Source organism: Pirellulales bacterium (assembly GCA_019636335.1).
In the GTDB taxonomy this organism is placed as follows: domain Bacteria; phylum Planctomycetota; class Planctomycetia; order Pirellulales; family JAEUIK01; genus JAHBXR01.
This window is the reverse complement of record JAHBXR010000006.1, coordinates 57672-115342: the sequence shown is the minus strand read 5'-3', so window position 1 is coordinate 115342 and position 57671 is coordinate 57672. Positions and strand designations below refer to the sequence as shown.

52 protein-coding genes and 1 tRNA gene (1 of these 53 only partly in view) are annotated in these 57671 nt (G+C 61.8%); 17 read left to right on the top strand and 36 right to left on the bottom strand.

From position 1 onward, the window contains the following. The 3 genes from KF708_08180 to KF708_08170 form a co-directional block, all read left to right on the top strand. Positions 1–75: the 3' end of an HAD family phosphatase gene (locus KF708_08180; protein ID MBX3412650.1), read on the top strand. 762 nt of this gene lie to the left of the window's left edge; only the last 75 of its 837 coding nucleotides appear in the window; the start codon falls outside the window, past its left edge; it ends in the stop codon at positions 73–75. A 102-nt stretch (positions 76–177) separates the two neighbouring features. After that, positions 178–1449 (top strand): hypothetical protein, encoded by a 1272-nt coding sequence (locus tag KF708_08175; protein MBX3412649.1) that lies wholly within the window; start codon positions 178–180, stop codon positions 1447–1449. Positions 1450–1483: 34 nt separating this feature from the next. Beyond that, a complete protein-coding gene (locus tag KF708_08170) occupies positions 1484–4192 on the top strand; it encodes a PQQ-dependent sugar dehydrogenase (GenBank protein MBX3412648.1) in 2709 nt (902 codons plus the stop codon). A 2-nt stretch (positions 4193–4194) separates the two neighbouring features. Here the strand turns inward: KF708_08170 and KF708_08165 are convergent, their stop codons facing one another. The 3 genes from KF708_08165 to KF708_08155 form a co-directional block, all read right to left on the bottom strand. After that, the gene (locus KF708_08165; protein MBX3412647.1) at positions 4195–5667 is read right to left on the bottom strand and encodes a DUF1501 domain-containing protein; all 1473 of its coding nucleotides are present in this window, start codon (positions 5665–5667) and stop codon (positions 4195–4197) included. Between the two features lie 31 nt (positions 5668–5698). After that, positions 5699–8416 (bottom strand): PSD1 domain-containing protein, encoded by a 2718-nt coding sequence (locus KF708_08160; GenBank protein MBX3412646.1) that lies wholly within the window; start codon positions 8414–8416, stop codon positions 5699–5701. Between the two features lie 101 nt (positions 8417–8517). Next, entirely contained in the window at positions 8518–9516 is a 999-nt protein-coding gene (locus tag KF708_08155; protein MBX3412645.1) for a class I SAM-dependent methyltransferase, read from the bottom strand. Between the two features lie 447 nt (positions 9517–9963). Here KF708_08155 and KF708_08150 point away from each other — a divergent pair, with 447 nt between their 5' ends. From KF708_08150 to KF708_08140, 3 genes are all read left to right on the top strand, one after another. Continuing rightward, on the top strand, positions 9964–10191 hold the full coding sequence (locus KF708_08150; protein MBX3412644.1) for a hypothetical protein: 228 nt from the start codon (positions 9964–9966) through the stop codon (positions 10189–10191). Between the two features lie 380 nt (positions 10192–10571). After that, positions 10572–12548, top strand: a complete 1977-nt coding sequence (locus KF708_08145) for a hypothetical protein (protein MBX3412643.1) — start codon at positions 10572–10574, stop codon at positions 12546–12548. A 162-nt stretch (positions 12549–12710) separates the two neighbouring features. Beyond that, complete coding sequence (locus tag KF708_08140; protein ID MBX3412642.1) at positions 12711–14570, top strand: glycosyltransferase family 39 protein; 1860 nt, start codon at positions 12711–12713, stop codon at positions 14568–14570. A gap of 73 nt (positions 14571–14643) precedes the next feature. On the opposite strand, the gene aspS is transcribed toward KF708_08140, so the two are convergent. The 11 genes from aspS to KF708_08085 form a co-directional block, all read right to left on the bottom strand. Next, positions 14644–16431 carry an aspartate--tRNA ligase gene (aspS, locus tag KF708_08135; GenBank protein MBX3412641.1) on the bottom strand — a complete coding sequence of 596 codons (1788 nt, stop codon included), beginning with the start codon at positions 16429–16431 and terminating at the stop codon, positions 14644–14646. A gap of 241 nt (positions 16432–16672) precedes the next feature. Beyond that, positions 16673–17011 (bottom strand): hypothetical protein, encoded by a 339-nt coding sequence (locus tag KF708_08130; GenBank protein MBX3412640.1) that lies wholly within the window; start codon positions 17009–17011, stop codon positions 16673–16675. Between the two features lie 183 nt (positions 17012–17194). Next, the gene (gene atpC / locus KF708_08125; GenBank protein ID MBX3412639.1) at positions 17195–17593 is read right to left on the bottom strand and encodes an ATP synthase F1 subunit epsilon; all 399 of its coding nucleotides are present in this window, start codon (positions 17591–17593) and stop codon (positions 17195–17197) included. Between the two features lie 6 nt (positions 17594–17599). Beyond that, positions 17600–19066: a F0F1 ATP synthase subunit beta gene (gene atpD / locus KF708_08120; GenBank protein ID MBX3412638.1), complete on the bottom strand. Its 1467-nt coding sequence runs from the start codon at positions 19064–19066 to the stop codon at positions 17600–17602. A gap of 110 nt (positions 19067–19176) precedes the next feature. Further along, entirely contained in the window at positions 19177–20058 is an 882-nt protein-coding gene (gene atpG / locus KF708_08115; protein ID MBX3412637.1) for an ATP synthase F1 subunit gamma, read from the bottom strand. Positions 20059–20107: 49 nt separating this feature from the next. Next, the gene (gene atpA, locus KF708_08110) at positions 20108–21655 is read right to left on the bottom strand and encodes a F0F1 ATP synthase subunit alpha (protein ID MBX3412636.1); all 1548 of its coding nucleotides are present in this window, start codon (positions 21653–21655) and stop codon (positions 20108–20110) included. After that, positions 21606–22253: an ATP synthase F1 subunit delta gene (gene atpH, locus KF708_08105; protein MBX3412635.1), complete on the bottom strand. Its 648-nt coding sequence runs from the start codon at positions 22251–22253 to the stop codon at positions 21606–21608. The genes atpA and atpH overlap by 50 nt, the downstream gene beginning before the upstream one ends. Positions 22254–22310: 57 nt before the next feature. Next, positions 22311–22994, bottom strand: coding sequence for a F0F1 ATP synthase subunit B (atpF, locus tag KF708_08100; protein ID MBX3412634.1), 684 nt, complete (start codon positions 22992–22994; stop codon positions 22311–22313). Between the two features lie 38 nt (positions 22995–23032). Continuing rightward, positions 23033–23320: an ATP synthase F0 subunit C gene (gene atpE, locus KF708_08095; GenBank protein MBX3412633.1), complete on the bottom strand. Its 288-nt coding sequence runs from the start codon at positions 23318–23320 to the stop codon at positions 23033–23035. A 92-nt stretch (positions 23321–23412) separates the two neighbouring features. Then, entirely contained in the window at positions 23413–24294 is an 882-nt protein-coding gene (atpB, locus tag KF708_08090) for a F0F1 ATP synthase subunit A (GenBank protein ID MBX3412632.1), read from the bottom strand. 3 nt (positions 24295–24297) lie between these two features. Next, positions 24298–24750 (bottom strand): hypothetical protein, encoded by a 453-nt coding sequence (locus KF708_08085; protein MBX3412631.1) that lies wholly within the window; start codon positions 24748–24750, stop codon positions 24298–24300. Positions 24751–26039: 1289 nt separating this feature from the next. Between KF708_08085 and KF708_08080 the strand changes: the two genes are divergently transcribed. The 5 genes from KF708_08080 to KF708_08060 all read left to right on the top strand — a co-directional run bounded on the left by KF708_08080 (position 26040) and on the right by KF708_08060 (position 30923). Beyond that, positions 26040–27212, top strand: a complete 1173-nt coding sequence (locus KF708_08080; protein ID MBX3412630.1) for a DUF4912 domain-containing protein — start codon at positions 26040–26042, stop codon at positions 27210–27212. A 48-nt stretch (positions 27213–27260) separates the two neighbouring features. After that, a complete protein-coding gene (locus KF708_08075) occupies positions 27261–27404 on the top strand; it encodes a hypothetical protein (protein ID MBX3412629.1) in 144 nt (47 codons plus the stop codon). A 117-nt stretch (positions 27405–27521) separates the two neighbouring features. Next, complete coding sequence (locus KF708_08070) at positions 27522–28301, top strand: UvrB/UvrC motif-containing protein (protein MBX3412628.1); 780 nt, start codon at positions 27522–27524, stop codon at positions 28299–28301. Positions 28302–28841: 540 nt separating this feature from the next. After that, positions 28842–29717 carry an ATP-dependent sacrificial sulfur transferase LarE gene (gene larE, locus KF708_08065; GenBank protein MBX3412627.1) on the top strand — a complete coding sequence of 292 codons (876 nt, stop codon included), beginning with the start codon at positions 28842–28844 and terminating at the stop codon, positions 29715–29717. A gap of 60 nt (positions 29718–29777) precedes the next feature. Continuing rightward, positions 29778–30923 carry an SGNH/GDSL hydrolase family protein gene (locus tag KF708_08060; protein MBX3412626.1) on the top strand — a complete coding sequence of 382 codons (1146 nt, stop codon included), beginning with the start codon at positions 29778–29780 and terminating at the stop codon, positions 30921–30923. Positions 30924–30979: 56 nt separating this feature from the next. On the opposite strand, the gene KF708_08055 is transcribed toward KF708_08060, so the two are convergent. The 3 genes from KF708_08055 to KF708_08045 all read right to left on the bottom strand — a co-directional run bounded on the left by KF708_08055 (position 30980) and on the right by KF708_08045 (position 35316). After that, complete coding sequence (locus tag KF708_08055) at positions 30980–31684, bottom strand: hypothetical protein (GenBank protein ID MBX3412625.1); 705 nt, start codon at positions 31682–31684, stop codon at positions 30980–30982. A gap of 163 nt (positions 31685–31847) precedes the next feature. After that, positions 31848–33140, bottom strand: coding sequence for a phosphoribosylamine--glycine ligase (gene purD / locus KF708_08050; protein MBX3412624.1), 1293 nt, complete (start codon positions 33138–33140; stop codon positions 31848–31850). A 109-nt stretch (positions 33141–33249) separates the two neighbouring features. Further along, complete coding sequence (locus KF708_08045) at positions 33250–35316, bottom strand: 4Fe-4S dicluster domain-containing protein (GenBank protein ID MBX3412623.1); 2067 nt, start codon at positions 35314–35316, stop codon at positions 33250–33252. Between the two features lie 169 nt (positions 35317–35485). Between KF708_08045 and KF708_08040 the strand changes: the two genes are divergently transcribed. Beyond that, positions 35486–35635 (top strand): SelB C-terminal domain-containing protein, encoded by a 150-nt coding sequence (locus KF708_08040; protein ID MBX3412622.1) that lies wholly within the window; start codon positions 35486–35488, stop codon positions 35633–35635. On the opposite strand, the gene KF708_08035 is transcribed toward KF708_08040, so the two are convergent. The 3 genes from KF708_08035 to infC form a co-directional block, all read right to left on the bottom strand. Further along, entirely contained in the window at positions 35632–36111 is a 480-nt protein-coding gene (locus KF708_08035) for a hypothetical protein (protein MBX3412621.1), read from the bottom strand. The genes KF708_08040 and KF708_08035 overlap by 4 nt on opposite strands. Before the next feature lie 40 nt (positions 36112–36151). Next, positions 36152–36436 (bottom strand): peptidylprolyl isomerase, encoded by a 285-nt coding sequence (locus KF708_08030; protein MBX3412620.1) that lies wholly within the window; start codon positions 36434–36436, stop codon positions 36152–36154. A 91-nt stretch (positions 36437–36527) separates the two neighbouring features. After that, positions 36528–37028, bottom strand: a complete 501-nt coding sequence (infC, locus tag KF708_08025) for a translation initiation factor IF-3 (GenBank protein MBX3412619.1) — start codon at positions 37026–37028, stop codon at positions 36528–36530. A gap of 771 nt (positions 37029–37799) precedes the next feature. Between infC and KF708_08020 the strand changes: the two genes are divergently transcribed. Continuing rightward, a tRNA-Pro gene (locus KF708_08020) sits at positions 37800–37874 on the top strand. Here KF708_08020 and KF708_08015 read toward each other — a convergent pair. The 13 genes from KF708_08015 to KF708_07955 form a co-directional block, all read right to left on the bottom strand. Beyond that, positions 37840–39180, bottom strand: coding sequence for a site-specific integrase (locus tag KF708_08015; GenBank protein ID MBX3412618.1), 1341 nt, complete (start codon positions 39178–39180; stop codon positions 37840–37842). The genes KF708_08020 and KF708_08015 overlap by 35 nt on opposite strands. A 14-nt stretch (positions 39181–39194) precedes the next feature. Beyond that, positions 39195–39437, bottom strand: coding sequence for a helix-turn-helix domain-containing protein (locus KF708_08010; protein MBX3412617.1), 243 nt, complete (start codon positions 39435–39437; stop codon positions 39195–39197). Further along, positions 39434–40981, bottom strand: coding sequence for a type IV secretion system DNA-binding domain-containing protein (locus KF708_08005; protein MBX3412616.1), 1548 nt, complete (start codon positions 40979–40981; stop codon positions 39434–39436). Before KF708_08005 ends, KF708_08010 begins: the two co-directional genes overlap by 4 nt. 22 nt (positions 40982–41003) lie before the next feature. After that, a complete protein-coding gene (locus tag KF708_08000; GenBank protein ID MBX3412615.1) occupies positions 41004–41402 on the bottom strand; it encodes a hypothetical protein in 399 nt (132 codons plus the stop codon). Next, positions 41399–44092, bottom strand: a complete 2694-nt coding sequence (locus tag KF708_07995; GenBank protein MBX3412614.1) for a relaxase domain-containing protein — start codon at positions 44090–44092, stop codon at positions 41399–41401. Before KF708_07995 ends, KF708_08000 begins: the two co-directional genes overlap by 4 nt. 5 nt (positions 44093–44097) lie before the next feature. Next, positions 44098–44538 (bottom strand): hypothetical protein, encoded by a 441-nt coding sequence (locus tag KF708_07990; GenBank protein ID MBX3412613.1) that lies wholly within the window; start codon positions 44536–44538, stop codon positions 44098–44100. A gap of 24 nt (positions 44539–44562) precedes the next feature. Beyond that, positions 44563–44883, bottom strand: coding sequence for a hypothetical protein (locus KF708_07985; protein MBX3412612.1), 321 nt, complete (start codon positions 44881–44883; stop codon positions 44563–44565). A gap of 211 nt (positions 44884–45094) precedes the next feature. Next, a complete protein-coding gene (locus KF708_07980; GenBank protein MBX3412611.1) occupies positions 45095–45550 on the bottom strand; it encodes a hypothetical protein in 456 nt (151 codons plus the stop codon). 94 nt (positions 45551–45644) lie between these two features. Beyond that, the gene (locus KF708_07975) at positions 45645–45920 is read right to left on the bottom strand and encodes a hypothetical protein (protein MBX3412610.1); all 276 of its coding nucleotides are present in this window, start codon (positions 45918–45920) and stop codon (positions 45645–45647) included. A 117-nt stretch (positions 45921–46037) separates the two neighbouring features. Further along, positions 46038–47051: a hypothetical protein gene (locus KF708_07970; protein MBX3412609.1), complete on the bottom strand. Its 1014-nt coding sequence runs from the start codon at positions 47049–47051 to the stop codon at positions 46038–46040. Positions 47052–47054: 3 nt separating this feature from the next. Next, on the bottom strand, positions 47055–47771 hold the full coding sequence (locus KF708_07965) for a protein phosphatase 2C domain-containing protein (GenBank protein ID MBX3412608.1): 717 nt from the start codon (positions 47769–47771) through the stop codon (positions 47055–47057). A gap of 90 nt (positions 47772–47861) precedes the next feature. Beyond that, a complete protein-coding gene (locus tag KF708_07960; protein MBX3412607.1) occupies positions 47862–48506 on the bottom strand; it encodes a hypothetical protein in 645 nt (214 codons plus the stop codon). A gap of 42 nt (positions 48507–48548) precedes the next feature. Continuing rightward, positions 48549–49328 (bottom strand): hypothetical protein, encoded by a 780-nt coding sequence (locus tag KF708_07955; GenBank protein MBX3412606.1) that lies wholly within the window; start codon positions 49326–49328, stop codon positions 48549–48551. 499 nt (positions 49329–49827) lie between these two features. On the opposite strand from KF708_07955, the gene KF708_07950 reads away from it, so the two are divergent. Next, positions 49828–50442: a hypothetical protein gene (locus KF708_07950; protein MBX3412605.1), complete on the top strand. Its 615-nt coding sequence runs from the start codon at positions 49828–49830 to the stop codon at positions 50440–50442. A gap of 29 nt (positions 50443–50471) precedes the next feature. Continuing rightward, a complete protein-coding gene (locus KF708_07945; protein ID MBX3412604.1) occupies positions 50472–52514 on the top strand; it encodes a serine/threonine protein kinase in 2043 nt (680 codons plus the stop codon). A gap of 46 nt (positions 52515–52560) precedes the next feature. Here KF708_07945 and KF708_07940 read toward each other — a convergent pair whose 3' ends face one another. Continuing rightward, positions 52561–52914: a hypothetical protein gene (locus KF708_07940; GenBank protein MBX3412603.1), complete on the bottom strand. Its 354-nt coding sequence runs from the start codon at positions 52912–52914 to the stop codon at positions 52561–52563. A 421-nt stretch (positions 52915–53335) separates the two neighbouring features. On the opposite strand from KF708_07940, the gene KF708_07935 reads away from it, so the two are divergent. Then, on the top strand, positions 53336–54709 hold the full coding sequence (locus KF708_07935) for an IS66 family transposase (protein MBX3412602.1): 1374 nt from the start codon (positions 53336–53338) through the stop codon (positions 54707–54709). Positions 54710–54721: 12 nt separating this feature from the next. On the opposite strand, the gene KF708_07930 is transcribed toward KF708_07935, so the two are convergent. Beyond that, a complete protein-coding gene (locus tag KF708_07930) occupies positions 54722–54910 on the bottom strand; it encodes a hypothetical protein (GenBank protein ID MBX3412601.1) in 189 nt (62 codons plus the stop codon). Beyond that, positions 54903–55577: a ParA family protein gene (locus KF708_07925; GenBank protein MBX3412600.1), complete on the bottom strand. Its 675-nt coding sequence runs from the start codon at positions 55575–55577 to the stop codon at positions 54903–54905. The genes KF708_07930 and KF708_07925 overlap by 8 nt, the downstream gene beginning before the upstream one ends. A 617-nt stretch (positions 55578–56194) precedes the next feature. On the opposite strand from KF708_07925, the gene KF708_07920 reads away from it, so the two are divergent. Next, entirely contained in the window at positions 56195–57658 is a 1464-nt protein-coding gene (locus KF708_07920) for a replication initiator protein A (GenBank protein ID MBX3412599.1), read from the top strand. Positions 57659–57671: the final 13 nt, after the last annotated feature.

Below are 57671 nucleotides of genomic sequence, written 5' to 3'. Positions count from 1 at the left end.
GCCGCCGCCGACCGCGTGGCTCCCCGCCACGACGACGATGGGCTACTCGCCGTGGTCGAATGGTTGGGCATTTAGACCGCCACCACGCTTTTTGCTTGCTATCGGCGCGGCGGCATGGCCTATTTGGAGCGGCCGCGCGCCGCTATTTTCCTAGTGAATCTTCGAGGGTGTGGAACGATGCTCACTCGGCGGAACTTTTTGGGTACGCTCGGCGCCGGATTGGCCGGCGCCACGCTCTTGCGTGCCGATGATGCCACGGGAGGTGCTCGTCGCAAATTGGCCGTCGTCACCACGGAGTGGCGCTATCATTCACACGCCTGGCACATGGCCGAGCGGTTTCTCGTGGGCTATCCGCGCGAAGGGGCGTGGCATCATCCGCCTTTCGAGGTGGTGGCGGCCTACGTCGACCAGTTTCCGGAGAACGACCTCAGCCGCAGCCGCGCCAAGGAATTCGGCTTCAAGATCTATCCCACGATCGCCGAGGCGGTGCGGGCCGGAGGCAACAAGCTGGCCGTCGACGGGGTGCTCATCATCGGCGAGCATGGCAACTATCCCGACAACGAGCTGGGACAGAAGAAGTATCCTCGTTACGAGTTCTTCAAGCAGGTGACCGACGTCTTTCGGCAAGAGGGCCGCGCCGTGCCCGTGTTCAACGACAAGCACCTGTCGTGGAATTGGGATTGGGCCAAGGAGATGGTCGAGACGTCCCGATCGCTTGGCTTTCCCTTGATCGCCGGCTCTTCGCTACCCGTGACGTGGCGCATGCCCTCGATCGATTTGCCCTTCGGCGCGCAATTGGACGAGATCATGTGCGTCGCGATGGGGGCGGTCGACAGCTACGACTTTCACGCGCTCGAAGTCTTGCAGTGTATGGCCGAACGCCGACGCGGCGGTGAGACCGGCGTGGCGAACATGCAGGCCCTGCGTGGGCCGGCGGTGTGGGACGCGCTCGTCGCAGGCAGTTGGGACCAAGGAGGGTGGGATCCGAAACTGTTTGAGGCCTGCCTCTCGCGCACGCAGACGCTGGCCCAACCCGAGACATTCAGCGATCGCTATCCCACGGTCGAGCAGATCAAGAGCTGGGTCGAGGAGCCGGTGACGTATCGCTTCGAGTACAATGACGGATTGCGCGCGACCATGCTGCTGATGAACGGCCTGGTCGGCGATTTCACCTTTGCGGCGCGCATTGCGGGTCAGGAAGATCCCCTTTCCACGTTGTTCTATCTGCCGCCGAATCCGAATGTCGTCTATTCGGCCGCGCTGATGTCGAAGGTGGAAGAGACGTTCCTGACGGGCAAGACGCCATTGCCTGTCGAACGCACGTTGCTGACTTCAGGCCTCGTGGCGGCGGGCATGAAATCGCTCGGCACGGGACAGCAGCGGCTCGACACGCCCCATCTCGCCGTGAAGTACCAGTCGCCGCGCGAATCGACCTTCTGGCAGAGTTAGCCCGGTGATGCGATTGCAGGTTCGAGCATGGTGGATGGCGTGGCAACTTGCCTGCGCGCTTGCGCTCGGGTCGACCTGGGGGACAGGCTCGTTCGCGCAAGAGGCTGACGTAGCGGCTACGCCGGCGGCCAACCGTGTGTTGTGGCACAACACACGACTGACCGGTTCGCCGGAACCACCGCCCCCCTACACGGTCGAGCGCACGTTCGCCAAGATCGAATGGAAGGCGCCGATCTATCTCGCGCCTGTGCCCGGAACGCAGGAGCTGGTCGCAATCCTGCAAGGGGGCGAGGCGGACCGGCCGGCGAAGATCGTACGCCTCGTCGACGATCCCGAGACGGCGCAAATGGATCCGGTGCTCGAGATGGATCGGCGGCTCATCTATGGGCTGACGTTTCATCCTCGCTTTCAAGAGAACGGTTACGTGTATGTCTTCTCGAACGGACCCTGGGACCAGCCAGACCGCGCGAATCGCATCTCGCGCTTCACCGCCACGTCGCGATCGCCACTGACGATCGATCCAGCGACGGAACTGCCGCTGCTCGAATGGGAATCGGCCGGCCACGATGGGGGCGATCTGGCGTTTGGTCTGGACGGGATGCTTTACATCACATCAGGAGATGGCACGAGCGATTCCGATACGTTCGACAGCGGACAGGATGTCGGCAACTTGCTGGGGGCCGTGCTGCGCATCGACGTCGATCACACGGCCGAGGATTGCGCCTACTCGATTCCCGTGGACAATCCCTTTCTCGGCATCGAGGGGGCACGCCGCGAACTGTGGGCCATCGGGCTGCGCAATCCCTGGCGCATGTGCGTCGACGAACGAACCGGCCACGTCTGGGTGGGGAACAACGGTCAGGATCAGTGGGAGACCGCGCACCTGATTTGCCGCGGCGATAATTGCGGCTGGAGCGTCTACGAAGGGAGCCATCCTTTCTATCTACACCGCCAGCGCGGCCCCGCCCCCATTGTGCCGCCGACGATCGAACATCCCCATTCGGAGTTCCGTTCGCTGACGGGGGGCGTCGTGTATTACGGGCACGCGCTGCCAGAACTCGATGGCGTCTACGTCTACGGTGACTACTCGACCGGCAAGATCTGGGGCGCCAGGCACGATGGCGACACGCTGCTCGAATGGCGCGAGCTGGCCGATACGACGCTGCAGATTGCGGCGTTCCGCGTCGATCAGCGCGGCGAGCTGCTCGTCGTCGATCATGGTGGCGGCATCTATCGGCTCGTGCCTCAGGTGACAACCATCGAAGGGACGCCATTTCCAACCAGGCTCAGTGAGACAGGGCTTTTCACTTCGGTAACCGAGCATCGGCCAGCGCCGGGCGCGATTCCCTATGAAGTCAACGCGCCGGCCTGGGCCGACGGCGCCAGCGCCGCGCGCTTTCTGGCGCTCGATGGCGAGACGAAGATCGCCTATACAGCAACCGGGGGCTGGAACTTCGAGAATGGAGCGGTCCTGGTGCAGACGCTGAGTCTGCCCTGCGCCGAGAATGACAAGTGCGAGCCGCGTCGCATCGAGACGCGTTTGCTCGTCCGGCGGCAGAACGAATGGACGGGCTACTCGTATCGCTGGAACGAAGCGCAGTCCGATGCCGAGTTGGTGGACAAGAACGGCGCCAAGCAGACGTTGATAATTTGCGAGGAAGAGATACCGGGTGAGTCGTCGCAGATCGTGTGGCGATTTCCCGGCCGCACGGAGTGTCTGGCCTGCCATTCGCGCGCCGCGAACTACGTCTTGGGGTTGAGCGAGGTGCAGATGAACCGCCCGGCGGGTGAGGATCGCACCGGCGAGAATCAACTGGAGCGGTTTGCTCGCGGGGGACTCTTTCAAGACGCGCTGCCGAAGCCGGCGGCGGAGCTCGCGCATTTGGTCGACCCATACGATCGTACTGCGCTGCTCAAGGCCCGCGCGCGTTCGTACCTGCATGCCAATTGCGCGGCCTGCCACGTGGCGGCCGGGGGTGGCAACGCGCGGATGGAGCTGGGATTCGCGACGGCGGCCGACGCGACCAACCTGATCGAGGCGCGGCCACAACACGATACGTTTGGCATGGCCAACGCCATGCTCGTCGCACCCGGGCACCCCGAGCAATCGGTGCTGTTGCATCGCCTCTCGCACCGCGGCCGTGGTCAGATGCCGCCGCTTGTGGTGGCGCGCGTCGACCAGCGAGCCGTCGAGCTGTTTCGCGATTGGATCGCCGAGTTGAAGCCGAAACGAACGTTCGTTCGCGACTGGACGTTGGACGAGCTGACGCCCGAGCTGGTAAAGCTCGCCGAGCCACGCTCGCGCGAGTCGGGCGAACGCCTGTTCGCCGAGATCGGCTGCGCGCAGTGCCACCGGCTGGGCACGGCACGCGGGACCGTCGGGCCAGACCTGACCGATTTGGCACGCCGTCAGACGCCGGCGCAGGTGCTCGAATCGATCGTGCATCCGTCGAAGGTTATTCCCGAGGCGTACGCCGCCACGGTGATCGAAACCGACGAGGGACTACGGCACACCGGGCGCATCGAGCAGGAAACCGAACTCCACGTCGTCCTGCGCACCGGCGCCGGAGACGCCGACGTGGTGAGCGTGAAAAAAGCGACGATCGTGGCGAGGGGACTTGCGGAGATCTCGAACATGCCGGCCGGCATGCTCAACGTGCTGACGTTGGAAGAAGTGCTCGATCTGCTGGCGTATCTCGGTCAGTCGCCCGCCGCGAGCGCCGAGCCAAAAGCAACCGACTAACGCTACGCCAGAATATCACGGATCACCTGGCCGTGATCGATATCGAGCCGTTTGCGCCCAGGCACTTCGAGGCGTCGCGAGTCGAGCCCGAGTTGGTGCAGGATCGTGGCGTGGATGTCGGTCACGTAGTGAGGATGCTCGACGGCGTGGAAGCCGATCTCGTCGGTCGCGCCGTGCGTGATGCCCCCCTTGATGCCGCCGCCGGCCATCCAGACCGAGAAGCCATAGATGTGGTGGTCGCGGCCGTCGCCGTTCTGCGAGCCCGGCGTGCGACCGAACTCGCTGGCGAAGATCACGAGCGTCGAGTCGAGCAGCCCACGGCGTTTGAGATCGGTCAGCAGACCGCCGATCGGCTTGTCGACGGCGCGGAAGTTCTTCTCGTGGTTGGCCTTGAGCCCACCGTGGGCGTCCCAGACGCCGGCCCCCCCGGCGCCGTGCTGAACCTGCACGAAGCGCACCCCTTGCTCGACGAAACGCCGGCAGGCGAGCATCTGCATACCGAACTCTTTCGTGGCCGGATCGTCGAGGCCGTAGAGCTGCTGCGTCTCGGCGCTTTCCTGGTCGAAGTCGAGCACGTTAGGGACCGAGGTCTGCATGCGGAAAGCCAGCTCGTACGATTGGATCCGCGCGGCGAGGGCCGGATCGTGCGGGTACTCGATCGCCTGCAGTTGGTTCAGACGATCGACGAGGTCGAACTGAATGCGTTGTTCCTCGCGCGAGATCCCCTCGGCCAACTGGCCGAATTCGAGCGGGTTGGCCGGGTCGACGCGGATCGGGACGGCATCGTGTGCCGGCCCCAGATAGTGGCCGTCTTTTTTGTTCCAATACTCGCGATTTCCCAGCGAGATGTACTGCGGCAGATTGTCGTTCACCGAACCAAGGCCATAGTGTACCCAGGCGCCGAGGTTCGGATACTCGCCGTCGAGCATGTGACGGCCCGAGTGAAACTGCGTCTGCGCGCCGTGATTGTCGTCGGTGGTGTAGATCGAGCGCAGAAAGCAGATATCGTCGGCATGCGCGCCGACGTGGGGCACCCAGTCGCTCAGCTCGACGCCGCATTGTCCGTACTTGCGGAAGCCCACTTGCAATGGGTAGAGCTTATTGCGCTGCTGGCCATTGGCGTCATTGATGACGGTGACCCGGGCCAGCTTCAGCCGCTCGGGGTTCTGCACGTCGGCAAAGGGGGTTTCATCGATCGTCTTGCCGGCATACTGATCCAGCGCCGGCTTGGGATCGAAGCTCTCCATGTGCGAGACGCCGCCATTCATGAAAAGCCAGATGACGCTCTGCGCCCGGGGGGCGAAGTGGGGGCGACCGTCGGGAGGTCGCCAGCCAGAGGCCTCGGCGGCACGAACGATGCCATCCTGCGAGAGCATTGCTCCGAGCGCCATACCCGTGAATCCCATGCCCAGATCGGCCAGAAACGTGCGCCGGTGGATACCGGTGCAACCGCGATGATGGTGAGAACGGGTCATGGTTGGTATCGTCGTGTCAGAGGGGTGCCGGTCAGCGCACCGTGACAAAGTCGTTGTGGTTCAACAGCGCGTGGACCAGATTGGTGCGCGCCTGCACGCTGGGGTTCGAATGATTCTGGGCGGTGGCCGCCGACACGAGGGCGGCGAGCGCCTCGCGACAGACAGACAACTCGTCGGCGGTTGGTTCTTCGGCCAGGATCAAGACAAAAGCTGCTCGAGCGAAGTCCTCGTCCGATTGCTCGGGAGACGCGGCATTCAGTCGCGCGGCAATCTTGCCGGCCATGCCGGCGGCCAGCGGACTGTTGGCCAACGCCAGGGCCTGCTGCGGCACGATGCTTTCCGAGCGACGATAACATTCGCGGACCATGGCGTCGTCGAACGTTTCGAGGAACGTCTGGTGGTCGTTGTGAGACTGGATGAAATAGATGCTGCGACGGCGCGACGTTTCGTCCTGGGTGGGGATGCTCGGCCCGCCGAGCGTCTGATCGAGCTCGCCCGCCAGGTGCAGCAGGCTATCGCGCACCGATTGCGCCTCCATCCGCACGGGATTCGCGCGCCAATAGAACTTGTTTTCCTCATCTCGCGCGAGATTCTCTTCAGTGGCGCCGGCCGCGGAAGAGTTCATGCGATAGGTATTCGACAGGACGATCATCCGGTGCATGTGCTTCATGCTCCAGCCGTGTTCGATGAATTCCACGGCGAGCCAGTCGAGCAGTTCGGGATGGCTGGGGGCGGCGCCGTTGCGGCCGAAGTCGAACACCGTGGCGACGAGCGGCCGGCCGAGATGTCTCGACCAGAGATGATTCATCGCCACGCGTGCGGGAAGCGGATTCGCCGGATCAGTAAGCCAGCGAGCAAGTGCCGTGCGGCGCCCCGTGCTCGTGCGCGGAAAGGGCTTTTGGCGAGACTGTTCATCTTCCAAGTTCGATTCAAGGGTCTTCAACGCACCTGGAAGCGGCGTATATTCCTCGCTCGACTCGGCGGCGAGTTTCTGGGCGTTCTCGAACGCCTGGCGGGCTGCGTTCAGTTTTTCCTCGGCGGCCTTCTTGTCTTCAGCGGCCTGGGCGTGGGCAAGCTCTGCTTTGGCGACCGCTTCCGCAGCCGTGGCAATGGCCAGCGCACGCTCGGCCGCCACCGCAGCCCTAGCGAGCGCGGCAGCATTTTCCGCAGGAGGTTCAGCGAACCGGGCGCGATCCGCGGCAGCTCGCGCTTGCAGAGACGGAATGACGGCCTCGGTCGCCGTCCGCGATTTCTCGGCGGCAGCCATCGCCCACTGGGCATGAGCGACGCCTTGCAACACTTCGGCCGAAGGCTCCATGCCGCTCGTCGTGGCTAGCCGAGCGGCTTCTTCCGACTTGTTTAATTCGGCCCGAACGAGCTCGATGCTGGCGCGTGCCTCGGCGATCTTCTTATCGGCCGCCTGGAGTTGCCCTTCGAGAATGTAGGGACGCAGGCCCGGCGCATACGATTCGGCGGGAAGCGAGACCGCTTCGATGTGCCAATCGGCCTGTGGCAGGAAGCTGGGAATGCCAGGCTCGATCGCGCGGCTGGTATCTGGCGTGCGATCGTCGCCGCGCACGTGAATGTGCGTCACTGCTTCGAGGTTGCAGTCGAACGCGCGGGGGATGCCGTCGCGCTCGAAGTCGAGTTCGCCGGCCACCTGCTCGGTGCGAATCTGGTGCGGTTCGAAGACGGCCCGCAGGCGATAGTAGTCTTCGTGGCTGATGGGGTCGTACTTGTGGTCGTGGCACTTCGCGCAGTTGAAGGTCAGCCCGAGCATCGCTTTCGAGGTGTGCTCGATCGTCTCGTCGAGCCAGCTCGTGCGATTGAACTTGAAGTATTGCCGGGCCAGGAAGCCGCCGGCGCGCAGCCGCTCGAGATCGTTCGGATAGAGCTCGTCAGCGGCGAGCATCTGCCGGAGCATTTCGTCGTAGCCGAGATCGGCATTGAGCGACTCGATGATCCAGTCGCGCCAGTGCCAGATGTGCTTTTGAGAATTGCGCACCTCGGCTCCCAGTCCCCACCAGTCGCTGTAGCGCCAGATGTCCATCCAGTGGCGACCCCAGCGTTCGCCATAGTGCGGGCTGGCGAGCAGACGTTCGACCACCTTCTCATAGGCGTCCGCCGAGTCGTCGGCGAGGAACGCCCCCTGCTCGTCGGCCGTCGGGGGCAGACCGATCAAATCGAGCGTCACGCGGCGTAGCCAGAGACGTTTGTCGGCGGGGGGCTGGGGCGTCAGTCCGCGCGACACGTGCTCGGCCGAGATGAAGGCATCGATCGGCGTACGCACCCAGTCGGCGTTGATGGCGGTGGGCAGAGCAGGGGGGACCGGCGGCTTGAAGGCCCAATGATCGCTCGGATCTCGTTCTGGTTTCTCATCGGACGGGGCCGGGGCGCCGGCGGCAATCCAGTCGCGAATCACGTCAATCTGCGCGGCCGACAAGGGCTCTCCCTCCGGGGGCATGCGCAGGCTGGCGTCGTCGGCCGAGATTCGCTCGACGAGCAGACTGGCGGCGGCGTCGCCTGGCTCGATGGCCGCGCCGCTGTCACCGCCGCGGCGGGCAAACTCGACGGTGTCGAGCCGGAGCCCCGATTCTTGCTTCAGGGCCCCATGGCAGGCGTAGCAGCGTGCCTGGAGCACGGGCTTCACGTGGCGAGCGTAGTCGATTTCAGCGGCCGAGGCCGTAGTCGTCCAGCCAAGGGATACGCCCAGCGCGCAGGCCACGAGTTGTCGCAGAATCCATATCATGCTCGGCCGTGCTCGCACGTTGCTACCCTGTCGACATGATAAAGCCCGCTCCGCAGCCACGCAAGAAACGGTTTTGCCACAGTGTATTATGGCGCAAGGTCTTACGTGGGCTGGTAGGCCCAGGTCTGCCACAGATGCTTCATCGGCGGGCGTTCTCCGCGGAATTGCCAGTTCCACGATTGCGAGACCAGCAGCAGGAACATCATCGTCGTCGAATGGAGCGGATGCCGCAGGGCGAATGGCAGCAGTCGTCCCCATTGGCTGGGACTGAACAGCGATCGCATGCCGTGGCGCAGCCACTCTTCACTCGTGAGGTGGTAGTCGTACGTGGCGTCGCGTTCGGCGGCGAGTTGAAAATAGGGCTGCGCGCAGCGCTCGAACTGACCGAGATGCGGATAGTGGCCGCCGAAGCCGCGGACCAGCAGGGAGTAGTGAAACTTGTCGGAGAACCAGCGGTACGACCAGGGGCTGCGCATGGCGTCGGTCGGATCGCTCGCGAAGCGGTCGAAGTGGATCGTGGTGTTGATCACGCGTCGGCTCGTTGATGAAGGATCGAGCACACGGTGACAGATGCCGAATAGTTCGTGATAGATCGCGTCGGCGCGCCCGGCGGCGGCCTCTTCGGCCTGAACGAAGTGCTCGATCGGGCCATTGAGCACCACGGCATCGAAGCAGCCGTTCCACGCGGCGGGGAGATCGTGATAGTTCAGCAGATGAACGTCGAGGCCGCGGTTTCGGCAATGTCGCACCTGATGGGGGGAGATGGTCACTCCCGTGGCAAAGGCGCCCCGTGCGCAAGCACGCGCGACGAGTTCACCGTTGCCGCAGCCGATATCGAGGATGCGCGAGCCCGCCTGGCAGCCGACGGCGTCGAGCAGGTAGTCGAGCTGCGCGAGTTGTGCTTGCTCGTACGGACGGGTTGGATCGCCGTCGTAGAATCCTTCGGTGTAGTCGAGCACGCCGGCGCAGCGAAAGACGCGATCCCAGAAGTCGTAACAGGCGACCGTCGTCCGTGGAGTAGATGAGGAGCGAACCGGCGCGGCGTGTGGTTCGCACGTCGGGGGTGCGGCGACTAGAGATTCGAGCCGAGAGGCAGCCATGATGAGTGGCCCTCCAGTAGGTGGGCTCATCTTACCACTTTCGGCCGAGGCTGCAAATTCTATGTCGATTTGAAGTAAGTCGCTGTTAGCATTCCCACGCGTTCCGCATCCGGGGCGACGAGGGAAGGAACACTAATCGGCACTGATTCGCACTAATCAACCATCAGTGCCGACCAGTGCGAATTAGTGTTCCGTCTGTTACCACCCTTCCCGGTTGGGAAGCGGAACCCGGCTTTCTACATGCGCCGTCGGGAATAAGCGCATGATTGCAGGCGAACGAATGTGACCAAAAAAGAAACCGGCCGCGGAGTTATCCACGGCCGGTCTCTACCCTATGCGGGAAGGTTGGCTGCCTTGACGGACCCGGTCGCGGCGAGCGAATCGTCGCGGGCCAGATAGCAGCCCGTCGGCTGCCGCTAGGCGAGCCACCTCTGGATACCACTACACATGCGGATCACCTCCTTTCTGCCGGAGCCACGCCGTGCCACCGATCAGTCCAGTCTGACGGCCCGCGCGGCAAGTAGTCCGGCCGGAGCCACGTTCGCACCGGCACTCACACACGTCGAATCGTATGGCGGTTCTAGTCTGGCGGTCAAGCGCGATTTCGCGACCACGAGCGTTCCGGACGCACAAGGCGTCGTCGCGTTCGTTGGCGAATGCCCGATCGCCCAGTAGGATGGCCTCCTTGGGGAAGCATCGGCGATCTTCCACCCGGGAGGGAGGGAATATCACCACCGACCGTACCCTTGCGACCAAGATGAGTGACGCGGCCGGGCCTGGCGAGGTTCGCGCTGGTCGGCAGGTATTCTGCTCGCGGGCGAAAGTGCCGGCTGCCGACGACAGGCCCACGGCCAGAAAGGGATTTCTTGGCGACCGTTCGTACTCGAACCTCGAAACGCCGGGGGACCGATCGCGCCCCGCACGTCATGCTCGGCGAGCTGCTGCCTGCCGCCGAGACTGCGCTGGCTGAGATCGCCAGATCGCAGGTCGGGGGAGCGAAGGGCAGGCGGCGCGCCGGCCCGTCCGTAGATGCGGGCTGGCTTTGGTCGACCTCGATGCGGACTTTACTACGGGTGGGCTTCGCTCAGTTCACCGGGGCCAATGGCCCTGCCTTTTTTGCCGACGAGCCGGGGGGTGTCACCTGTTCCCACGGCAGGCCGCGCCTGGTCGACGAAATGATACGTAGCGACGCGCTCGACCAATGGCGTGCGGCCATCGCGGGCGTGGGGCACACCCCCACTGAGACTCGCGTCCTCGCCGAGTTGTTTCAGCAGTTGCAGGAACGGCGCTTCGAGCTGCCGGGCCGGACATCGTCTCCGCGCCTGATCGTCGATCGAACGAACCGCCGCGCGGCGGGGTCCTATTTCACACCGGCGCCGCTGATCGACTACATGGTGCGCGAGACAGTGGGCAACGCCTGGCGCGAACATTGGGAAGCCTGTGCCGGCGCGATGAACATCGCCGATCTTACAGCGCCTCGTTCGCGAGACACGCTTGCGGTGCTGGCGACATTTCGCGTGGTCGATCCCGCGTGCGGGGGCGGGGATTTTCTGCTCGGCACGCTCGAGTTTCTGCAGGCGGAAATCGCCGCCATGCTGGGAGGGGCAGGGGAGCGGAGAATTCGGGCGGATCTCGTCGAGCATCTGGCTGCGTGTGGCATCGCTACCCAAGCAGCGTCGAAGCTAGAAACAAGGACGCTACTGCGTTGGTTCATCGCTCACCATTGTTTGTTTGGTGTCGATCTCGAACCGCTGGCGGCAGAGCTTGCGCGAGCTCGCATCTGGCTGGCGATCGCGGCGCCGACACTCAAAGCGAGTTGGCTCGCGGAGCATATTCGGCAGGGGAATGCCCTGGTGGAGGAAGCCTGCGCAGGCCTCGAGAAAACCGCGATGCTCGACTGGCGTGCCGCGTTCGGCGAGGTGTTCGCTTCGCCTCAGTCGACCGGCGCCCGTGGTTTTCAGGCCGTCATCGGAAATCCGCCCTATGGCGCCGTGCGAGACGCGCGACTCCGAAAAGCGCTGGTCCGGCGCTGGCCGCAGATGCGACATAACTCGGATAGCGTGGTGGGATTCGTCAGCCTGGCGGAGGAGCTCGCGGCGCCGCAGGGGTACTTGGGGCTGGTCGTGCCGAAGCCGCTGACGTACAGCTTTGCCTGGCGCCGCTTGCGCGAGCGTTTGTACGGACGGCTCGAGTATTGTCTCGATGTGAGCCGCGCGTGGCCCGAGGTCTTGCTCGAGCAAGTTCTGCTCGGCTGGCGGCCACTCGACCAGCCTGCCGGCACGTTCCGCGGCGGCGAGTATACGGGCGGAAAGTTCTGCCACGTACATCGAGCCTCGCGCCGCGATTCGCGGCGTGCGGGGGCGATCCTCTGCTCGCTACGTCCCGCCGAGCGCCGACTATTGGCGCATCTCGAGCGGTCCGAGCTTTCGCTGGGTGACCTTTGCCGCACGTTTCGCGGACTGCCGCTGCAGCGTCAGTTGCAGGAGAAGGGGAGAGTGCCCGTGCTGGGGGGACGCGATCTGGCGCGATGGCGCACGCGGAGCGTGAGCGGATATCTGCCTGAACAGGCGGCTTTCGATGACATCCCCTTTGGGCAAGAAAAGCTTCTTTTTCAGAACATCATTGCGCACGTGATGCGTCCCAGGCCTCACATTCGCTTGATCGGGGCCTTCGATGGCGCGGGGCAGGTGACGCTCGATACGGTGAATAATCTCGTCGCGCGAGAAGAGGGGCTCGACCTGCGCGCCGTGCTGGCGCTGCTCCATTCGCGACTGGTGAACTGGTACGTGTATGCGGTGGTCTACAACAAGGCGATTCGCACGATGCACTTCGACCAGTATTTCTTGAACAAGATTCCGCTCCCCGCTCGCTGGAATGAGGTCCAGCCGCAACTGGCCGAGTTCCCCTTCGACGCGGCAAGGGCGGTTCAGGCGGCCGACGAGCGGGCGCGCATGGCGGTCGAGCGCAGGATCGAGCGGCTGGTCGAACGGGCGTACGGCGTGCGAAAGGCCCTCGTCGATGAGGCGGCTTGATAGGCCGTTTGTCGTAGCCCCCGGGCCGGTTATTGTGGAGAGGACCTTTCTGATCCAGGTTTGCCATCGCTGGGGCCTTGCGGCGTGCCATCTTCGAATAAAACTGGTTCCGCGGCGCCGCTCGCCCTGCCGGCCGAGTCTGTTTCGCCAAACGACTGGTGGTTGCTTGGTAGCACGTGGCGGGGGGCATTGGCGGTGTTCTGCCTAGCGCTGGCCGTGCGGGGCATCTATCTGTGGGAGCTGCGCGACTCGGCATTCTTGGGCGTGCTGATTGGCGATGCGCGCAGCTACGACGCCTGGGCGCGCCGCATCATGGCGGGGGATTGGAGCGGCGGTAACGAGGTCTTCTGGCAGGCGCCGCTCTATCCCTATTTCATGGGCTCGTTCTTCACGATCGTCGGCCACGACGTGTGGCTGCTGCGCCTCTGGCAGGTGATGCTGGGGGCGACGTCGTGCAGCTTGCTGGTTTGGGCCGGAAGAAACTTCTTCGATCTGAGAACCGGTTTTGTGGCGGGCTTGTTGCTGGCCTGTTCGCCCGATGCGATTTTTTCCGACGCACTCGTGCAGAAGCCGGTATTGGACCTGTGGCTGACGACCCTGCTCGTGGGGCTGCTCGGCGCTCACCTGGCCCGCGCGGCGTGGTGGTGGCCTCTGGCGGCTGGCCTGACCCTGGGGCTCTTGATCTTGAATCGTGAGAACGCGCGGGTGTTGGTTCCGCTAGTCGCTCTGTGGCTCTGGGCGTCGTTTGGAGGAGAGTCTCGCGCACGACGCTCGAGATGGATCGGCGTGTTTGTCGCGGGGCTGTGCGTGGCCCTGGCGCCGGCGGCGATACGCAACTATGCGATCGGCGGCGAGTTCGTCGTGAACTCTTCGGGGCTCGGTCAGAATTTCTTCATCGGCAACAACGAGCACGCGACGGGCGAGTATGTGCCGTTGCGGCCCGGGCGAGGAGACCCGCAGTTCGAACCGATCGACGCCCGCGAGTTGGCCGAGGAAGCGGCAGGGGGCCCGCTCTCGTCGAGCGAGATCTCGTCGTACTGGCTGCGCCGTTCGTGGGGGTACATCAGCGCGCATCCCAGCGATTGGCTGCGGCTGACAGGGAAGAAATGGGGGCTGTTGTGGAACGCGGCCTCGATTGGGGATACCGAATCGATCGATGCCTTCGCCGATCACTCGCGACTGTTGAAGTGGTCAGCGCGGCTGTTGCACTTTGGTGTCTTGTGCCCCTTGGCGGTGCTGGGCCTTTGGGCGTCGCGACACGACTGGCGCCGGTTGTGGATCCTCTACGGCTCGCTCGCGGCGCTGGCTCTGTCGGTGACGTTGTTTTTCATCTTCGCCCGCTATCGCGTGCCGATGCTGCCGTACCTGCTGCTCTTCGCGGCAGCGGGGGTGGTGGGAATCGTGCAATCGGCGCGGGAGGCGGGCTTCGCGGGCATGTTCCGCACGCAGTGGAGCGGGCTGGCGCTGGCCGCGGTGGTGGGCTTTTATACAAATCGTCCGATCGATACCCAGGCGATGCACTTGTTGACGTATCGGAACTACGCGCAGGTACATAGCACGTTGGGCCTTCGTTATCAGGAACGCGGCGATCGGGCGCGTGCCGTGCAGCACTACCGTTGGGCGCTTTCGATCTGGCCGGCGACGCACATACACGCGGCTACGGCGAATCTCGCCTGGATACTCGCCACTTCGCCCGAACCCAGCGAACGCAACGGCGCCGAGGCGGTGGCTTGGATCGACCAGTTAGGCCCGATCGAACAGGTCGAGGATCCCGTGTTGCTCGACGTCATGGGGGCCGCGTACGCCTCGGTGGGGCGCTATAGCGACGCCGTAGGCGCCGCGAAGAAGTCCATCGCGCTGGCCGTGGCGACGGGCAACACCTCGCTGGCGCGCGACGTGCGGCAACGGTTGACTCTGTACGAACGGTTCCAGCCGGCCGTTGCCCCGAACAATGTCCCACCCTATCTCGGCCAACCTGTCGACGAGGGGGACGAGGTTCTCTCGGGCGTCGAGCAACTCTAGCAGGCAAGTCGCCGGATTGCCCGGCCGAAGCCAAGCACGCAGGGCCGCGTGCAATGTAACTTCGGCTCGTGATTTACGTTTTCGCCTTGGGCAGGATCGGCTTGACCAGCTTGATGCCCAGGATGTCGAGCTGTGGCTGGGTCACTTCGCTCGGCGCACCCATCATCAGATCCTGGCCGTTCTGGCTCATGGGGAACGTGATGACCTCGCGGATGTTCGGCTCGCCGGCCAGCAACATCACCATGCGATCCACGCCCGGTGCGATGCCACCGTGCGGTGGCGCCCCGTACTTGAAGGCGTTGATCATGGCCGGGAACTTGTTGTCGACCACCGAGTGGTCGTAGCCGGCGATCTCGAAGGCCTTGTACATGATGTCGGGGCGATGGTTCCGGATGGCGCCGCTCGACAGCTCGACGCCGTTGCAGACCAGGTCGTACTGATAGGCGAGGATCTCGAGCGGCGGCTTCGTCTCGAGCGCTTCGAGCCCACCCTGGGGCATCGAGAACGGGTTGTGCGAGAATTGTGGCTGGCCCGTCTCCTCGTCGAGCTCGTACATCGGATAGTCGACGATCCAGCAGAAGCGGAACGTGTCCTTCTCGCGCAGGTCGAGCTGATCGGCGAGCTCCGTGCGCAGCTTGCCCGCCAGGTTGGCAGCGGTGGCCTCGGCATCGGCGACGAAGAACAGGGCGGTGCCGACCTTGGCCTCGGCGGCCGTCTTCAACTCTTCCAGCGTTTCCTTCGAGACGGCCGAGGCGATCGAGCCACGGCCTCCTTCTTCGGTCACCACCATCCAGGCCAGACCGCGGCCTCCCAGTTCCTTGATGAAGCGTTCGAGCCCGTCGAAGAAGCTGCGCGGGCGATCCCCCACGTCGTGTACGGCGATCATCCGCACGACGCTCCCTTGTTCGACGGCGCTGCGGAAGATGCGGAAGCTCGAGCGGCCGAAGATCTCGGAGACGTCTTGAATCTCGAGGCCGAAGCGCAAGTCGGGTTTGTCGTTGCCATAACGCAGCATCGAGTCGCGATAGGTGAGCCGCTGGAACGGGGGCTCGTTGATCTTGAAGTTGCTGAACTCGGTGAAGACGCCGTACATCACCGTCTCGACCGCGGCGAAGACATCGTCCTGCTCGACGAACGACATCTCGAGATCGAGCTGATAGAACTCGCCGGGCGAGCGATCGGCGCGGGCGTCTTCGTCGCGGAAGCAGGGGGCGATCTGAAAATAGCGATCGAAACCCGACACCATCAACAATTGCTTGAACTGCTGCGGCGCCTGTGGCAGGGCGTAGAACTTGCCGGGATGGAGGCGGCTGGGCACCAGGTAGTCGCGTGCTCCCTCGGGCGAGCTGCTGGTGAGAATCGGCGTTTGGAACTCGGTGAAGCCCAGGTCGATCATGCGGCGGCGCAGGCTGGCGATGATCTGCGCGCGGAACAGGATCTTCTCGTGCATCCGCGAGCGGCGCAGGTCGAGATAGCGGTAGGTGAGCCGCGTCGACTCGGGCGTTTCTTGCTCCTCGGCCACCAGGAAGGGCAGGGGGGCGGCCGGGCTGTCGAGCTTCAACTCGTCGACGAAGATCTCGACCTCGCCAGTGGGTAGCGCCGGGTTCACCGTCTCGGCGGAACGCTGGACGACGCGCCCCGTCGCTGTGACGACCGACTCGCGCGAGAGATCGCCGGCCAGCCCGTGGTAGGGATTCTCGGGCGTGAGCACGAGCTGCGTCAAACCGTAGTGATCGCGCAGATCGAGGAAGATGATGCCGCCGTGGTCGCGCTTCTTGTGGACCCAGCCGGAGAGGCGAACGACCGAGCCGACATCGGCCCCACGGAGTTGACCGCACGTATGGGTGCGATAGGTGTGCATGAATCGGGCTTCCCGAACTGCGGCGGAGGAGAAAACGAGAACCGGCCGCGCGGTTCCCGGTCGGGGCACGGCGAGCCCCTGGTTCGTCGACGGAAAGCCCTTGTTATGGCGGCCGCGCACCATTCTCACAAGGTCTGCCGGACAGGAAGAGCGGGATAGCCGAACGACGGTTCGCGGAGAAAACCGAGTATCGCGGCGCAGGCCGTGAAGGACCACTGCCGACGAACGAGCGGTTGGCCAATCAGGCCGGCAGGGCGACCACCTGCGCGAGCCAGCGGTCTCGTTTGGCGCGGCGAGCCGCCAGGTCCAAGTCGGCGAGCAACTGCTCGCGGTCGACCGCCAACCGTCCAGCGGCTGGTGGAGTGTACGCCTGGGGCAATTTGTAACGGCCGGCGGATGCGAGGGGGGGGCGGGCGGGCTTGCCGGCCGGGTTGTCTACCTTCGGCCGGCAGTTCCACGCGGGCGGCACGATCAGGGCTGCCAACTCGGCAGCCAGTGCGTCGAACTGTTCGTCGATGAGGAAGGACGCATCGTGGTCCTGCTGCGTGCCGAGCGATTCAAGATCGATGAGTTGAGTCACGAGCGTGCCGCTTCCGAAAATCGCCTGAATCGGGAAAGAACATGAAGTTCTTTCGGCACTCCAGCGCACTGGGAGTGAACGGAAAGCGCGCGAACCGCACGCGCGGGCGCGGAACGGCGTGCGGAAAAGCCGACCTGGCGAAACTAGACCGGCGCGAAGCGCCCACGCGAGGCGCTATTCTGTTTACGACGCTTTCTCGGCGACGTGTTTCTGGGCGCGGGCCTGGGCCACAAGCCGGTCGCGAATGGCCATCAACTCGGGGCTGTTGGCCGGACGCTGACGCGCCGATTCGAGCATCTGCTGGGCCGCCTGGGGGTCGAGCTTTTCGGCCGGGATGGCGCGATTCGTGAGTACCGAGACGACGTTGTCGACAACTTGCACAAAGCCGCCATCGACGTAGTACCGCTCGGTTCGCCCCTCGACCTCGAGACGCATCTCGCCGTAGCCCAGTCGCCCGATCATGGGGCTGTGGCTCGGCGCGATCCCGATCTCGCCGTCGTAGAGGGGCAAGGCGACAAAGCTTGCCGTGGCCTCGCGGACGGTAGTCTCGGGCGTGACGACGATGACTTGCAACTGCGCCATGTCCGCTTAGCCTTTCGCCGCCGCGGCGGCCATCTTTTTGGCCTGCTCTTCGGCCTGTTCGATCGCCCCGACGTACATGAAGGCCGACTCCGGCAGGTGGTCCCACTTGCCGTCGGCGATCTCCTCGAAGCTGCGAATCGTATCGGCCAGCGGGGTGATTTCGCCCGGCTTGCCGGTGAACACCTCGGCCACGAGGAACGGCTGCGAGAGGAAACGCTCCATGCGGCGGGCACGATGCACCACCAGCTTGTCTTCTTCGCTCAACTCGTCGACGCCGAGAATGGCGATGATGTCTTGCAGCTCGCGATAACGCTGCAGGGTCTTCTGCACGCGGCGGGCGATCGCGTAGTGACGCTCGCCCACGTACTGCGGGTCGAGAATGCGGCTCGACGAGGCGAGCGGATCGACCGCCGGGTAAATGCCCTTTTCCGAGATCGCACGTTCCAGGTAGAGGAACGCGTCCAACTGACCGAAGGCGGTCGCCGGGGCGGGATCGGTCGGGTCGTCGGCCGGCACATAGACGGCCTGCACCGACGTGATGGCCCCCTTGTTGGTCGAGGCGATCCGTTCCTGCAAGGCCCCCATTTCGGTACCGAGGGTGGGTTGGTAACCCACGGCCGAAGGCATACGACCCAAGAGGGCGGATACTTCGCTACCCGCCTGCGAGAAACGGAAGATATTGTCGACGAAGAGCAGCACGTCCGTGCCGGTCGTGTCGCGGAAGTATTCGGCCATCGTCAGGGCCGACAGGGCGACGCGGAGACGGGCGCCCGGCGGCTCGTTCATCTGGCCGAAGACCATGCAGGTCTGCTCGATGACGCTGCGACCGGTGTCGCCGATCTTGGCTTCCTGCATTTCAAGCCACAGGTCGGTCCCTTCGCGAGTACGCTCGCCGACCCCCGCGAATACCGAGTAACCACCGTACGAGCTGGCGATACGGGCGATAAGCTCGGTGAGAATAACCGTCTTGCCGAGACCGGCACCGCCGAACAGACCCGCCTTGCCACCGCGGACGAACGGCGTGAGGAGGTCGATCACCTTGATGCCCGTCTCGAACAACTCGGTGCTCGTCGACAACTCCGCCATTTCAGGAGCATCGCGATGGATCGACCAGCGATCGTCGGCCACGACTGGGCCACGGCCATCGATAGCGTCCCCCACCAGGTTGAACACGCGGCCCAGCGTCCCCTTGCCGACGGGGACCGACACCGGGGCGCCGGTATCGATGCATTCCTGGCCGCGGATCATGCCGTCCGTGCTGCCCAAGGCGACACAACGGACGCGACCGCCCCCCAAGTGCTGCTGCACCTCGCCGGTCAGGTTGAGCTGCACGCCTTTTTGATCGGATTCGATCTTCACGGCGTTGTAGATGGCGGGCAGGCGGTCCTCGGGGAATTCGACGTCGAACGTCGAACCGATCACCTGCGTGACGTGGCCGATGTTCCGCGTCTTCGGATCAGTTGCAGTTGCCATAGTTTGCTTCGTGGGCTCGTGAACAGTGCGAATGATTTCGGTTGCTTGTTGACCGTATGAATTCTCGAAGTCTCTCCCTCTCCGCTGGCGGGAGAGGGGCGAGGGGGGCGTTAGCCCTTCAGGGCCTCGACGCCGCCCAGCACCTCCATGATCTCGTTCGTAATCTGGCTCTGGCGGGCACGGTTGTAAGTGCGCGTCAGGTACTTGATGATGTTGTTCGCGTTGTCGGTGGCCGCCTTCATGGCCACCATGCGCGCCACCTGCTCGCTAACCGCCGCATCGAGCAGGCACTTGAAGAGCCGCACCTTGAAGCTGGTCGGCACGACTTCTTCCAAAATGCTCTCGGCCGAGGGCAGGAACTCGTACATCGTCTGACCGGCGGCGTGTTCCTTCGACTCGCCTCCCGACAGCGAGCCGAGCGGCAGCAACGTTTCGACCACCGCCTCTTGCCGGGCGACGTTGTGGAAACGCGTGTACGCCACGTCGAGCCGGTCGAGCTTGCCGGTGACGTAGGCCTCGAGATACTTCTCGGCCAGCGCCTCGGCCTCCTCGTAGGCAGGTCTGTCTTCGAACTGCGTGTAGGTCGCGTCGGGCGTGATGCCGCGGAAGCGGAAGAACGAAATGCCACGCTTGCCGGAGACCTCGAGGCGATGTTCCGGAATATCGCGTTGGAACTCGTTCCAGCGGGCCAGCGCCACACGCTGCACGTTGCCGTTGTAACCGCCACAGAGACCGCGATTCGCCGTCAACACCAGGAGCGTTGCCGAGCGGATCTCCTCGCGACCCTGGAGCAGCGGGTGGCTGACTTCCAGGCCACTCTGCGCCAGATCGCTGACGATCGCCGTGATGCGTCGCGTGTAGGCCGTGGCCGCGTGGGCGCGGTCCATGGCCTTCTTGAACTTTGCCGTCGCGATCAACTCCATCGTCCGCGTGATCTTGCGGATGTTGCGAATCGACTTGCGACGTTTATCGAGCGCGCGGGCCTTGGCCATGTCTGCGTCTTAACGGTTGCGGTGTGTGCTCGTGTCCGGATGACTCTAACTACTTCGTCTTGCCAGCCAGGCCGTCTACGCCATCGTACTTGCTGGCGAACTGCTTCTGGTAATCGGCAATCGCGGTTTCAACCTCGGCGGCGGTGCTATCGTCGAGCTTCTTCGTGTCGACGATCTTCTGCCGAACTTCGCGACGTTGCTCGCGCATGAACGCGAGGAAGCCGGCCTCCCATTCATGCACCTTGTTGATGGGAATCTTGTCCAAGTGGCCGCGCGTGCCGGCGTAGATGCTGAGCACCTGGTCGAACACGTCCATCGGCACATATTGACCCTGCTTGAGCAGCTCGACCATGCGATAGCCGCGATCGAGCCGCACCTGCGTGGCCGCGTCGAGATCGGTACCCAACTGGGCGAACGCTTCCAGTTCGCGGAAGGCCGCCAGGTCGAGACGCAAACCGCCGGCCACCTTCTTCATGGCCGGAATCTGAGCATTGCCGCCCACGCGAGACACCGAGATGCCCACGTTCATCGCCGGACGCTGACCGGCGAAGAACAAGTCGGGCTGCAGGTAAATCTGGCCGTCGGTGATCGAGATCACGTTCGTCGGAATGTAGGCCGACACCTCGCCTTCGAGCGTCTCGATGATCGGCAGCGACGTGAGCGAGCCGCCGCCGAGCTCGTCGCTGAGCTTGGCCGAACGTTCGAGCAGGCGGCTGTGGCAGTAGAACACGTCGCCCGGGTAGGCCTCGCGACCGGGCGGACGACGCATGAGCAACGACAACTGACGGTAGGCCACGGCCTGCTTCGACAAGTCGTCGTAGACGATCAGGGCGTGCTCGCCCTTGTAGGTGAAGTATTCGGCCATGGCCGTGCCCGCGTAGGGGGCCACGTATTGCAGCGGAGCAGGATCGCTCGCACCGGCGGAGATGACCGTGGTGTAGTCCATGGCGCCGTGCTTGCGGAGGGCCTCGACGACGCCGGCCACGGACGATTCCTTCTGGCCGACCGCGACGTAGAAACACTTCACACCGGTGTGGCGCTGGTTGATGATCGCGTCGATGCCGACGGCGGTCTTGCCGGTCTTGCGGTCGCCGATGATCAACTCGCGCTGACCGCGACCGATCGGCGTCATGGCGTCGACCGCCTTGATCCCGGTCTGCAGCGGCTCCTTCACCGGCTGGCGTCCGGCGATGCCGGGCGCCATGGTCTCGACCGGGCGGCGCTCGCTCGTGATGATCGGGCCCTTGCCGTCGAGCGGGTTGCCGAGCGGGTCGACGACGCGACCGATCACGGCATCGCCCACCGGCACGCTCAACAGCTCGCCCGTGCTGCGGACTTCGTCCCCTTCGTTGATCGAGAGGAAGTCGCCGAGAATGATCACGCCGACGGAGTTCTCTTCGAGATTGAACGCGAGGCCATTCACGCCATTCTCGAAGGTCACCATTTCGCCCGACATGACGCCGGAGAGGCCGTAGACGCGCGCAATGCCGTCACCCACCTCCAGCACGCGTCCCACTTCCCGAACTTCGATCTGGGATTGGAACTGCTCAATTTCCTGCTGGATCACCGAAGCGATCTCGTCGGCTCTGAATCTCATGGACGCTCCTGTTGATCATTTGTTCGCGAACTTGGGCCAGCCGGGTGGCGACGCTGCCATCGTAGACGGTATCGCCGACTCGCAGCAGGACGCCGCCGATCAGGTCGGGATCGACCTGGGGCTCGAGCACGGGCTCGAGCGCGAGCATGCCGCGGAGCCGCGTGCCGAGCTTCGACAAGGCATCGGCTGGCAACGGGGTGGCCGTCGAGACCGTGACGCGCGCCCGTCCACGCATCTGGTCGAGCTGGTCGTGCGCGGCCTGGCGAATTGCCCGCAGGCAATCGAGCCGACCCCGGGTGGCCAGCACCTTCAAAAAATTCATCAGCAAGGGAGAGACCCACGGGCCCAACGTGCGTTGCAGCACGCCTTCGGCCTCAGCCGGTGAAAGCATGCCCGAGGCCAGCAGCGACTCGAAGCGGGGATACGGATCGAGCGCCTCGGTTACGACGGCGTCGAGTTCTTCCACGACGGCATCGGTTTGGCCGGCCTTCTCCGCGGCGCCCAGGAACGCCTTGGCGTACAACTTGCCCACGCGCTGCGCACCGGTGTCGATGGCGCCGTTGCCGGCGGCGGGGGATTTAGCAGTGGTATCGGCCATGGCACACTCTTTCCCGGGGGGGCGACCCCCCCCCACCAAACCTTCGAGTCGCTCGCTTCAGTTCACGCTGGGACCGCCCGAGGGCAGCATGGCCACCGCCTCTTCGACCAATCGGGCGTGCCGGTCGGGCGAGAGCTCGGTGTGCAGGATCTTGCCCGCCAACTCGACGGCCAGCTTGGCGCTGTGCTCGGCGAGCTGCTTGAGGGCCTGATCCGTGGCGGTGTCGATCTCGCGCCGAGCACGCTGCTTGAGCCCTTCGGCTTCGGCCGCGGCCTTGGCCAGCATGTCCTGCTGAGTATGCTCGGCGTCGCGCCGGGCCTCGTCGAGCAGGGCACGGATCTCGTCTTGCGCGGCGGCGAGCTTATGCTCGTATTCCGCCAGCAGTTGCTTGGCCTGCTGGTTGCTGCGCTCGGCCGAGGCGATATCGTCGGCGATGCGCTGCTCGCGCTTGTCGAGACCTTGCGAAATCGGCCCCCAGGCAAATTTCCACAGCACCAGTAACAGGATGGCGAAGACGCCGAACGTCCACAACGCGAGGTCGGGATCGACCGTCAACGGGTCGGTCGCCATCGGGTCGTGAGCGCCGTGCCCTTCGCCATGCTCGTCGTGGGCAGCATCATCGTGCCCGGCTTCTGCGGGCGCAGCGGCCGGGTGCGCATCGTCCTGGCCATGCACCGCGGCGGGCGCCAGCGCCAGCGCCAGCGCGCAGCACGCGCCGGCAAGCATTTTCGAGACCGTCATGTTGGCTTGCTCCAGCAAGTCTTGCTTGGGAGGGAACCCTAGCCGTTGAAGAGCATGCAGACGACCAGACCGAAGAACGTGGCACCTTCGATGAGGGCCGCCGCGATGATCATGGCCGTTTGAATGTTACCGGCGACTTCGGGCTGGCGAGCCATGCTCTCGACCGCGGTGGCGCCGATGCGGCTGATGCCGAGCGCAGCGCCGATGATCACGAGGCCGGCGCCGAAGGCACCACCGAGGAAGATGCTGAAGCCATGCGAGGCATGACCGGCGGGCGAAGTCGCGGCCGGGGCAGCGTCTTGAGCGAACGCCGGAGCGGCAACCATCAACATCACCAGGCACAATGCGGCAATTTTGCACACCTTGAACACGATCGCTATCTCCTTGAACTTGAGGTCTCTGGCCCGCGGCGCATCGCTTAGTGGGGGTGAACCGCCATACCGATGAAGAGGGCCGTCAGAAACGTGAAAATGTATGCCTGTAAGAACGCCACAAACAGTTCCAGCATGCTGAGCGCGGTGGCTCCCAGCATGCTGGCCGACGCGACGCCATAGTGCAGGGAACTTCCGGCACTGGCGGCGATGAATCCCAGGATCACGGCGAGCACCAGGTGCCCAGCGAACATGTTGGCCAAAAGACGCATGGCCAAGATGAGGTGTTTGATGAGCAGGCCCACGATCTCGATGACGAAGATCATCGGAATCAGCAGCACGGCTAGCACGAAAGGCAGGTCCATGTGGGGGACCTGTGCCTTGAGGAATCCGACAGCGCCAAGCTTCTGGACGCCAGCCGCGGTCACGGCGATCAGGGCAATGATCGCCAGAGCGCCAGTGACAGCCAGGGCGCCGGTGGGAGAGCCGGCCCAGGGGAGCATCCCCATCAGGTTGCAGCCCAGGATGAAGAAGAACAGCGTCCAGAGGAAGGGGAGGAACTTGCGGGCATCGTGATGCCCGATAGCCGGTTCGGCTACCTCGTCGCGAATGAAGCAGACCATCGCTTCGAGCAGGTTCCAGATGCGTCCGCGCGGACGAGCGCCCGAGGCCATGCGATTGGCCAGGATGATGAACACGAAGGCAATGACCACTGCCACGATGACTTCGAGCACCATGAACTTCGTCAACTGGAAGTCGAGTGCCTCGAGGTGCAGCGTGGAATTGGCGGCCACGAGGGGCTCATCAGAGATATATCCCTGCGGGATATAGAGATGGCCATCGGGCGAGATGGAACGCGGCACCTCGAAATACGGCGCGTCTTTGACGTGACCGACGAGGTGCGCGGCATCAAAAGGATCGTGTGCCATGTCCTAAGACGCCTCCACGGGACTGCGGCCACTGGCAAGCAGGGCCGGCAGGGCAAAAACGGTGTCGATGGCGAGCGTCACCAGATAAAAGGCGATCAGGTAACCGCCAAAACCATGCTCGGCGACGCGCCAATGTTGAGCCGCGGCCAACGTCAGGGCGGCCAGCGGGGGAATCAGGCGGGCAAAAGTGGCCACCAGCACGCGGACCAGGACGAGATGCGGATTGAGATCGCTGCCCACGGGCAACGACGTGCAGGCCAAGGCCGTCATCGAGCCAAACCAGCACACCAGGGCGGACAGGACCAGGGCCTGACGAGCGAGCGGCTCGTGCGAGGCGGGAGGCAGGAAGAAGAACACCGCCCCCAGCAGGGCGATGAGCAGTGTCAGCAGTCCAGCGCGCGACGCGAAGCCCAATCGGGCCAAAACGTCTGTCAGCGATGCGCGAGGGGTGTTCACGTGCGTGGCGGACGATCGGAGTGGTCGCCGCGTTGTCGTTTCGTGCCAGTCAGGCGGATCAGGTACCAGATGCCATACGGCAAACCAATGGCGAACCCAAGTAACCCGAATATCGCTCGAGTGCCGAGGTACCGGTCGAGCCAGATCCCTAACAAGCCGGGTCCGACCATCGCGACCGAAACCGTGGTGATCGTGGAAACCCAGGTGAGGGCTACCACCATCGGCGGGCGGCGTTCCGGAGGGAGAGTGCTCACGGATGAGCGGCTCGTGGGGACGGACAAGCGGAAGGGTTCATCGACGTCCAGGACTTCTTTGCCGGCAGGTGAGCGGGATCGCTCCCGGGCCCGGCGGAGAGCAGCGCGGTGGCGACTTCCCAGTCCTCGCCACGCCTCGCCTATGGTCCAATCGTCCTAAGCCGCTTGTTGGCTGGGCTTTGTGTCGTCACTCTGAGGGTGGGTAGCGGTGGCCGATCGCCCCATGCGAAAAGGCCCTAATGCTTGCGTTCCCGTTAGTTTAGGCCGGCCACTTTATCCGAGGCCCCAGGGGGTGTCAACCGACCGGATGGGAAATTCGTGTTTTTTTTCACAATGTCTGCCATCCGTTAGAACCCCTTGGCTTCTAAGGGGTTGTAACAAGACGTTTGGCCCGGCCGACATCGATTGCAGGCTGATGTCGCCATTCCTCCAACGTGAGGGGAGGTGGGGCACTTCCTGCTAGGGACCGGCGTCTTCCCCCCGCGCCCCTGGAAGCAAACGCCCGGCAACCTTACCAATCAGATAAAGTCTAACAACAAAAGATGTTATGATGATCCGTGGCCACGAAAGAAGGCCTCGCGAACGGCTTTTCTCGTTGCCAATGCCTGGACGTTCGGTTACACTCGATGTTACACGTGCGCCCTGATTTGCCGGATTTGGCGGCGGCAAGTTTGGGGCCTGCCCGCCAGTGCGGGCACTGTAGGCTGGAGCACCGTTCGTGGGGGATGGTGTTCGCCGCTTGAGTGTGATTGCCGTTGTCAGCCTTGCTCGCCGCGGCCGCCACTCGAGGGATCCTCGTAGATAAGAGGAAGAGGGGAGAGGCGTTTGTCGCGTGGATCAGTTTCGCTGGCCGAAGGGGCCCGAGGCGGACTGGTTGAAGCTCGTGACGAACACGCGTGACGGCGAAACTCCGCAGGCCTAAGGACTGTCCGGGAGGATTCGTGCGGAACTTCACGGTCAGGGACGACTCTTCTGTCCGAGCGCGCCGCTTTGCGTGGCGCGCCGGTGCCAGACCCACGGGAGATCAGTCCACCGATGACCGCAGAGAAGCTCAAGAGCCTCACCGTCCGTGATCTCGCGCAATTGGCCAAGAAGCGCGGCGTTCACGGTTGGCATTCCATGAAGAAGGCGCAGCTCGTCCGGGTCCTCACCTCGGCCAAGATGCAGCGTCCCGCCGCGAAACTGAGCAAGCCGGCCACGGCTGCCTCACGCAAGTCCAACATGCCGCGCGCCGCATCGACGACGAAGAAATCGACGTCGAATCACAAGCCGGCTGCCCCGCGACCGCTTTCGCCCGCCGAACGCCGGCGCCGCGCGACGGTCGAGCGTCGCCTGCAGAATGCGAAGTCGAAGCAGGCTCATTCGAAGGATCTTGCTCGCCCGAACAACGCCAAGACGGGACGCGACCGCCTGGTGGTGATGGTGCGCGATCCCTTCTGGCTGCACGCCTACTGGGAGCTCACGCGGCAAGGAGTGGAGCGTGCCGAGGCCGCGATGGGGCAGGACTGGCACACGGCTCGCCCCGTGCTACGGTTGCTCGATGTATCGAGCCCGGGCACGACGAGCAGCTCGGAGACCGTCATCCGCCACATCGACATCCACGGCGGGGTCTCGAACTGGTACATCGACGTGCAGGATCCGCCGCGCACGTATCGCGTCGACATCGGCTATCTGGCTGCCAACGGCAAGTACTTCGCGCTGGCTCGCAGCAACATGGTAAGCACGCCGCGGGCTGGGTCGAGCGACGCCATCGACAACAACTGGCAGGCCGTGGCGGAGAATTTCGACAAAATCTATGCCATGAGCGGCGGTTACTCACCCGAGGGGCCGAGCCCCGAGTTGCAGGAATTGTTCGAAGAACGTCTGCGTCGTCCGATGGGTTCTCCCATGATGACGCGGTTCGGCGCTGGCGTGGATGGCCTGCTGTATCACGGCAAGCGTCCGCCGTTCAACTTCGAGCTCGATGCCGAGTTGATCGTCTTTGGCTCGACCGAGCCCGATGCCCACGTCACCTTGCAGGGCGAACCGGTGCAACTGCGTCCCGACGGCACCTTCACCGTGCGGTTCAGCCTGCCCAACTGTCGGCAGGTGATTCCGGCCGTGGCCTCGAGCGTCGATGGCGTCGAGCAGCGGACGGTGATCCTGGCGCTCGAACGCAACACCAAGGTGATGGAGCCGGTGACGCGCGACAGCGCGGATGCCAGCTAGCGCACGGCGACGTTGCCCGGCGAGCGTGCCGGCGCCAAGATGGCGCCTGTGCCTGCCGTTTCTGGGGGGACGGACGAAGTGTCGCGGCGCGAAGCGGTGGTCGCACGGCCGATTCTTTCGTCAGAATCGCTGCAACTGCCCGAGGAAATCGGCTCGGGTTGTCCCTTGTTCTGCATCGCCCTAGACTTGTAACGGTCGGTCGCCCTGGGCGTGCTGGTCGCGGGGCAGGTGCCATTCTTCGATTTTCTCCGGCCAGTAATTTTGTCTGGCCGATCGTGTTTTTAAGGGCGGCGAGCTCGCCGTGTTCGCGTGTCGAAAGACATCTCGCAGATCCTCGACGGCTGGAATTACGAGCCCGATGAAGTGCTCGTGCGAATCGTTCAAGGGGACGATGGCCAGGAGAAGATCCAGCTCCGTCTCGACCTGGGGTTGTTGCAGATGTGCGTCGATGGTCGCCCGGACGGCGATCGCCCCGAAGGATGCGAATCGTGGCTCGACTATTATCAGCGCGAGGCTTCCGGCGACGGGACTCGGTTTCAGCTCGATGACAACGACTGTGGCCGGCTGCTCCGCGAAGGGGTGCAGTATTACCACCGGTATCTCAGCTTCTGGCATCTCAAGCGGTACGAGTTGTGCGCCCGCGACACGGCGCGCAATCTGAAGCTGTTCGGCTTTGTACGCAAATACGCCCCGAGCGAGCGGAGCAAGCTGCAGTTCGATCAATGGCGCCCCTACGTCATCATGATGCACGCGCGGGCGGTGGCCACGCCGCTGATCGAGATGCGAGACTATGGCGGCGCACTGCCCGCGATCGACTCGGGCATTCGAGCGATCGGCAAGTTCCTGGAAGACTACAACCAGCTCGAGCGAGCCGACCAGTGCGGCGAGCTCAACATGTTGAAGAAATGGCGGGGCGAAGTGGCGGCCATGCTCGACGAATCGGCGCCCAAGTCGGCGCGGACGTCGATTCAGCTTTTGCACATGCGGCTCGACGAGGCGGTAGCCGACGAGCGGTTCGAAGAGGCCGCCAAATTGCGGGACGAAATACGCCGTCTCTCGGAGCAACCGACGGCTCCGCCGCTCGAGTAGAGACGTCGTAGCGAGGCCCCTCTCCGGGCTTTCCGCCGCGTGCCGCGCGGAGTTTGTAAACACTGACGGCAATGCTGCTTATGCCAGCACTCGCGCCTGTAGTTTCAGGGCATTTAATACTTGTTTCTCCCAGGGGCAATTGCTACGATTCGGTTGGTCTTGCGGCGTGGCAGGTTGACTGTTCGCTGCAGGCTGCAAGGCATTTGCCTCTGCCATGTTCGTGATGTCGATGCAGCTTTTTGGTGAGCCGATAAGAAGTCCGCTGGGTGCTAAATATAAGACCTGGCCGCGTGTATAGCCGCCGCCCGGACATTGCGTTCCGGAACCATGCGGTCGGATCACACAACCTGGGTCTTCAGGCGCCCCCTTGTGAACTGCGGGCTCTCTAAAACCCATCGCCACGGCATTACGGTGGAGGGATGTCTTTTTCCCTCGCCTCGCGCGAGCGAATAGAATTGGGTATCGCAGCGCCGGTGGAACTCGCTTCCCCGACACGGCGGTACCCTTTTTTCTGCGCCCTTGCTTCGTGCCGCTCAATCCATGGACGCGACCAAGACCACTGCCGCATTGTCTGCCGACCTGCGTGCCAAGCACGAGCGGGCAGTGGCGATGCTGCGCGAGCTGGGGTCGTGCGCGGTGGCATTTTCGGGGGGCGTCGATAGTGTGCTTGTCGCTCAGCTTGCATTTGAGGCCCTGGGCGAGCGCGCCGTCGCCGTCACCGGCACGAGCGACAGCCTGGCTGCCGGCGAACTGGAAGCCGCCGTGCAACTGGCCCAGCAGATCGGCATCCGGCACGAGATCGTCCGCACGAGCGAGTTCGCCGATGCCAACTATCTCGCGAATCGAGGGGACCGCTGTTACCACTGCAAGACCGAGCTCTACACGCAGCTCGAGTCGCTGCTGCCGCGTTTGGGCGTGCGGGCCATGGTGAACGGGGCGAATTTCGACGACCGCGGCGATCATCGGCCCGGCATGATGGCCGCGGGGGAACACGCGGTGCGTAGTCCCTTGCTCGAGGCCGGACTGACGAAAGCGGAGGTGCGCGAGCTCACCGCCTGGTATGGGCTGCCGGTTTGGGACAAGCCGGCGACCCCCTGTCTGTCGAGCCGCATCGCTTACGGCGAGGAGGTTACGTCGGACCGCGTGCGGATGATCGACGCCGCCGAGCAATTCTTGCGTTCGCTGGGGCTGGTGGAACTACGTGTGCGGTACCACCGGGGCGATCATGCCCGGCTGGAAGTGCCGCTAGGAGCGCTCGCGCAACTGTGCGAGCCGGCGACGCGCGAGCGTGTCGTGACCGAATTGAAAGCGCTCGGCTTCAAGTATATTTCGCTCGACCTCGAAGGCTTCCGCTCGGGCAGCCTGAACCAGGTGTTGCCCGTCGAATCGTTGCGCATGGTTTCTCGCCCGGTGTAGGTCAGGTACTCTGTACCTGACATTACATTTCATTCGTCTGGCCTTCTCCGCGGGGATGCTATGGATTTTCTGCGAGCACGCTCCAGGCTGCTGATGCTCTTGATTCTGCTCGTGCCACCGGCGACTGCGGCCGAGATCCCGCCGCTCGATCCCTCGCGTGCGACGCGCGACGAGAAAAGCTCGACGCTGTGGTACGACTTAAAGCTTCTGCCGATCGAAGGGCAGGGGTGGAGTGAAACGAAATCGCCCTACGATCGTCTACCGGCGAAGGCCGAAGGCAAGGTGCGCGACGCCGTGTGGAACCTGAGTCGACATTCGGCGGGCATCGCCGCGCGCTTGGTCACCGACGCCACGTCGATTCAAGTGCGCTGGACCCTGACCTCCGACAAACTCGCGATGCCGCACATGGCAGCCACCGGCGTGAGTGGCGTGGATCTCTACGTGCGCGACGAGCAGGACCATTGGCGCTGGCTGGCGTGCGGCGCTCCGAACGCTCCATCGAACACCGTGCAACTGGTCTCGGGCATTCCCGCGGGCACGCGCGAGTACCTGCTCTATCTGCCGCTCTACAACGGCGTATCGTCGGTCGAAGTGGGCGTGCCCGAGGGCACGACGCTCGCGGCCGGCCCGGCTCGAGCGGAAGGTCATGCCAAGCCGCTCGTGTTCTATGGCACTTCGATTACGCACGGGGCGTGTGCGTCGCGGCCGGGCATGTGCCACCCGGCGATTCTGGGACGCCGCTTCGATCGGCCGGTGATCAATCTCGGTTTCTCGGGCAATGGCCGCATGGAGCCCGAGGTGGCCGAATTGCTCGCCGAGATCGACGCGGGCGTGTACATCCTCGATTGCCTGCCCAACATCGGCGCCGAAGAGGTTCTCGTTCGTACGAAACCCTGTGTGGAGATCCTGCGCAAGGCGCATCCGGAGACGCCGATCGTACTGGTCGAGGATCGCAGCTACAGCGATGCGTTTCTCGTCACGGGCAAGCACGAGCGCAACCGCACGAGCCGCGAGGCGCTGCGCAAGATGTTCGACGAGTTGAAATCAGCCGGAGATGAAAACCTATACTATCTCGAAGGCGATAAGCTGCTCGGCGATGACAACGAGGGAACGGTCGACAGCTCCCATCCGACGGACCTGGGCTTCATGCGCCACGCCGATGCGTTTGAAGAAGTGCTGGGGCCGATTTTCGGCGAGGCACGCTGACGGGCGTCGACATTTGACGCCCGTCAGGCAGCATCGTGTAAGATGGCGTTGGAGGGTCAATCGATGTCCGATTTGACATCCGACTTCGGCAATTCGACCCAGAACAGGTCATAGAGATTCACCTTGGCCCAGGCGTACGAAACTTCTCGATAGCGGCCGCCCACCGAGTCGCGCGTGAGAAAGACGCCGCCTCCGTCTGCATTGGGATCGTCGCGATAGCCGACGAACAGCCGGCTATGGTTCGAGCCGGCGCACACCGGCCAACCGGCGGCGAGCGTTTCACGGATCGCGGCGAATTCCTCGTCGCTCAGCCCGCTGCTCTTCGACCAGCGGCGAATCCAATGGACCTGGAATTCCGCGCGACCGATCTCTTCGGCATCGCGCTTGGCCTCATCGCTCGGCTCCGTTCCGGCGAAGCGTGATTCGTAGGGCATCAACTCGTCGCGACAAAGGCCGTGCTCGTCGAAGCCAGCCAGCAGGTGATGAAAGAACTGCCCGCGGTCGGCCGTTTTGTTGCCGATGTGCTGGTTGCAGGCCCAGTTCAGATACTCGACCGATAGGGGCATGCCCTCGCCACGGGCCTTCGACAACGCGAATTCAAACGCCCCCACGGTGACGAACACGGAGCACGTGTTGCGGCGTCCTTGCGAACGAGGTGAAAGTTGCATCTGCTCGAACTGCGGTCGTAGATCGACCTGGCTCGGTAGAGTCTCCGAACTTGGATTGGCCGCGAGGATCAACAGCGAAACGAGCAACGTCATAACATGATCCTCTGGTTGTCCGTATCGATCCTGTCTTGGAGTCGAACCGGCACTGGCAGAGCCAGGCAAGTAGGTCAGGTACCCTGTACCTGACACCGTTCGACGTGGCGAACTCGATCGATTGTCAGGTACGGGGTACCTGACCTACTTGGTTGCGCAGCGTCTAGATTCCCCGTCCCATGGCGCGATCGGCGATATCCTTGCGGCACCAGGCGCCATTCCAACGAATGGCTTTCACCGCGGTGTAGGCCTGCAATTTGGCGGCGCCCACGTTGTCGCCCAGGGCTGTGACGCCGAGCACGCGGCCGCCATCGGTCACTGTCTGACCGTTGCTCGTCGAAGTGCCGGCGTGGAAGACTTTCGTGTTCGGCACCTGGACCGCCTCTTTCAAGCCTCGAATGGCGGCGCCGCGCTCGTACTTGCCTGGATAACCGGCTGCCGCCATTACGACGCACACGGCGGGGCGAGGATCCCACTCGAGCGGTTCGATCTCGTCGAGCTTGCCCGCCACCGTGGCCTGCAGCACCGGCACGAGATCGCTCTTGAGCCGCATCAACAGGGGCTGGCATTCGGGATCTCCCAAGCGCACGTTGTACTCGAGTACCTTTGGGCCTTGGTTCGTAATCATCAGACCGGCGTAGAGCACGCCGCGAAATGGCCGGCGGTTGCGCTTCATGGCATGGACCGTGGGCACGAGCACGTGCTGCTCGATCCAGCCGAGCATCTCGTCGGTGATGAGCGGGGCAGGGGAGTAAGCCCCCATGCCCCCCGTGTTCGGACCCGTGTCGCCATCGTGGGCACGCTTGTGATCCTGCGAGGCGGGCAGCGTCATGATCGTTTGCCCGTCGGTGATGGCGATGATGCTGGCTTCTTCGCCATCGAGTCGTTCCTCGATGACGATCTGGTCTCCCGCGGCGCCGAACTCCTTGTCGCGTCCAATTCTTAGTACGGCGTCGATCGCTTCATCTCGTTTGGGGCAGACGACTACCCCCTTGCCGGCGGCCAGTCCGTCGGCCTTGACGACGACGGGGACATCCTCGCGGTCTTTGAGAAACTTGATGGCGGTCTCGGGAGAACGGAATACGCGGAAATCGGCTGAAGGGACATCGGCGTGTCGCAGCAGGTTCTTGCAGAAGACCTTGCTCCCTTCGAGCTCGGCCGCCGCTTTCGAGGGGCCGAAGATGGGCAACTTCGCTTCTTGAAAGGCATCGACGATGCCGGCGACTAGCGGCGCCTCGGGGCCAACCACCGTCAGGCCGATCTCTTGCTCGCGCGCGAAACGAATCAACCGCGGGAAATCGACGGGCGAGATGTCGACATTCTCGGCCTCGAGCGCGGTGCCGCCATTGCCCGGCGCGACGTAGACCTTCTCGACCAGGGGACTGGCCGAAATCTTCCAGGCCAGGGCATGTTCGCGGCCGCCATTGCCGACGATCAGAACTTTCATGCGATGCAATCTCGACGAGGGAGCCACGCGATGCGGGCACGCGCAGCAAGGATCGGGAAGGGAAAGCGGGGGTCACCGGATTTTATGGCCGGCGTGCATCGCGAACAAGGAGGCCATGCTACGGCGTCGAGGCCGTTAACCGTTCTGCTACCAGCTCGGCCACGTCGCGTACCGCGATGCCGGCTTCCTCATCCTGTTTCGAGGCATCGTCGAGCATGGTCATGCAGAAGGGGCAAGCCGTGGCGACCGTTTTGGCGCCGGTCGATTTGAGCTGTTCCCAGCGGGCGATATTGACCCGCTTGTCGATGTCTTCTTCCATGAACATGCGCCCGCCACCGGCCCCGCAGCAGAAGGTGTTCTTGCCGCACTGGGCCGCTTCGAGGATCGGCAACTGCGGCCCGCTGACGCTGGCGAGTGCCCCCCGCGCTGCCTCGCCACCGTCGTTGTGGCGCGAAAGGTAGCAGGGATCGTGCAGCACGACGGGGCCTGTCGTGCCACCATTGGCGGCGGGCACGTCTTTGAGAGCGTCGACGGGCAGCTTGCCCTGCTCGACGAGCTCTTGAATCAGCTCGGTGTGATGCAGGACGTGATACTCGCCGCCGAAATCAGGATACTCGTTCTTCAATGTGTTGAAGCAGTGGGCGCACGAGGTCACGACGCGATTGAATTTGACGCGCGACAAATGGTCGACGTTCTTCGTGGCTTGCTCGAGAAAGGTGAACTCGTCTCCGAGTCGTCGAGCGGGATCGCCCGTGCAGCTTTCCTTCTTGCCCATGATCGCAAAATCGACCCCCGCGGCGCGCAGGATCTTGGCCAGAGCCCGACTGACCTGCTGATTGCGGCGATCGTAACTGCCCGCGCAGCCGACCCAGAGGAGGACGTCGGGCGATGGTTGTGTCTCGGTAGTGGGCACGTCGAGTCCTTCGGACCAGGCGGCGCGATCCTCGGCGGGCAGACCCCAGGGGTTGCCGGTGGCGGCGATGCTGCGCAGCGCCCCTTGAGCGCTACCGAGCACGGCGCCCTCGCCGACGAGATGGCGACGCATCTCGACGATCGTGCCCATCTGATCGATCAGCACGGGGCAGTGATGCACGCACGCGCCGCACGTCGTGCAGGACCAGAGCGTCTCGGCCGAGATGACGTCGCCGTGCAGCGATTCGGTGCTGTGCCCCGCCTCGGCGATGTCGAGCACCACGCGCATCGGCGACAGCGGCTTGTGGGTGTTCCAGGCCGGACAGGCCGATTCGCAACGGCGGCACTGCGTGCAGGCGTCGTAGCTGAGCAAGCGGCGCCAGGGGAATTCCTCGATCTTCGCCAGTCCGAAGCGGCCGGTTTCCTCCACCTCTTCGAGGCTCACCGGCTGAAAACGCCCGGACCGGGTCTCTTTCGAAATGGCGATGTGTGCTGGCGCCACCAGGAAGTGCAACAGCTTGGTATAGGGAATGATGGCGATGAAGACCATCACGAGTACCATGTGCAGCCACCAGAAGCCGAAATGGAGCGTGGTGGCGGTTTCGACTGTCGTGCCGGCACCACGCATCGCGGCGGCCATGGCATAGCCGATGAAGGAGACGTTCTTTTCCCAGTTGTCGTCGAGCGCGAGGACGCGTAATGCCTCGACGACGAAGCCGGTGACGCCGATGATGAGAAACAACCACAGAATCGCGGCGTCGATCGGCTTGCTCGACGGCTTGACGCCTAACGCACCGGTACGGCGCAGCATGGCGATGACGAGCGCGATAACGAAGCCGGCGCCGAACAGATCGAGCAACCAGGAGGTGACGTCGTAAAAACGACCGGTCCACGTAATGCCGAACAGGCCGAAAATGCCATAGTGCTCGAGCGCGACAATCACCGTGCCGATGAAGAGCACGATGAAGCCGTAGAAAATCATCATGTGGCTGGCGTAGGCCCAAGGGACGCGCGCAATGCGCACTTGTGCCAGGATGTGCCGCGCCAGCCGGGCCAGCACCTGTCCCAAGGGCTCGTTGATGGGAGGAGCCTGGGAATCCTCGGACAGACCGCCGCCGGCGCCCAGCCGGGCAGCCGTGCCGCGGCGCCAGACCTTGAACCGACCGTAGATTCCCCAGGCGCAGATGGCCGAGGCGATGACGAACAACCCGTACATCGCGATCTTGGTGACGGGGTCGTCAACGTTCCACATGATGGGACGTGTGTGTTCCATCCGCTGCCTTTACGAAAGTTGGTCGCCTGGGTGTACTCGTCGCCGATACTCCGCCACTCGCGCGGCGAGGATTCACCATTTTAGCTTCTGACCGCCGCGGTAAGAACCACGGGGGGTGCCCCATGTCGACGCTGCTAGGGGGCCGTAAGGCGGCCCCCACAACACCGGCATGTCGGACGAAGGCATGACCGTAAGCCAGATTCGCGGCCTGTGGGGCACGACGCGCAAGTTTGCCGTGCCGTTCTGCGAGTATTTCGATCGCATCGGCTTTACGAGGCGCGAGGGAGATCGGCGACGACTCGCGTACGAATCGGCCTAACGCCGCACGGGACTCGGCGGACGAAATGCCCGTGCCAACCAGAACCAGATGGCAACCTGTCCTGCCAGGTAAAGGACGAGCGATGCGAGCACCAGGAGCGGCGCTGGGGGGATGGCCGCGGGAACGTTCGTTCCGGCTGCAGCGATCGCCCCAAAGGCTGCGGCGGCGTAATGTATCGCAAGCGTGCCGATCACCGCGTACCGCGCGCGGGCATTCTGCGCCATGGCAACTCCCACTCCGATGAGCGTCCACAGGACGATCATGCCGGTGATCGCCACCTCGGGCATGAGCAGCCCGAACGGAGCGGTGAGGAGTTGCACGACGAGAGAAGGGCCATCGTGCCCCGCGCGCGTCAACGAAAACGCCAGGGCCAGCAACGTCACGCTATAGAGCAGCCCCAGTCGCGCGCCGACAATACGACGATAACGCCGTTCATCCTGGCGAGACGTGGGCGAACCACGTTGGACGCGTGACACGGTTCGTCTCCGCGTCTCGAGGTGCCCCAGAGCGACAGGCTCAGTCGGTGCGGCTCGTAACTTCCAACAGGTGCCAGCCGAACTGAGTCTTCACGGGTTCGCTGACCTCGCCCACGGGAATGCTGAACACGACGCGATCGAACTCGGGGACCATGCGGCCCGGCTCGAACGAGCCCAGGTCACCACCGCGGGCGCCGGAGGGGCACTTCGAATGCTTGCGGGCGAGTTCGGCGAAATCTTTTCCCTCGCCGATCTGCTGCTTCAGATCGAGGCATTCTTTTTCCGAGGCGACCAGGATGTGTCGAGCGCTGGCCTTCTTTGCCATCTCAGGCTCCTTCTCGTGCAAGTTAGTTTTGGAACGGAGCCCACCTTGGTGGCGCGCCGCAAAAAGGTAAGCGTTATGCCGCGGCCCTGGCTTACTTGGGGGACAGAATGCACACGATGCGCCGCCCCTGCTGGCTGGCGGGGGCCTCGACCTTCGAGATATCCTCGAGGCTTTCGATGATCTGCTTCACGACGCGCTGGCCTTCTTCGATATGTGCCAACTCGCGACCGCGAAACACGACCGAGATGACGACCTTGTCCTTGTGCTCGAGGAATCCTCGTGCGCGATTGACCTTGGTCTCGATATCGTGCGTATCGGTTTTGGGGCGCACGCGGATCTCTTTGATCTTGCTCTGGTGCGTGTGTCCCTTGTGCTGTCGCTTCTTTTGCTGGTACTTGAACTTGCCGAAGTCCATGATGCGGCATACCGGGGGCCGCTCGGTCGGGGCGACTTCCACCAGATCGAGTTCTGCCTCGCGGGCGAGTCGAATGGCGTCCTCGGTGGGAATAATGCCCAGTTGCTCTCCTTCGGCCGAGATGACCCGCACGGGCGTGATGCGGATCTGCTCGTTGATTCTCTGCGAGCGTTCGATGGCAGGCGTCTCCTAGTGGTCTTAAAATGAGTAACGAGCGTGCCGCGTGGCCGGATCGTCCGGACCTCGGCGGGTGTTCGCCGATGGAGGCCCAGCCTGCCCGGCGACCCACGATCTCTCGCTCGTTGCAAGTCTACGCTGCGCCGGGGGCCGTAACCGCTTCCCGACGTCCCGTTCCCCCCGCCTCATCCAGCGGTCCGGTTCTGGCCGGAAGGACGAGGCCGAAAAATCGGCGCAACAGGGAGTATCGACAGCCACTTGCGGAAAGTCAACTAGAGCTGTCGCAGGCGGGCTTTTAGAAGCGGATTCCCGGCCAAACCCAAGATGCCTCAATTGAAAATCGGGGCCGGATCTGTCATACTCATCCCTCTTCGTCACGGCGCCAAAGGACTGGCCAGCGATTGTTCCTTGCCAAGATCGGTCGATTGCCGACCTGAAACTTCAGCTTGGAGAGGAAATTGCTCGTGGTCTGTTTCCGCGCATGCCTTGTATAAAGGACATGTGGGACAGGATGCCGTGCCGAAGCAGACATCGGTTCGCCGGTTCCCCCAGAACCAAACACGCGGCACGATTGTCTGTGGATAGAGGATAGTGGGTCGGATGGAGCTCCTTGCTACGGCGTGACTTGGTGACTGCCAGTCATTGTCTGTGGTGGATAGAGGATCGGACGGAGCAGTAGCCCAAGCGTACCGCTTGGGTCCATTTGCCCGTCGCGACGCACGCCACGAGGTGTGTCAGTACACCGATGGGCAAGCGTCGCAACAACACGCCCGGGGCGTGGCGCAGCCTGGTTAGCGCGCTTGACTGGGGGTCAAGAGGTCGCAGGTTCAAATCCTGTCGCCCCGATTTCGGCATTCGTTGCCAACGAGGGACAGACAACGCCGAAGCTCTTGCTGCCGCGAGAGTTTCGGCGTTTGTCATTGGATTGCCCGTTGCCAGTCGATGCCAGCGAATGCCCCTCAGAGCCGCCAGAAATGCAGCGCATTTGCAGCGCGGGCTTAGGTTTCGGTGCAGCGCGGGGGAGATCCGTGGCGACGGGATCGCCCATGCGTACCAGCCGCAGCGCGGCGATGGCCTTGGCCTGGTCCTGCAATCCGATATGGGTGTACCGCATCGTCGTCTTGATATCAGAATGTCGCGCCAGCTCCTTGGCCTCCGGCAGCGACGCTCCGTTTCTCAGTAGCTCGGTGATGTAGGTGTGGCGACCAGAGGCGTGGAAATCGGCAATCCCGTCCTCGGTCTCGTAGGGAATTCCCGCCCGTTCGAGATCCTTTCTGACCATCACGTGCGTTTTGCGTTGCTCAATCCGTGGGAAAAGCTTCGCTCCAGGTTGAAGGCTTTTGAGCCAGTCGCTAAGCATCGCAGCCAACTCGGGGTGCAGTGGCAACACGTCCTCGCGACGATGCTTGGACGCAGTGGCTTTAACCGTCAGCGTCGGGGGTTCTGCATTAAGGTTGAAGCTCTTTGCGGTGAGACTTCCAAGCTCTCGTCTGCGTAGGCCCGTCAGGTATGCCATCAAGTAGATCCGGGCACGCTGTTCTCCCGAAAATCGCTGAATGCTAATTCCGCTTGACCGAGCGGATGCTATGAGTGAGGCAACTTCTTCGGCAGACAATGCACGACGCGCGTGACGAACATCCACCGCTTGGTTCAGCCGCGCGACGCCCAGCATTGGATTGGCCAGCAGGCGGCCCGTCGTTAAGCACCAATTGCAGAAAGTGCCGAATGCTTGCAGGTACTGATTGTAGGTTCGGTGTCCCGTGCTCTTCGCTTTGGAGCGGGTACGGAGGTATTTTTGCACCGCCTCAGCGTCGATATCAGCCAACATCTTGATGCCACAGCCATCGACGATCCGGCGTACCTGGCCCATCGTCAGCCGCACATACTGCCGCGAATTGTTCGATAAGCTTTGTTCGAACTCGTCAAGTTGCTCGGCAATTGGAATTGCACGATGGCTGTTTACTCGATCAAGGCTCGCGTCGACCAATCCGGTTCGACGCAGCCTTGCATCAGCTTCAAGCTTGGCTGCAAGCTCCTCGGTTAGCCCCTTGTCGGTAAATCCCTTTGCGGTGCGTCGCTTGTTTCGATGGTCGAGGTACTGAATCGAGTACGGCTCGCCCTTCTTCTTCGATCGCTTGAAAATGGAAGCCATATAGGTGAAACCTTTTACTCCGAGGTGCTGCGCGACCAGGATTCTAGATCCGGACATCCCGCTTCGATCCACGCGTTGATTTCCTCTAATCGCCACCGTGGACTTCGTCCAACGTGGATCGGTCGCGGCAATTTTGCGCCGCTCAGAAGTCTCCAAAGTGTGCGTTTCGACACTTTTAGGATCGTAGCAAGATCATCAGGGGAGATCAGCAGCGAGGCCTGCGGGACGTCATTGTGGGGTGGCGCTGGGCGAATCATGGGGTGGGCTCCGAAGGGGGGGACTTATCGGGGCCATCCGTAGCCTCAAGACCGGACGTCGAGTCAGCGTCGGCATCCCACGGATCAAACCGAAGTGGTGAGGCGGGACGCTGTGATGTTTTACGCCGAGAAGTAGATTTCACCGGGCGTGGGCCGGCGAATTTCAGTTCCTCGGAAGGTGTCCAGGGACGCAGGAGTTGGCAGCGCCAGTCGCGGGGAACAAAGTCTGGAACGCTGGCATCCGGAACAATGAAATCTCGGCCAAAGACTTGTTCGCCTGGAATGGTTGCTGTGTAGCAGCCGCGCGAGCGAACGATGTAGTAGCCGCTCAGGCCGTCTTCAGTTGTGCAAGTCGGCGTGGACATCAGCTCGGAGGACAGTACGGCTTTGCGGACGGCCTCTTGGTGGGATTCGCTCCGGCTTCGGCCTTGAGGCGAGGTGCTGACGCTGGTGGAGACCTGGTCGATCAGCTGGTCACCGAAAAGCGACGACGCCCAGTCTGCCGTCACCGGACATTCCAAGCGACCGATGAACCTGTTTGCCATTAGCCCAAGGAGCTCGTCGGTCTGGTAGGTGCCGTACATTTGCTGGTCGCGGAGGCCAGAAATGCTCTGAAAGGCGATGGCGACGCAGGCCCCTTTGGAGCGGCCCTTTTTCATCAGAGATATAAGCCCGTCTTGCTTGCCCGCCTCTGCGAGTTCATCCCAGATGAACCAGGATCGTCGCTTGAATGAGTCTGGCAGGTTCAGCGTCAGGTCGCAGGCACGTTTAGACATGCAGCGATTGATTGAATCGATGGCCGTGCGACTCGATTCAGAGTTCCCTAGCACCAGGATCATGTCGCTGGTCGTCCACTCCTCGATGGACACTTGCTCCGTCGCCTGTTCCCACGACGCAGCGATAGGTTCTAGTGGAAGGAGCTTGGTGGCTATGGTGGACATGATGTTTGCGACCAAGCGGGGATCATAAAAGTACCGGGCAAGAATCGTCTTCGTTTCAGGGTGCCTCCTAAGTACCCTGCGAAGCAGTTTCGGAGTCGACACAGCGCGCAGCACGTCGGCGAGCTTCCAGTCTACGTTGGAGAGAATGAAGCTCAGCATCACGCCGTAGAGCAAATGGCGGGCAGCGTCTGCGAAGAAGGGCTGACTCTCGTGAACGCGAGGAATCAAAGTGAAGGCGATCTCAATGGCTACGCGAGGCTCGCGGACGTCGCGGGACATGTCCCAGGCCACGCCGCGCTTGTCCCAAGGATTCGTTGTGACGATCTTGGCATTCGGAGCAATGGCACGGAGTAAAGGGAGAATGTTTTGCTTGGCGTCGTAGACCAAGGCTCGAACGTCGCGATTGCCCCCGATCGAACCAAGAACTGACTTCATGAGTAAGAGGAGCAGCAGGCTCTTTCCGCTACCTGGTGCTCCAACCAAGAGAAACCCACCAGTCGCCTCGCGCTCATCCAACTCACCGTTGCCGAAAATGATCTTCGAGCCTGTATTCGTAGTGGTGGTCTGTGCTGCACCGTTCGCGGATCGATGAAAGAATCGCATGAGAGTCCTCAGTTTCGTGCATTCAAGGGTTACTGGGAGGACGAGTGGAGTTGTTCGGCGTCCAGACGCTGCGGCCGTTGGGCCGCGTATGAAACGGGGCGCGACGATCAAGTTCGCGTCCCCTCAAGAGCGATGCCTCACTCTTTCTACGCCGGACGAAGAATGCCGCTGCAACGGACGTGACGACGGCGACGGCGAGAATGGGTAATGCTCCGGCTTGATAGAGCACAAAGTAAAACCAGCACGCGCCCATGAGAAAAACGACCCCAGTCAACGCCAGCCGTGCTAGCCAGAGGCAGGCAACCAGCGGAAAGAGAATCGCGTAGCCGAGTTTTGCGACTGGTCGGACGCTTTCGGGATATGCATCCCAATCGGGTGGCTCGATCATCCAATCCGGTGTCTTTTTGGGTGGTTGATTCATCGTTCAATCTCCAACTTTGGGCTTCGCTTTCGTTCAATTGGTTTGACGATGTCCTCGGCCATAAGCTTTCGCTTAGACTGCGAAATGGCCTTGGCAATTCCGGCTAGCTCTGGTCCTGCGTGGCTCTCGTCGACGTAGAGACGAGTTATCTCGCGAGCGCGGGTTGCCTGGACGTAGGTCATTTCCTGTTCGGTCATCGCGCCGCCTAGCAGCAAATATGCGTTCGCGACGGTTCGACCCTGCATCTTGTGCGTGGTGGCGGCATAGGCCAGTCCCACAGCTTCCGGCTTCAGGCTGCGCAAGGGCACTGTGACGATTGGCTGCATTCGCTTTCCATTGCGACCAATCTGAACCCACTTGTCGAGACGGACGGTGATGCGCTTCGTGAGTGTGTTGATTTTCAAGACGGTTCCTTGATGTCCATTTTCGATTCCGGCCGCTCGGTAAGAGTTATGAAAGAGAATCCTGTCTCCCCGGTAGAGATATCCGTCAGCGACCTTCACTCCTGATGAGGTATCCACCTGACTGAGCTGTTGGCGGATCTGCTGGCACCGAAGATTAAGTGCGTGAGCTTCACGGCGAGTTGAGGTCAAGATTAAGTGTTCGTTTGGAGAAACGGCCCCTCCCGCTTTTGACCAGTCCTCGACAAGCCGGTTCATGGTGTCGACTTTGTTCTTGCCAAGAGTCAGTCGATCGTGCTCGGCATAGAGCTTGAGGGCTGCTTGCCCTTCGCCATCGCGGATCAGAGTGACCGCCTTTTTGTCGACGTCATGACGCTGGCGGCGGTTTTGCGATAGCGTAGGGCCGTTGGTGATTTTGGTAATCCGTCCAAAGGGGCCGCCGGCGCCGATAGGAGAAAGTTGATGCGTGTCGCCGACTAGAATTACCGTGGCCCCGGATTTTCGCGCATGGTGCAACAGTCGCGCTAAAGTCTTTGTGTCAAGCATGCCAGCTTCGTCGAGGATGAGGACGGTTTTGCGGCCAAACTTGAGCTTGGTCGGGAGATAGGTCCTTTTACCGCGTGCGGCGCGGATGAGCTGTCTAACGTCGTGGCGAAGCCGGTCGGTGATCCGCTTCAGGAGCGGCTTATCCAGGTGGTAGAGATAACTGGCGATGGTACGACTTTTGATGTTTGCCTGAGTTGCCAGCTCTTCCTTGGCAATTCCACTCAGCGCGCCGCCGAGGACCTCATAGCCCTCGCGCTCCAGCCCACTACGCACTGCGTCTAAAACGAAGGTCTTTCCCGAACCAGCGACTCCCGAGAGTGTGCGAATTCGAGCTTTATCACTGAGCAGCAAACGGATCGCTTCCTTCTGTTCTGCTGTGGCATGAGGCTTGCCGTCAATCAGCCGTTGGATACTGCGGTCGCTTACTCGAACGCCAGTCGATTCATGGAGATGCTGGGCATCAGCCAGCAGCTTCTTCTCCAGGTTTCGCATCGTGCGTGAAGTAAAGTGTGTATCACCATCTTTCTCCGCAAGCCGTACAATCTCAGGTGAACATGTGAGGTCTCGGTTAATCCGGTGAATGATCTCAATGCCATCGAGGCCAGTATGGCAAAGCCGTTCGCAAACACGTTGAATCAACTGCTGACGAGTGAAGGAGGCACTAGACGCAGTAAGATCAACTATCGATTTTCGAAATGCGTCCCGATATTGATCCGGCTGTTTTCGGACGGAGCGCTCAAGCATGGCCGCAACCTGCTTCGGTCCGAAGCCATGCTTTCGTCCTTCTTCCTCCCATTTGGCATAAAGCTGGTCACGGGGCGGCGTTTGTCTCTTCGCTTGACGAGTCTTGACTTGGGCGGCTGCTTTGGCGTTGGCCGATGCCAATCCTGACAGTGACTTGTCGCCGGCTAAGAACTGCTCAATTTCGTCGTGGCGAGTCGACCATAGGCGGCGTAGTGACTCGGGAATGCCATGTAGCTCCACCCAGCCTCGCGGTTGCTTGTCCTCGTCGAGGACCGGGCGAAGTTCGAGGTTGAGGCGCTTGTTGAGTTCCGCGCTCAGCAGGCAACGAAAAATTGGCCCTAAGGTACGCGTCCATTCAAAGAGCATTCGAGTGTTGACTGCCGACCAGCGGCCATCTTCACCTTGAGCTAGATTGGCGATGAGGCAGTGGCGATGACGGTGCGGCTCGTGTTCAGTGGCCCTGCTCGTTTCATGGTCAAACATGGCCACAACCAGTTTTGATTTGCATTGGATGATGCCGCCGAGCCCACGGCGGCAGAGTGGTAGGTGATCCTCAATACCGTCGAAGAGTAACTTGGCGGCCGCATCGAATGACTCGTCGACACTGGCTCGAATGGTTTCTCCTCCTACGGCGCGGACAATCGTCAGGTCTTGCCAAAGTGTCAGATTGAGGTCCACTCCTGGGCAACGCTCACGGCGTTGGAGCTTTTTGTCCGACGGTTCATCACTGGACGGACCGGCGTCCTCAGGCGATCCTGTATCATTCCTGGGACGGCGTTTTCTCATGAGCGGCCGTTTACTGCTGGGGTCGCATCCGCTCAGCACTGCTACTAATGAGTCGAACGTTGGCGCCCCACGTAGGCCCAAAATCTTGGCCCCTTGGCCATACCACTGTCCTGGTGAGTCGCCCCCTTCGCTGTAGTAGTTAGTTACCTGGGCCGACGTGAAATAGCGGGCTGCATCAGCAGCCCCACCCAATGCTCGAATCGTGGCCACCATTTCGCCTACCCCCCCCTCTCCCACCAACGATCGCGGAAAATGACGACGGCGGACGGAAACGGAGCGGCGGAAGTGGCGCTGCTGAAACGAAGGCGCTTGCGCAGAAAGCGCACCTCCTCCTTAGTGGCATATTCCTGGCACCAAGCCGTATCGGTCCGTGCTGGAACAAGGCATACGACGGTCGCTCCAGCCAAGGACGACTCGAACGCCTTCTTCATCCAACGGCCAATCTCCCTGCCGTAAGGCGGATTCATCCAACAGATCGCGTTCCACTCCTGTCGCAACCCGTCCACCTCAGGCGTGAAGTACATTGAGCATTTGGCATTGGACGGCAGTGCGCAGACATCGAGGGTAAAATGGAACTCGGCATCAAGACGATCGAAAAACCATTGTGGAGTTTCCCAATTCGGCGACTTGCTGCTGTACATTCCACGATTGAGTGGCATGACGAGACTCCGGCATGTCTGGATCTATCGAGTGATGTTTGTTTGAACGACGGCTTTGGCATCGTCGGCGGAAAGGTTACCCGTCAGGGTAAGGATTGCGTACAGGGATCGTGCTTGGTTCAGGGAAAACGCTTCCTGGCGGGACAGGATGCGGGCGACAGCTTGCTCGATATCGGAGAGCCGTTCGTTAAGCGACTCGTGCTCCGTCGCGTACAGATTGGCCTGCACCACTCCCCTCACCCACTCCCCGCGCGAGACACCGAAGCGAGAACGTGATTGATCGAGGAGTCGCAGCAGATCTTCGTCCGCGCGAAAGCTGACGGTCTCAGTTCGTTTGCGAGGCATGATGGAATGTCTACGCTTTGTAGACGTGTTTTACTTCAATCGGGTCAATGACTTGGAGTTCTTCTACCTGCATGGCGTGGGCACCTTGTGCAATGGTGCGTCTCAAAAGTCAAGCAAGTGTTTTTTTCAGTGTAGTGGGATGAATGATGTTCGGTGTTTAGGAAAGTGCCCCGTGACTTAGTCCCGTCACGGGGGGAATTGAAGCAGGGACTCAATCTTCGTCGGGCAGCCTGATCGGAATGAATTGCCTCCCGCCAACGCCCGGCGCAGTAATGGCGCGAAGCAACGCGCGCTTACCTTCAGCTTCGTCGTCATGCAGGATCGTAATAACCTGCTCTCCGTGATCGCCTGGCCCAGTATCGGCCCGAAGCACGAACGATTTAGGTCCAAGGTCGTCGTTCTGAACAAGAACGGTGAACTTGATCGTGGTCGTTCCCGGAGCTGATTGGCGAGCCGCATGCGCGAGCATGGAGAGGACATCCCAAGCTCGGCCCTTTACGTCCTGCCATGGGCAGGCCGCCGGCTCCGCAATGCATTGCTCAAAGACCGAGCGGGTAACAGCGACCTCGACGTGAATGCCGGCCTCTCGTGTTAGCTCTGGACAGAGTCGAACAAGCACGCCGTCATTGATTGCTTCTTCTCGGGTGTACTCATGAATTGTTTCCATGTTTAGTTCCTCCTTGTCTGTTTTGATAAAGGCCGTCCAAAGCCGCCGGAGCCCCCAACGAGAAGGGGCGCAGGCGGCCGGGCGACCAATGGACTTAAAACGCGTCCCGCCCTTCTGCGGCAAGCAGGTGCTCGCGCCCCGTCACAAACTTCTGGGCCAGTCGCACGGCCTCGGCCAGTAGGGCCAGGTCCCCAAGGCCTGAGAAGCTCGTGGAGTCCTTCCACGTTTCGCCATCCTTGTACCGGCGAGCAATCTGCGTGTTGAACCAGGTGCGTCCGTTGTCGCTCTGGTTCTCCCAAATCGACAAGTGGATATGCCCCACGTTGATTGAGTACGCCGGCGTGTTTCCAGCTCGATCATTTGTTCCCATTTTTATTCTCCTTCGTAAAACAGTGGCCGCGTTGTGCTGCCACGAACAGCACGATCGTGCCACGGTGCGGGCGGTAAGTCTTTGTGCTGGATCTTCTAAATCGTGAAGGCTGTGAGTTCACTTGGCCTGTGGACACCATGGACAGTGCCGAAGCTTCCGATAAAACATGTGCCTTGTGTCATTGCGGCAACTGATTAGTTCACGCTCAAACTCGGAAAGTAGTGTGATCCATTCATGCGGCGGGGTGCGCTGCTGCGGATTCTTATGCCCATTCACGAACGTGCGAGTGAAGGTCTTGCGAATGGCATCCGAAACAGTGTCCATTGGTATCGCTCCTGGGAGCGGCTGTGATGCAGGAGCTGATCGCAGGTTGAGAAGTCGATGGATTGGAGACCGGCTTGCATGCGGATAGAGCCCCATCGATATCCGACCACAAATGTCCGGCGGGAATGCGCCGAACAGCTGTTTGTTCAAGACTCCATCAAACGGATGTGTGCCGAGCAGCAGGCAGCGAAAGATCAGAACGGCCAGGCTAAAGCTGACGTGACTTGCATCGGCAAAGCGAGGCGTACGAGCACTAACCAGCGCCTCTGGTGGCGCCACATCGGGTGTAATGGCATTGCACGGAAACGCCCCTTCTGAAGTGCGAAGCTGGAATGAAGCCGCGTCGATGAGTGTTACCCACGCGTCTGAGCAAACGCGCACGTTCGTGGCGGACAGATCGACGGGGAGGATGTCCTTCTGGACCAGCCAGGTAACTACCTTTGCAAGATTCAATGCTGCTCGCACGAACTCCCGATAGTTCCATTTCGGGAAGAGCCTTGATCGAAGCGGCGTGAACAATTCTTCTAGTGACAACGTGTTCCGGCAGTAGTAGCTCGTGAACCCTTTGACTTCTCCGTTCATACTTAGTAGCTGGTCGGGGAACGCGACAGCTGGCCGTGTCCACCCCAGTGGCGTCGGAGCGATTCGACGGAGCACCACAAGCTTACGTGCGTACGCCTTCGGCTCGCGGATGATGAGAATTGCTCGACCATCGCGCACGTGAAAGTCAGACTCTCCACCGCTGTCCTGCGGCGGCTCATCAATGCACAGCTTTTTGCCCGATGGATACAGGATATACGTCGGCATGAGTCATGCTCTCCTAACTGCGACTGCCAAGGCGCAGTCGTCATCCGTGTGTCTACGGAGAGACTCCGACCCCAGTAGAGAGTGGACTGCATTGGTTGCGTCCCGGTGCGATCGCGACGCGATGCCGATAAGTGGTTCGACGAAGGGACGAAACGGCACAGTGCAAACCGAGTCCTTGTCGGAACGCGGAGTTCGTTCGAGTGCCAAATGCTCTAGGCCATCGGACATCGCGATCACTGCGGTGATGCGATCTCGAATCACTACAGAGCGGACATTATTTCGCCAGTCGGCATCCGTGAGGAAAAACGTCTCGTTCGCGAAGATCCCATGATGCGGCTCGGTGAGAACACGGGTAAGGCCTTTGGCGTTGCGGATGATCGTCGCACCGTCGCCTACGTGGACCGCAGCGACCTGAGTTGGTGTTGCAACCAGGGCAATCAATGTGGAGGCGAACTCGGTCTGATCAATTCCTCGACGAGCCGCGAGCATTGCAAGCTGACTAGCAGACGCGTCGAGCGACCCTAGCAGGTACTCAATCAGGTGATTTCGCCCCAGCGACGAAACGACACTGGGAATCAGCTCTGACATCACTGCCTTGCACGCCAACCTTGCACCGAGCCTAGCGTGCTTCGCTGATCCTGCTCCATCGGCGAGCACAATTCTGAGCACAGGGCCGTTAACACGGGCGAGTACTGCGTCCTGGCACGGCGTCTCTGACACAGTGTGCGAGGATCCACATACTGCCTGTGCCGTGCAGTACCACAACGGATTCAGTGACAGCGGTTTCATTGGTAGCTCAACGTCCGTTTGTTATCGACCACTCGTGGCTGAGACGGAGATGAATTTGACGAGCCGCTTCCAGTCTGCAACCGATTGAACCAGTACTGGAGCCGTTGGAAAGCCAATGCCGCTGAGTGAAGCCAGCGATTCAGAGTCCCCGGCGGCGACGATGAGAGTGAGCATTGGCCGAGAGGGATTCGCTACTGTGCGAAGTCGCTCTAGCGAGGCGGCGAGGGCCGCCTCTTCGCCATTTGCCAGGCCATCGCTCATAATCGCGAGCACCGGTCGGTTCGAGGTCCGCCCCTGCTGATTCTGCTCCCACAGGAATTTCTCCAACGAGTCAAGTGACGACTCGATTGCCTCACCAAGGTGCGTACGGCCTGCGGGCTGAATTAACGGAGGTTCCCACTGAGACGCTGGCATATAGTCGCTCTGCGATACTGACTCGTTGAACAGGTTCAACCCGATGTAAGTGTTGCTGCCGCCAAACGCATCGCTGCTCAGGCATGTTTTCAAATGGCCAAGGCCAATCTGGGCGAGATCTGCCTTGCTGACCTCGCCTTGATGCGGTGACACATTCATGGATCCGGAACGGTCGAGCGTGAAGTTGATAACGCTGATCTTGCTGTTGTTGGTGTTGAACTCGATATCGTTGGTGTTGTGACGTGGAAACATCTGTTCGTCCTTTGAGCTTGAGTAATGGTTGGGGACGGTAAGTTATCGTTGGGAGCGATAGGGACCGAAGGGCGTCCCGAGCTTTCCGCAGTGCTTGACCAACAGCGGCTCGGTCGCGTCGTCGGCCATTAGGATGAGCATGCCAGGGTGGATTGCCGACTCCGCAGGACCGTCAGCGCGCTTCGGGAAGCGAACCAATTGTCGCATCAACACCAGTGGATAGTCGGCCACCTTGGTAAACCAAGTCGCAGTCGGTTGCAGTGGCATAAGTAGAATCGCGGTCACTAGTTCCCCTTCGCTATGGCGAATGACGGTTGCGTCGAGGCACAATTCCACGCAATCCAGTGTGGCTTGAACGATCACTTGCTGAGCGGAGCGGTCCGGAATACCGATAACGACGTCCGGGACGGCATCCTCGGGTGGGAAAGCTGCAAGAATGTCCGACAACTGGAGCGAGTCGTCGCGCAGAATGGATGTTCGTGGGCGTGGCGGCGTATTTCCCCGGAGCAACCGCTGCGCCGATCTGATTGTCAACTCGGCCAGTGCGGCAGGAGAAGCTTCCGGTCCATGTTTCGCGTCAAGCAGAGCCCGTAACTCGGCCTTCCGCTCGGCCAACAGGATATATGTTTGCGCGGTCCGGGCAGTTAGACCGCTTACGATGGAAAAGTTGTCTTTTAGCCACGCTAGCCAGGTTCCTGGTCGCACTTGCAGTCGAGCAGCAAGCAGCGATTCTCCTGCATCAATCGCGTGTTGAAATGCCTCAGACTGTGCTCGTAGGCAAGCACGATGAGACTCGATGATGCGCTCCCGGAGTTCGAGCAAGCTGCCGCTCTCGTGGATTGTGTCAGAGGCAACTAGATCCAGTGGAGCGTGATGGTGAGGTGCAATGTTGCAGTCGGAAGCGCTGGGTGTCCGGCGATTCACTCGCATCGATAGATTCCTTCGTTCAGTGCTTGGAGGCTTCGCCGTGCACTCACGGCCCGATAGCTGGTGGTTGTGGGGGAGCTTGGCATCGGCTGGCGGCCGTTGTCAGCAATCTGCCCCACTGCTCTATCCGTAAAGGACGTAGCGCTGCGCAAAAAAAAATAACGTGCCGTGGAAACGACAAAGGAAGGCACCTCTTATGCCTAGGGCCATGATGCTCCGGCCCTGGTAAAATGAACTCCGTCCCATTCGATGCCCGCCGCGAAAAGCAGAGGCAAATATTTTCAGGAAAGGCGCGACCCTGAACGGCCGGCGTGCGTACTATCCTGCGTCAGACAGCGACTTTGCAGAATTTCGCATCGACTCAGCTTGTCAATCAGTTTATTTGGAGGCAGTTATGGCGAAGAAAGACGTGCCGGAACAACAGGCGTTATCCTCCGATGACTTGCTTGACCAGCGGATCGTCAGGATTTGCGAGTATTTTTTCGAACACTGCAGGGCCATCGCAGCAAAGCGCCTCGGGAAAAAATTTCAGCGACGAACGTCCCCGGATTCGGTTGTGCGATCGGCCCAGGCAAGCCTAATCCGAGATGCCAGATTAGGACGGCTAACTGATCGTACTGACTTGGAACTTGTACAGGCCTTGTTTAGGAAGGTTCGAGACAAGTCGATTGACGCTTATCGACAGCACATGGCCGAATGCCGAAGTGTCGACAAGGAGGTGCACAACACAACTGTAGTGCACCCCTCTCGCGAAAGTGATCCATCGGAGATTGCTATCGCACGCGAGATGGCCGAACAGGTCATGCAGGACTACTCCCACGACGACAACGCAATCCGACGTGACGCATGTCTGGCGTGGTTCATGTCGATGGATGGCGCTGAAAGCATCCGCACATCCTTGCTAGCCGTGTACGGATCAGCCACTCCGAGTGTCCGGACAGTTGGTTTATACATAAAGCATGCCAAAGCCCGATTCATCGAACTGCTTGGCGATTCGAAGGCCGGATGACTCGTGTTCGTCCGCCGAGAGAGGCGATCATGGAGTGGGACGAGATCACAAGTGCGTCAGAGCTGGACTTACTGATCAAGTATGTCGAGCAGTACGAGGTTGACTTAAGACAAGGAGTGGACCCAAGTCCTCTGCTTGAGAGCTGGCCAAATCCAAGAACCCTGCCGGCACTGATGATCGAATTGCTTCTCGTAGAAGCAGACATGCGCCATTGGAACATGGAATGGTTCCAGCAAAAGCTTGAGATCGCGAGTCAGGATGCTATTGAATTTGCGCAGCGATTCTGCCAGAGGTTTTGTGACGAGGCTCTCAAGTCTCGCTCCGCTCCAACTTGGGACGAGATTGGCCCCTGCGCACAGAAGGTGGGCATCAGCAGTGTGCGGTGTGGCGGCGAGGCGTACGGGCTGGGCGACGTAATCTTGGACAAATACACCCTGGTGGAGAGGATTGGCGCCGGGCAATTTGGCGCCGTGTTCCGCGCTCGGACACATGACGGGCAACCGGACGTTGCAATAAAGATCCCGTTGCGTGATAGTAATGGGTCCATCGCGCGTACTTCCTGTTTGATCGCTCGTGAGGCAGAGGCCATAAGTGCCATGGCCGGTGCGGGGGTGCCTGCCTTTTTAGCATTAGCTCCAAACGAGCCAGCGCCGGCACTTGTGATGGAGCTGATTCGTGGCGAGTCGCTGCGAACAATTCTTAATCAAGGGCGCGTACATCCCTACTGGGCAGCGCGCTGGACGGCGACGCTTGCTCGCGTGGCGGAGCGGGCACACCGAAATGGTTGGCTTCACCGTGACATCAAACCAGAGAACATTGTAATTACGGCCGACGGAGCCCCGATCCTCCTTGATTATGGCTTCGCACTGGATGAGGCGTCGCAGTTCTCAGCAAATGTCGACCATGGATTCTCGGCTCCCTATGTTGCGCCTGAGGTGCTTGGCGCGTCCCCATCTTCACTTGACGGTCGGGTAGACGTGTGGGCATTAGGGGCGGTGCTGTACGAGATGTTGAGCGGTCAACGCTATCGGCCGGTGACGAACGTTGAGGAAGCCATGGCGGCAAGTATGGCGTCACTAGAAAGCGCTCCGTTCGTCCAGCTTGCGGAGTTCGTTCCACAATCGATTATCGTGGCGTGCATCCATAGTTTGGCACCGGATCCTAACCGACGATATGCGACTGCCCTGGAGTTCGCCATAGCACTGGAATCGGCGATTGCGAGTGTTGAGGATGATACCCCAGCGATCGAAGGCAGGGAGTCCAATCGAACACTCGCTGCTTGGCGGCTAGGCGTCACGCTTGGAAGATCACACCGCGAGCTACTGAAAGTTCTCGCCCTAGCAGATGCGATTCCTGCCATTAGTGGTCGGGATGAGGCGTCACAGAAGCGTCGGGAAGATCTGTTACGCGCTGCGGCTTTGAAAAGCGCACATTTTGCAGCGGTCCTTTCCGACGCAAATGGCTTGGCCGCAACATTAGGGCTTGAGCAGACATTCGGTCCGGCAATTGCAAAGATGCTCAGCGTATCTCCGGGCACGCTGACGTGGCGCGAACGCTTGGAGATTTCGGTGAGTAGGTTGCGGCGCCGCCTCTCGCGCTGGCTTTCAGCTGGCCGTGGCAAGATCGATGAATACGGGTTTGGCCCATACGAATCTACTGTCGAATCCGCAATGGAGACGCTACATATCGACGAGGTGCTAGCGATTGCGAATAGGGCGCGGCACGGCAGGTCCACTGTAGCAGCGCAAAATGTCGGTTACTTTGAAAAGGCACGGCTCTTTCAATTGTGTGTCGCGGATCTTTATCAGGCTGTGTACGAGCAACTAAAGGGGCAGAAGGCATCGGACGCGGAGTGGCTCCGGCTTGGGTTCGTCGTCACCGTCGCCCCTGACATCGCCAAATTCGACGAGTCACTTGAGGAGATCGCCAGTAATATCGGTTGCCCTCATGAATACTACGAGCGGCTGTTCAGTTCGATGGCCACTTCTGCAAGTAGTCAGGAGATCGAGCTCGAAAGTGCTCGGTCGACTAAGCTTATTGAACGTTACCTGGCGAGCGGGACGAAAGTGTGACGCAGACTTGTGGCCCTGCGTCTGGCCATGCGTTGTACATCCGCAGTTACACGCTCCGGATGATTCTACTCAACTCCTTCGCTAGAACCTCATTCTGCTGCCGGTGCGCGAGCCACTGGTCGTAGAACTCGGTGGGTAGGTCCAGTTCAAGAACGGGGACGCTGTCCTTGCGACCGGCCGGAGAAACGCAGTGGAACGAAGGCACATGATAATCCATGACCACCTCGCTCCACGAGCGATCTTCGTGTTCGTACCAACCCACGAGTCCCGCCCGGCACCAGAGACTTAAGGGGTGTCCGTCGGGCACTTCAATGAGCAGGTGATATGTGTGGTGGAACCTGCCGTCCAATGCGTCGAGGACCGAGTCAGCGCTCGCCAATCGAAACAATACCGCTCGCATTGCTCAACCTCCAACAAAACCCAGTATCAGGACGACACGTGCCGTCCTCATTTAGGTTCTGGTGGAACTTGCTGGTCGAGCGAGTATGGCACAGAGCCGAGCGATAAGCTAACACTGAAAAGTGCGACCGTCGAATTTGAAAGGCGACGCGTTCATGCTTCTGGATAGTGTTTCCGAAGCCACTCCCTTATGGCGGTTTCGATAATCCCTTGCCGTGTGTCCGGTGTCGCCTTCTTGAGCTTCTGACGGAGAGCCGCTTCACTGAGCCGTTGGTTGGTATCGCGGCGGAGCCTGGTGGTGACGTTTTCCAGTGGGGACTCGGCAGCTGTCGAGGGTCGGGACGCCACATTCTTAGAGCGAGCGTAATTGATTACCGTATTGGACTTGCGCATTCTGGCGATGGTGGGTAATGTCCGCGTTTATGGACGTGGATCAAGTTCAGAACGAGTGCCCCGGGTGTGCCGAGCTGCGGGGAGAAGTCGATACGCTGCGCGAGCAGGTCGCCAGGCTCTCGGCCGCGCTGGAGGAAGCGCTGCGCCGCGGCAAGCGACAAGCGGCGCCATTTTCGAAGGGCCCGCCGTTGGAAGAGCCCAAGCCGCCGGGCCGTCGCTCGGGCAAGCGTCACGGTCCGCACGCGCATCGCAGCGTACCACCGCGAATCGACGAGACGTATGACGCGCCGCTGCCGCCGAACTGCCCGCACTGCGCCAGTTCGCAACTCGGCGAGACGCACGTCGCGGTGCAGTACCAGACCGAGATTCCGCGGAGGGTGATCTATCGCCAGTTCAACGTGCATGTCGGCGCCTGCCACGACTGCGGCCGCCCGGTCGCAGGCCGTCACGCCTTGCAGACCAGTTCGGCCCGCGGCGCCGCGGCCAGTCAACTTGGTCCCCAGGTGCATGCCCTGCTGGCGGTCCTCAACAAAGAGTTGGGCCTGTCGCACGGCAAGAGCGTGAAGCTGCTCGGGACACTGTTTCCTGAGCTGCGTCTGGCCCGGGCGACCAGCGTGCGTTCGATGTTGCGGACATCGCAGCGTTGCGCTTTGGCCTACGAACAATTGCGCAGGGACGTGCGCGGCGCGGCGGAGGTCGCGCCCGACGAGACGGGCTGGCGCGTCGGCGGCCGCCTGGCCTGGCTGCACGCCTTTGTCAGTCAGCGTGCGACGTGTTATGTGATCGATCGCACGCGGAGCCACGAACCGGCCGAACAACTGCTGGGGCTGGACTGGTCGGGGACGCTGGTGCACGACGGCTGGAGCGTGTACGACCGCTTTACACGGGCGCTTCATCAGCAATGCCTGCGGCACTTGCAGCGGCGTTGCCAGGAACTGCTGGAAACAGCCGTGCGTGGCGCCGTGCGCTTGCCGCGCGCCGTATTGGCGATCGTCGATCGCGCGTTCGCGCTGCGTCGCGCATGGCGCGGCCATCGCCTTAGCGGCGACGAACTGGCCGAGCGGGGCCTGGACCTGGCAGCCGAACTGGAACAGTTGGCCGACGGGCGCTTCACCTGCGAACCGAATCGCCGGCTGGCCCAGCATATCTTGAATCACGCCATGCACTGGTTCTGGTTCCTGATCGATCCGACGATTCAAGCCACCAATCATTGGGCCGAGCGGGCCATCCGGCCGGCGGTGGTCAATCGAAAGGTCTGGGGCGGCTGCCGCACTTGGCCAGGTGCCCAGGCGCAAAGTATCCTGATGTCGGTCATTCGCACCTGTCAGCAACGCGCCATCGAGCCCTTCGACTTCCTCCGCGACACGCTCGGCAAAACCCAACCGCACGTCATCCCCGCTTGAGACGGTAATCAATTACGAGCGAGCCAGGCCTTGGTTGGCACTTGCGACGGGCGGGGCATCGTTCGCGGGCTTTGGCGGGGCCGCTGGCCGCGTCTTCGATTCCTTCCGTTCGCGAACGACCTGCAAGATTCCGCCCACGTCGCTGGCGATATCGTCGCGGAGACTTACGAGGTCTTCGGCAAAGCTCTTGGTGTCATCCATTGGCTGCCTCCTTGATCGGTGCTGCCGCAAATCCAGGCAGCTTTGCACTGAGCAGTTCAACGAACAGCGACTCGATGTCCTTGGCTGCCTCGCTGGCCTCGCGCGACGACAGGCGATGCACCGCCGAATCGCAAGCATCGCGAAAGGCGTTCAGCCGCCGAATCTCGCTCCTGGTGACCGGAACATCGAGGGCCGACAATTCGGATCGCAGTTTGCGGGCCTGCACGTCCCCCTTGGCCGTAAAGGTGAGGACGATCTTGGCGTCCGGTTTGTGTCCCCCACTCATTTCACGAGCGAGCCGCACGAATTTCAGCGCGTCTTTGACGGCACGAATATCTGGCTTCGACGGCTGAAGCGGCACGATCGCCAGGTCGGCTAGCATCGTGATCGCGTGCGAGGCCTCGGTGCCGCTGCCCGGACTATCGGCCACGATCACGTCGTGGCTTCGCAGTAGCTTCGCCCTGGCGGCGCGAATGCTCTCGACATCGGTTGCCACCGCAACAGTCACCTTGGGCTCCGCCCCTTTCACCCAGCGGGCGGCCGTCTGCTGCTCGTCGGTATCGAGCAACGCGACGCGAACACCTCGGTCGTGAAGCCACAAGACAAGGTGCGCGGCGAGCGTCGATTTCCCGACGCCCCCCTTGGTGTTGGTCAGCACAATCAGCATCGATCCGACCCTAAGCCACCTCTGCCTGACCTGGCAAGCCATGAAATGCAGACCAACTCGGCATGCTGGCCAAGCTTGCCTGGCTGGCCCGGCCAGTACCGGTTTTCCAATCGGTGCTCGGGCAGAAGCCCATGATGTGCTTGAGACAGCCCGCGTATGGGGCCAAGGATTGCCCAGGCGAGGCGTTTAAGAGGGGGCCGCTACCGCGGGTGCGGCGTACCGTCCGGGGACACTCCAGGAGCTTTTCGGAGAGCGTCGTCGGATCGATGCGAAGCAGTGCTTCGCATGAGGAGGTCCGGTCGGCGACCTGATTTCGGATCCCAAGGTCGAGGTCCGGCGGATCGCCCTTGTCTGCGGTTTATGTCTTGTCTCGATCGTGCGGGGCGCGATAGCGTCGGCTTTAAGTCGTTTGAAGCAACGCCGCGACGATCGCTGTCGTGGGGCGTCACTCGGCATACCGTGAAACGACGCACTGAATCGGGTGAATCGAATCACGAACTACCGTGAAACGACGCACGAAGGGGACGGCGCTTGGGGTGAAATGACCCACGGAATTCGTCCGAAAGGCCAGTCCCCTCGCGGTGTTGGGAGGACGTAACTGTATTGATCAAGAACTTATGAAACGATCAACTCCAGCAGTTGTTCCTGATTTGGATTTGTTGGAACCTCCGCACGATTCAGCGCATCGAACTCTGAATGACGGTCGAGACGCCCTCAACCTGTGCGAATTTCCGCTGGCTGCGCTGAGCGGGCGTGTTCCCCAAAACCAGAAGACGCTCGTCTTCGAAGACACGCTCAAACGGCAAGGAAGCGAGACCCCTCGGCGGTTGATCGTGGCGGCCTCCGAAAAGTACGGCCTGCCCACGGCGATGGATGACGAAGTCATCCTCGGCCTGATTCAACTCTCTAAGCGCGATAACTTTCGCTCGCGGACCGTGCCATTCACCCGCTATGACCTAATTCGGTTGCTTGGCTGGCGAGACGAAGGCCGCAGCTATCGGCGCATCGAAGAATCGCTCCTCCGCTGGGTCTCGGTAACGCTCGTCTATGAGGGTGCCTGGTGGGACAAGGAGGAGGCGAGCCTGGTCAACGAAAGCTTCCACATTCTGGAGCGGGTGACTCTCTATGACCGCGAACGGCGGCAACGACGACGGGCGAAGGGAATCGGCACACAATCTTCGTTCACCTGGAACGAAGTCGTTTTCCGCAGCTTCCGAGCGGGCTATCTGAAGAAGCTCGATTTGGCGGTCTACCGCAGCCTCCGCAGCGCGGTCGCCAAGCGACTCTACCGGTTTCTGGACAAGCGACTGCATCATCGCAATCGCTGGGAGTTCGATCTCCGGCACCTCTGTTGCGACAAACTCGGCATGAGCCGCCGAGGACATACCGGCGAACTGAAGCGAAGTCTCCAGGTCGGCCTCGCCGAATTGGAACAACTTGGCATCGTCCAGCCTGCCGTCGCGGAGTCACGATTCATCAAACTGTCGGCGGGCGAATGGACGGTGATCGTAGAGGGCGGGAAAGGCACACGCCGCAAAGCCAGCTCAACGTCGGACCCGCTGACCGAATCGCTGGTCGAGCGTGGCGTGCACGCGGCGACCGCCAGGCAGTTGGCCCGGCAGCATTCGGCGGACGTCGTCAAGGATCGGATTGCGCTGCACGATTGGTTGCTCGGTCGAAAGGACAAACGGATCGCCCGCAGTCCAGCCGGCTTTCTCGTGGAGTCGATTCGAGGGGAGTTTCCGCTGCCGCTGGATTTCGAACGCCAAGCTCGTCGCCCGTCACCGAAGCATGCACCAAAGCAAGTTCATGTAGCGAGGCCAGTCGTCGATGACGCTTCGGCCGACGACGCAGGTCTGGACAAACTATGGTCAACGCTTGACGATGCGGCGCGGGCTGAGCACGAATCGCGAGCACTTGCGTCGGCCAGCAAGCTCAAGGTCGAGACATTCCGCCGCTTGCGCGACGAGGGAAGCTCGCTGTTCGATTCAATACGCCGAGAGATTCTCATGGCCCACCTCCGCCGCTGCGGTCTTCTGCCGCCGATTACCCGAACCCCGGCACAGGGAAGAGGGGAATAGGGATGGGGGGTTG

Excerpts from the sequence above, each read along its gene's own strand:
- atpG (MBX3412637.1), bottom strand. The coding sequence starts at position 20,058 with ATGGCCAAGGCCCGCGCGCTCGATAAACGTCGCAAGTCGATTCGCAAC.
- KF708_08040 (MBX3412622.1), top strand. The coding sequence starts at position 35,486 with ATGTCGGACGAAGGCATGACCGTAAGCCAGATTCGCGGCCTGTGGGGC.
- larE (MBX3412627.1), top strand. The coding sequence starts at position 28,842 with ATGGACGCGACCAAGACCACTGCCGCATTGTCTGCCGACCTGCGTGCC.
- atpA (MBX3412636.1), bottom strand. The coding sequence starts at position 21,655 with ATGAGATTCAGAGCCGACGAGATCGCTTCGGTGATCCAGCAGGAAATT.
- KF708_07925 (MBX3412600.1), bottom strand. The coding sequence starts at position 55,577 with ATGCTGATTGTGCTGACCAACACCAAGGGGGGCGTCGGGAAATCGACG.
- KF708_07990 (MBX3412613.1), bottom strand. The coding sequence starts at position 44,538 with ATGCCACTCAATCGTGGAATGTACAGCAGCAAGTCGCCGAATTGGGAA.
- KF708_07980 (MBX3412611.1), bottom strand. The coding sequence starts at position 45,550 with ATGGAAACAATTCATGAGTACACCCGAGAAGAAGCAATCAATGACGGC.
- KF708_07935 (MBX3412602.1), top strand. The coding sequence starts at position 53,336 with ATGGACGTGGATCAAGTTCAGAACGAGTGCCCCGGGTGTGCCGAGCTG.
- KF708_08150 (MBX3412644.1), top strand. The coding sequence starts at position 9,964 with ATGCGGATCACCTCCTTTCTGCCGGAGCCACGCCGTGCCACCGATCAG.
- KF708_07960 (MBX3412607.1), bottom strand. The coding sequence starts at position 48,506 with ATGTTTCCACGTCACAACACCAACGATATCGAGTTCAACACCAACAAC.
- aspS (MBX3412641.1), bottom strand. The coding sequence starts at position 16,431 with ATGCACACCTATCGCACCCATACGTGCGGTCAACTCCGTGGGGCCGAT.
- KF708_08145 (MBX3412643.1), top strand. The coding sequence starts at position 10,572 with ATGCGGACTTTACTACGGGTGGGCTTCGCTCAGTTCACCGGGGCCAAT.
- KF708_07940 (MBX3412603.1), bottom strand. The coding sequence starts at position 52,914 with ATGCGAGCGGTATTGTTTCGATTGGCGAGCGCTGACTCGGTCCTCGAC.
- KF708_08080 (MBX3412630.1), top strand. The coding sequence starts at position 26,040 with ATGACCGCAGAGAAGCTCAAGAGCCTCACCGTCCGTGATCTCGCGCAA.
- KF708_08045 (MBX3412623.1), bottom strand. The coding sequence starts at position 35,316 with ATGGAACACACACGTCCCATCATGTGGAACGTTGACGACCCCGTCACC.
- KF708_07995 (MBX3412614.1), bottom strand. The coding sequence starts at position 44,092 with ATGGTGGCCACGATTCGAGCATTGGGTGGGGCTGCTGATGCAGCCCGC.
- atpC (MBX3412639.1), bottom strand. The coding sequence starts at position 17,593 with ATGGCGCAGTTGCAAGTCATCGTCGTCACGCCCGAGACTACCGTCCGC.
- KF708_08175 (MBX3412649.1), top strand. The coding sequence starts at position 178 with ATGCTCACTCGGCGGAACTTTTTGGGTACGCTCGGCGCCGGATTGGCC.
- KF708_08055 (MBX3412625.1), bottom strand. The coding sequence starts at position 31,684 with ATGACGTTGCTCGTTTCGCTGTTGATCCTCGCGGCCAATCCAAGTTCG.
- atpE (MBX3412633.1), bottom strand. The coding sequence starts at position 23,320 with ATGGTTGCCGCTCCGGCGTTCGCTCAAGACGCTGCCCCGGCCGCGACT.
- atpF (MBX3412634.1), bottom strand. The coding sequence starts at position 22,994 with ATGACGGTCTCGAAAATGCTTGCCGGCGCGTGCTGCGCGCTGGCGCTG.
- KF708_08170 (MBX3412648.1), top strand. The coding sequence starts at position 1,484 with ATGGCGTGGCAACTTGCCTGCGCGCTTGCGCTCGGGTCGACCTGGGGG.
- KF708_07970 (MBX3412609.1), bottom strand. The coding sequence starts at position 47,051 with ATGCCGACGTATATCCTGTATCCATCGGGCAAAAAGCTGTGCATTGAT.
- KF708_08005 (MBX3412616.1), bottom strand. The coding sequence starts at position 40,981 with ATGCGATTCTTTCATCGATCCGCGAACGGTGCAGCACAGACCACCACT.
- KF708_08160 (MBX3412646.1), bottom strand. The coding sequence starts at position 8,416 with ATGATATGGATTCTGCGACAACTCGTGGCCTGCGCGCTGGGCGTATCC.
- KF708_07985 (MBX3412612.1), bottom strand. The coding sequence starts at position 44,883 with ATGCCTCGCAAACGAACTGAGACCGTCAGCTTTCGCGCGGACGAAGAT.
- atpB (MBX3412632.1), bottom strand. The coding sequence starts at position 24,294 with ATGGCACACGATCCTTTTGATGCCGCGCACCTCGTCGGTCACGTCAAA.
- KF708_08000 (MBX3412615.1), bottom strand. The coding sequence starts at position 41,402 with ATGAATCAACCACCCAAAAAGACACCGGATTGGATGATCGAGCCACCC.
- KF708_08165 (MBX3412647.1), bottom strand. The coding sequence starts at position 5,667 with ATGACCCGTTCTCACCATCATCGCGGTTGCACCGGTATCCACCGGCGC.
- atpH (MBX3412635.1), bottom strand. The coding sequence starts at position 22,253 with ATGGCCGATACCACTGCTAAATCCCCCGCCGCCGGCAACGGCGCCATC.
- atpD (MBX3412638.1), bottom strand. The coding sequence starts at position 19,066 with ATGGCAACTGCAACTGATCCGAAGACGCGGAACATCGGCCACGTCACG.
- KF708_07945 (MBX3412604.1), top strand. The coding sequence starts at position 50,472 with ATGGAGTGGGACGAGATCACAAGTGCGTCAGAGCTGGACTTACTGATC.
- KF708_07930 (MBX3412601.1), bottom strand. The coding sequence starts at position 54,910 with ATGGATGACACCAAGAGCTTTGCCGAAGACCTCGTAAGTCTCCGCGAC.
- KF708_08010 (MBX3412617.1), bottom strand. The coding sequence starts at position 39,437 with ATGATTCGCCCAGCGCCACCCCACAATGACGTCCCGCAGGCCTCGCTG.
- KF708_08030 (MBX3412620.1), bottom strand. The coding sequence starts at position 36,436 with ATGGCAAAGAAGGCCAGCGCTCGACACATCCTGGTCGCCTCGGAAAAA.
- KF708_08155 (MBX3412645.1), bottom strand. The coding sequence starts at position 9,516 with ATGGCTGCCTCTCGGCTCGAATCTCTAGTCGCCGCACCCCCGACGTGC.
- KF708_07950 (MBX3412605.1), top strand. The coding sequence starts at position 49,828 with ATGGCGAAGAAAGACGTGCCGGAACAACAGGCGTTATCCTCCGATGAC.
- KF708_07975 (MBX3412610.1), bottom strand. The coding sequence starts at position 45,920 with ATGGGAACAAATGATCGAGCTGGAAACACGCCGGCGTACTCAATCAAC.
- KF708_07920 (MBX3412599.1), top strand. The coding sequence starts at position 56,195 with ATGAAACGATCAACTCCAGCAGTTGTTCCTGATTTGGATTTGTTGGAA.
- KF708_08060 (MBX3412626.1), top strand. The coding sequence starts at position 29,778 with ATGGATTTTCTGCGAGCACGCTCCAGGCTGCTGATGCTCTTGATTCTG.
- KF708_08015 (MBX3412618.1), bottom strand. The coding sequence starts at position 39,180 with ATGGCTTCCATTTTCAAGCGATCGAAGAAGAAGGGCGAGCCGTACTCG.